The sequence below is a fragment of the Burkholderia sp. SRS-25 genome, assembly GCF_004343765.1.
Taxonomy (GTDB): Bacteria; Pseudomonadota; Gammaproteobacteria; order Burkholderiales; family Burkholderiaceae; genus Burkholderia; species Burkholderia contaminans.
Map to the genome: position 1 here is coordinate 1 of NZ_PTXM01000040.1, position 49,587 is coordinate 49,587.

At 66.0% G+C, this 49,587-nt stretch carries 53 protein-coding genes and 3 pseudogenes; 29 read left to right on the forward strand and 27 right to left on the reverse strand.

From position 1 onward, the window contains the following. Positions 1–109 precede the first annotated feature (109 nt). Together C5O79_RS36375 and C5O79_RS36380 are read left to right on the forward strand one after the other, a co-directional pair. Entirely contained in the window at positions 110–724 is a 615-nt protein-coding gene (locus C5O79_RS36375; protein ID WP_046548864.1) for a LysE family translocator, read from the forward strand. 110 nt (positions 725–834) lie between these two features. Beyond that, complete coding sequence (locus C5O79_RS36380) at positions 835–1,083, forward strand: hypothetical protein (RefSeq protein ID WP_124493921.1); 249 nt, start codon at positions 835–837, stop codon at positions 1,081–1,083. Between the two features lie 60 nt (positions 1,084–1,143). Here the strand turns inward: C5O79_RS36380 and C5O79_RS36385 are convergent, their stop codons facing one another. The 7 genes from C5O79_RS36385 to pobA all read right to left on the reverse strand — a co-directional run bounded on the left by C5O79_RS36385 (position 1,144) and on the right by pobA (position 8,194). Continuing rightward, positions 1,144–2,502, reverse strand: coding sequence for an MFS transporter (locus C5O79_RS36385; protein ID WP_124618768.1), 1,359 nt, complete (start codon positions 2,500–2,502; stop codon positions 1,144–1,146). A 289-nt stretch (positions 2,503–2,791) separates the two neighbouring features. After that, positions 2,792–3,178 (reverse strand): 4-carboxymuconolactone decarboxylase, encoded by a 387-nt coding sequence (gene pcaC / locus C5O79_RS36390; RefSeq protein ID WP_046548861.1) that lies wholly within the window; start codon positions 3,176–3,178, stop codon positions 2,792–2,794. A gap of 10 nt (positions 3,179–3,188) precedes the next feature. After that, on the reverse strand, positions 3,189–3,974 hold the full coding sequence (gene pcaD, locus C5O79_RS36395; RefSeq protein ID WP_131932251.1) for a 3-oxoadipate enol-lactonase: 786 nt from the start codon (positions 3,972–3,974) through the stop codon (positions 3,189–3,191). After that, the gene (locus C5O79_RS36400) at positions 3,974–5,347 is read right to left on the reverse strand and encodes a 3-carboxy-cis,cis-muconate cycloisomerase (RefSeq protein WP_046548860.1); all 1,374 of its coding nucleotides are present in this window, start codon (positions 5,345–5,347) and stop codon (positions 3,974–3,976) included. The genes pcaD and C5O79_RS36400 overlap by 1 nt, the downstream gene beginning before the upstream one ends. Before the next feature lie 88 nt (positions 5,348–5,435). Continuing rightward, on the reverse strand, positions 5,436–6,092 hold the full coding sequence (locus tag C5O79_RS36405; RefSeq protein WP_034189746.1) for a CoA transferase subunit B: 657 nt from the start codon (positions 6,090–6,092) through the stop codon (positions 5,436–5,438). 10 nt (positions 6,093–6,102) lie between these two features. Beyond that, positions 6,103–6,819: a 3-oxoacid CoA-transferase subunit A gene (locus C5O79_RS36410; RefSeq protein WP_039344485.1), complete on the reverse strand. Its 717-nt coding sequence runs from the start codon at positions 6,817–6,819 to the stop codon at positions 6,103–6,105. A 142-nt stretch (positions 6,820–6,961) separates the two neighbouring features. Further along, entirely contained in the window at positions 6,962–8,194 is a 1,233-nt protein-coding gene (pobA, locus tag C5O79_RS36415) for a 4-hydroxybenzoate 3-monooxygenase (protein WP_122474616.1), read from the reverse strand. Between the two features lie 116 nt (positions 8,195–8,310). On the opposite strand from pobA, the gene C5O79_RS36420 reads away from it, so the two are divergent. The 3 genes from C5O79_RS36420 (at position 8,311) to C5O79_RS36430 (ending at position 10,791) form a co-directional block, all read left to right on the forward strand. After that, positions 8,311–9,237 carry a LysR family transcriptional regulator gene (locus C5O79_RS36420; protein WP_039344491.1) on the forward strand — a complete coding sequence of 309 codons (927 nt, stop codon included), beginning with the start codon at positions 8,311–8,313 and terminating at the stop codon, positions 9,235–9,237. A 118-nt stretch (positions 9,238–9,355) separates the two neighbouring features. Then, entirely contained in the window at positions 9,356–9,988 is a 633-nt protein-coding gene (folE, locus tag C5O79_RS36425) for a GTP cyclohydrolase I FolE (protein ID WP_021157584.1), read from the forward strand. Continuing rightward, positions 9,988–10,791 (forward strand): SDR family oxidoreductase, encoded by an 804-nt coding sequence (locus C5O79_RS36430; protein WP_043186151.1) that lies wholly within the window; start codon positions 9,988–9,990, stop codon positions 10,789–10,791. The genes folE and C5O79_RS36430 overlap by 1 nt, the downstream gene beginning before the upstream one ends. Before the next feature lie 39 nt (positions 10,792–10,830). Here C5O79_RS36430 and epsC read toward each other — a convergent pair whose 3' ends face one another. Together epsC and C5O79_RS36440 are read right to left on the reverse strand one after the other, a co-directional pair. After that, positions 10,831–11,751 (reverse strand): serine O-acetyltransferase EpsC, encoded by a 921-nt coding sequence (epsC, locus tag C5O79_RS36435; RefSeq protein ID WP_046548857.1) that lies wholly within the window; start codon positions 11,749–11,751, stop codon positions 10,831–10,833. Positions 11,752–11,888: 137 nt separating this feature from the next. Further along, the gene (locus C5O79_RS36440) at positions 11,889–12,122 is read right to left on the reverse strand and encodes a hypothetical protein (RefSeq protein WP_011356723.1); all 234 of its coding nucleotides are present in this window, start codon (positions 12,120–12,122) and stop codon (positions 11,889–11,891) included. A gap of 278 nt (positions 12,123–12,400) precedes the next feature. Here C5O79_RS36440 and C5O79_RS36445 point away from each other — a divergent pair, with 278 nt between their 5' ends. The 4 genes from C5O79_RS36445 (at position 12,401) to fnr (ending at position 14,714) form a co-directional block, all read left to right on the forward strand. Then, positions 12,401–12,811, forward strand: coding sequence for a DUF3005 domain-containing protein (locus tag C5O79_RS36445; protein ID WP_046548856.1), 411 nt, complete (start codon positions 12,401–12,403; stop codon positions 12,809–12,811). A 29-nt stretch (positions 12,812–12,840) separates the two neighbouring features. Next, entirely contained in the window at positions 12,841–13,041 is a 201-nt protein-coding gene (locus C5O79_RS36450) for a hypothetical protein (protein WP_131932253.1), read from the forward strand. 355 nt (positions 13,042–13,396) lie between these two features. Beyond that, positions 13,397–13,864 (forward strand): universal stress protein, encoded by a 468-nt coding sequence (locus tag C5O79_RS36455; protein ID WP_046548855.1) that lies wholly within the window; start codon positions 13,397–13,399, stop codon positions 13,862–13,864. Between the two features lie 103 nt (positions 13,865–13,967). Continuing rightward, a complete protein-coding gene (fnr, locus tag C5O79_RS36460) occupies positions 13,968–14,714 on the forward strand; it encodes a fumarate/nitrate reduction transcriptional regulator Fnr (protein WP_039344517.1) in 747 nt (248 codons plus the stop codon). Between the two features lie 53 nt (positions 14,715–14,767). Here fnr and C5O79_RS36465 read toward each other — a convergent pair whose 3' ends face one another. Then, on the reverse strand, positions 14,768–15,661 hold the full coding sequence (locus tag C5O79_RS36465; protein WP_039344521.1) for a LysR family transcriptional regulator ArgP: 894 nt from the start codon (positions 15,659–15,661) through the stop codon (positions 14,768–14,770). Between the two features lie 110 nt (positions 15,662–15,771). On the opposite strand from C5O79_RS36465, the gene C5O79_RS36470 reads away from it, so the two are divergent. The 4 genes from C5O79_RS36470 (at position 15,772) to C5O79_RS36485 (ending at position 20,698) form a co-directional block, all read left to right on the forward strand. Beyond that, entirely contained in the window at positions 15,772–16,392 is a 621-nt protein-coding gene (locus C5O79_RS36470; protein WP_046548853.1) for a LysE/ArgO family amino acid transporter, read from the forward strand. A gap of 382 nt (positions 16,393–16,774) precedes the next feature. Continuing rightward, the gene (locus C5O79_RS36475; protein WP_131932255.1) at positions 16,775–17,722 is read left to right on the forward strand and encodes an aldo/keto reductase; all 948 of its coding nucleotides are present in this window, start codon (positions 16,775–16,777) and stop codon (positions 17,720–17,722) included. A gap of 283 nt (positions 17,723–18,005) precedes the next feature. Continuing rightward, positions 18,006–18,980, forward strand: a complete 975-nt coding sequence (locus C5O79_RS36480) for a helix-turn-helix domain-containing protein (protein WP_131932257.1) — start codon at positions 18,006–18,008, stop codon at positions 18,978–18,980. 152 nt (positions 18,981–19,132) lie between these two features. Further along, positions 19,133–20,698, forward strand: a complete 1,566-nt coding sequence (locus C5O79_RS36485) for a GMC family oxidoreductase N-terminal domain-containing protein (RefSeq protein WP_131932259.1) — start codon at positions 19,133–19,135, stop codon at positions 20,696–20,698. A 91-nt stretch (positions 20,699–20,789) separates the two neighbouring features. On the opposite strand, the gene C5O79_RS36490 is transcribed toward C5O79_RS36485, so the two are convergent. Continuing rightward, positions 20,790–21,770 carry a helix-turn-helix domain-containing protein gene (locus C5O79_RS36490; RefSeq protein WP_046548849.1) on the reverse strand — a complete coding sequence of 327 codons (981 nt, stop codon included), beginning with the start codon at positions 21,768–21,770 and terminating at the stop codon, positions 20,790–20,792. A gap of 178 nt (positions 21,771–21,948) precedes the next feature. On the opposite strand from C5O79_RS36490, the gene C5O79_RS36495 reads away from it, so the two are divergent. The 5 genes from C5O79_RS36495 (at position 21,949) to C5O79_RS36515 (ending at position 26,904) form a co-directional block, all read left to right on the forward strand. Then, entirely contained in the window at positions 21,949–22,482 is a 534-nt protein-coding gene (locus C5O79_RS36495) for a 2,4'-dihydroxyacetophenone dioxygenase family protein (RefSeq protein ID WP_046548848.1), read from the forward strand. An 18-nt stretch (positions 22,483–22,500) separates the two neighbouring features. Continuing rightward, a complete protein-coding gene (locus tag C5O79_RS36500) occupies positions 22,501–23,805 on the forward strand; it encodes an MFS transporter (RefSeq protein WP_122474613.1) in 1,305 nt (434 codons plus the stop codon). Position 23,806: 1 nt separating this feature from the next. Beyond that, positions 23,807–24,928, forward strand: coding sequence for a 2,3-butanediol dehydrogenase (locus tag C5O79_RS36505; RefSeq protein ID WP_046548846.1), 1,122 nt, complete (start codon positions 23,807–23,809; stop codon positions 24,926–24,928). Further along, positions 24,906–25,628 (forward strand): SDR family oxidoreductase, encoded by a 723-nt coding sequence (locus tag C5O79_RS36510; RefSeq protein WP_047852078.1) that lies wholly within the window; start codon positions 24,906–24,908, stop codon positions 25,626–25,628. The genes C5O79_RS36505 and C5O79_RS36510 overlap by 23 nt, the downstream gene beginning before the upstream one ends. 184 nt (positions 25,629–25,812) lie before the next feature. Then, entirely contained in the window at positions 25,813–26,904 is a 1,092-nt protein-coding gene (locus tag C5O79_RS36515; RefSeq protein WP_131932261.1) for a porin, read from the forward strand. A 118-nt stretch (positions 26,905–27,022) separates the two neighbouring features. On the opposite strand, the pseudogene C5O79_RS36520 reads toward C5O79_RS36515, so the two are convergent. After that, positions 27,023–29,833 (reverse strand): annotated as a pseudogene (locus C5O79_RS36520) (TOMM system kinase/cyclase fusion protein); the annotation flags it as partial. 47 nt (positions 29,834–29,880) lie between these two features. Further along, positions 29,881–30,882 (reverse strand): FHA domain-containing protein, encoded by a 1,002-nt coding sequence (locus tag C5O79_RS36525; protein WP_124473225.1) that lies wholly within the window; start codon positions 30,880–30,882, stop codon positions 29,881–29,883. Positions 30,883–31,535: 653 nt separating this feature from the next. On the opposite strand from C5O79_RS36525, the gene C5O79_RS38760 reads away from it, so the two are divergent. Further along, positions 31,536–31,940, forward strand: coding sequence for a DUF2384 domain-containing protein (locus tag C5O79_RS38760; protein ID WP_122474609.1), 405 nt, complete (start codon positions 31,536–31,538; stop codon positions 31,938–31,940). A 243-nt stretch (positions 31,941–32,183) separates the two neighbouring features. On the opposite strand, the gene C5O79_RS36535 is transcribed toward C5O79_RS38760, so the two are convergent. Next, a complete protein-coding gene (locus C5O79_RS36535) occupies positions 32,184–33,533 on the reverse strand; it encodes an ATP-binding protein (RefSeq protein WP_046548841.1) in 1,350 nt (449 codons plus the stop codon). Beyond that, complete coding sequence (locus C5O79_RS36540; protein ID WP_046548840.1) at positions 33,533–34,195, reverse strand: response regulator transcription factor; 663 nt, start codon at positions 34,193–34,195, stop codon at positions 33,533–33,535. The genes C5O79_RS36535 and C5O79_RS36540 overlap by 1 nt, the downstream gene beginning before the upstream one ends. A 164-nt stretch (positions 34,196–34,359) precedes the next feature. Here C5O79_RS36540 and C5O79_RS36545 point away from each other — a divergent pair, with 164 nt between their 5' ends. Beyond that, positions 34,360–34,734 (forward strand): cytochrome b562, encoded by a 375-nt coding sequence (locus tag C5O79_RS36545; RefSeq protein WP_046548839.1) that lies wholly within the window; start codon positions 34,360–34,362, stop codon positions 34,732–34,734. A gap of 43 nt (positions 34,735–34,777) precedes the next feature. Next, a complete protein-coding gene (locus tag C5O79_RS36550) occupies positions 34,778–35,344 on the forward strand; it encodes a cytochrome b/b6 domain-containing protein (protein WP_081421213.1) in 567 nt (188 codons plus the stop codon). 136 nt (positions 35,345–35,480) lie between these two features. Here C5O79_RS36550 and C5O79_RS36555 read toward each other — a convergent pair whose 3' ends face one another. After that, a complete protein-coding gene (locus C5O79_RS36555) occupies positions 35,481–35,957 on the reverse strand; it encodes a hypothetical protein (protein ID WP_047852669.1) in 477 nt (158 codons plus the stop codon). A gap of 326 nt (positions 35,958–36,283) precedes the next feature. On the opposite strand from C5O79_RS36555, the gene C5O79_RS36560 reads away from it, so the two are divergent. Further along, the gene (locus tag C5O79_RS36560) at positions 36,284–37,234 is read left to right on the forward strand and encodes a universal stress protein (protein WP_046548838.1); all 951 of its coding nucleotides are present in this window, start codon (positions 36,284–36,286) and stop codon (positions 37,232–37,234) included. Between the two features lie 56 nt (positions 37,235–37,290). Here C5O79_RS36560 and C5O79_RS36565 read toward each other — a convergent pair. The 3 genes and pseudogenes from C5O79_RS36565 to C5O79_RS36575 form a co-directional block, all read right to left on the reverse strand. Beyond that, positions 37,291–37,635: pseudogene (locus tag C5O79_RS36565) on the reverse strand (heavy metal translocating P-type ATPase); the annotation flags it as partial. A 214-nt stretch (positions 37,636–37,849) separates the two neighbouring features. Continuing rightward, positions 37,850–38,803 carry a cation diffusion facilitator family transporter gene (locus C5O79_RS36570; protein ID WP_122474608.1) on the reverse strand — a complete coding sequence of 318 codons (954 nt, stop codon included), beginning with the start codon at positions 38,801–38,803 and terminating at the stop codon, positions 37,850–37,852. 99 nt (positions 38,804–38,902) lie between these two features. Next, complete coding sequence (locus C5O79_RS36575; protein ID WP_047852083.1) at positions 38,903–39,250, reverse strand: carboxymuconolactone decarboxylase family protein; 348 nt, start codon at positions 39,248–39,250, stop codon at positions 38,903–38,905. A gap of 211 nt (positions 39,251–39,461) precedes the next feature. Here C5O79_RS36575 and C5O79_RS36580 point away from each other — a divergent pair, with 211 nt between their 5' ends. Next, on the forward strand, positions 39,462–39,854 hold the full coding sequence (locus tag C5O79_RS36580) for a hypothetical protein (RefSeq protein WP_046549482.1): 393 nt from the start codon (positions 39,462–39,464) through the stop codon (positions 39,852–39,854). Positions 39,855–39,953: 99 nt separating this feature from the next. Here C5O79_RS36580 and C5O79_RS36585 read toward each other — a convergent pair whose 3' ends face one another. From C5O79_RS36585 to C5O79_RS36610, 6 genes are all read right to left on the reverse strand, one after another. After that, positions 39,954–41,363, reverse strand: coding sequence for an ATP-binding protein (locus C5O79_RS36585; RefSeq protein WP_046548835.1), 1,410 nt, complete (start codon positions 41,361–41,363; stop codon positions 39,954–39,956). Further along, complete coding sequence (locus tag C5O79_RS36590) at positions 41,360–42,025, reverse strand: winged helix-turn-helix domain-containing protein (protein ID WP_046548834.1); 666 nt, start codon at positions 42,023–42,025, stop codon at positions 41,360–41,362. The genes C5O79_RS36585 and C5O79_RS36590 overlap by 4 nt, the downstream gene beginning before the upstream one ends. A 24-nt stretch (positions 42,026–42,049) precedes the next feature. Then, the gene (locus C5O79_RS36595) at positions 42,050–42,787 is read right to left on the reverse strand and encodes a cytochrome b/b6 domain-containing protein (RefSeq protein WP_122474607.1); all 738 of its coding nucleotides are present in this window, start codon (positions 42,785–42,787) and stop codon (positions 42,050–42,052) included. Beyond that, entirely contained in the window at positions 42,753–43,274 is a 522-nt protein-coding gene (locus C5O79_RS36600; protein WP_122474606.1) for a diheme cytochrome c, read from the reverse strand. Before C5O79_RS36600 ends, C5O79_RS36595 begins: the two co-directional genes overlap by 35 nt. 12 nt (positions 43,275–43,286) lie before the next feature. Further along, positions 43,287–43,649 (reverse strand): DUF1924 domain-containing protein, encoded by a 363-nt coding sequence (locus C5O79_RS36605; protein ID WP_226235389.1) that lies wholly within the window; start codon positions 43,647–43,649, stop codon positions 43,287–43,289. Between the two features lie 274 nt (positions 43,650–43,923). Next, positions 43,924–44,400, reverse strand: coding sequence for a carboxypeptidase regulatory-like domain-containing protein (locus tag C5O79_RS36610; protein WP_122477241.1), 477 nt, complete (start codon positions 44,398–44,400; stop codon positions 43,924–43,926). A gap of 231 nt (positions 44,401–44,631) precedes the next feature. Between C5O79_RS36610 and C5O79_RS36615 the strand changes: the two genes are divergently transcribed. Continuing rightward, complete coding sequence (locus tag C5O79_RS36615) at positions 44,632–45,123, forward strand: CreA family protein (protein ID WP_081421280.1); 492 nt, start codon at positions 44,632–44,634, stop codon at positions 45,121–45,123. 78 nt (positions 45,124–45,201) lie between these two features. Here C5O79_RS36615 and C5O79_RS36620 read toward each other — a convergent pair. Further along, positions 45,202–45,479 (reverse strand): annotated as a pseudogene (locus tag C5O79_RS36620) (universal stress protein); the annotation flags it as partial. A 155-nt stretch (positions 45,480–45,634) separates the two neighbouring features. Here C5O79_RS36620 and C5O79_RS36625 point away from each other — a divergent pair. The 3 genes from C5O79_RS36625 (at position 45,635) to C5O79_RS36635 (ending at position 47,604) form a co-directional block, all read left to right on the forward strand. Further along, positions 45,635–46,345, forward strand: coding sequence for a PadR family transcriptional regulator (locus tag C5O79_RS36625; RefSeq protein ID WP_046548830.1), 711 nt, complete (start codon positions 45,635–45,637; stop codon positions 46,343–46,345). Between the two features lie 38 nt (positions 46,346–46,383). Further along, positions 46,384–47,205 (forward strand): siderophore-interacting protein, encoded by an 822-nt coding sequence (locus C5O79_RS36630; RefSeq protein ID WP_122474605.1) that lies wholly within the window; start codon positions 46,384–46,386, stop codon positions 47,203–47,205. Between the two features lie 174 nt (positions 47,206–47,379). After that, the gene (locus tag C5O79_RS36635) at positions 47,380–47,604 is read left to right on the forward strand and encodes a hypothetical protein (protein WP_039344569.1); all 225 of its coding nucleotides are present in this window, start codon (positions 47,380–47,382) and stop codon (positions 47,602–47,604) included. A 26-nt stretch (positions 47,605–47,630) separates the two neighbouring features. On the opposite strand, the gene C5O79_RS36640 is transcribed toward C5O79_RS36635, so the two are convergent. Beyond that, a complete protein-coding gene (locus C5O79_RS36640) occupies positions 47,631–48,212 on the reverse strand; it encodes an undecaprenyl-diphosphatase (RefSeq protein WP_122474604.1) in 582 nt (193 codons plus the stop codon). Positions 48,213–48,652: 440 nt separating this feature from the next. On the opposite strand from C5O79_RS36640, the gene C5O79_RS36645 reads away from it, so the two are divergent. Together C5O79_RS36645 and C5O79_RS36650 are read left to right on the forward strand one after the other, a co-directional pair. Beyond that, entirely contained in the window at positions 48,653–49,393 is a 741-nt protein-coding gene (locus C5O79_RS36645) for an acetoacetate decarboxylase (protein ID WP_046548827.1), read from the forward strand. 52 nt (positions 49,394–49,445) lie between these two features. Next, on the forward strand, positions 49,446–49,587 hold a 142-nt coding region (locus tag C5O79_RS36650; RefSeq protein WP_131932263.1), incomplete at its 3' end, for an SDR family NAD(P)-dependent oxidoreductase.

Below are 49,587 nucleotides of genomic sequence, written 5' to 3' on the forward strand. Positions count from 1 at the left end.
CGCCCACCCCCCGTACCGGCATTCGTCAAACAAACTGTACCGGTACTGTACAGAAAACCGTCGCTAAACTGACCTCCATCCCAGTCCAGAACCGAATGGAGAATCCGCGATGGAATTCCTCACCCTCAGCGCGTTGCCCGCCGGCATGCTGTTCGCGCTCGTCACGTCGATCACGCCCGGCCCGAACAACACGATGCTGCTCGCATCCGGCGTCAATTTCGGTTTCCGCCGCACCATGCCGCACCTGTTCGGCATCAGCATCGGCGTCGCGATCCTGATGCTCTGCGTCGGCTTCGGCCTCGGCGAAGCGTTCAAGCGCATGCCGCTGCTGTACACGATCCTCGAAGCGGCGAGCGTCGCGTACCTGCTCTACCTCGCGTGGCGCATCGGCACGTCGGGCGAAGTGAAGGCTCATGGCGGCAAGCCGCGTCCGATGACGTTCATCGAAGCCGCCGCGTTCCAGTGGATCAACCCGAAGGCCTGGATGATGGTGCTGACCGCCGCGACGACGGTCCGCCTGTCCGCCGACTACGGGATGAACGCCGCATGGATGGCCGTCGTGTTCATCCTGATCGGCTTCCCGTGCATCTGCCTGTGGGCCGCTTTCGGCCTCGGCCTGCGCCGCTTCCTGTCGAACCCGCGCGCGCTGCGCATGTTCAACATGACGATGGCCATGCTGCTGATCCTGTCGCTGTACCCGCTGGTCGCGCACCTGCTGGCGTAGTGAGCGCTCACCACGCGCCCGTTGAGATTCGCCCGATGCAGGCGTACCCTTTTGTTACGGGCGCGCTCAACCGTTTCGCCGGTTGCGCCGCTGCTGCCGGGAGAGTGTCGATGAAGCCAATGCTGAGGGCGGGCGAACACATCGAGGGGATGCACTGGATCGCCGAGTATCACCCGCTCACGCACGAGATTCGCGTGCTGCGCGAAGACATCGAGATCGGTATCTACAGCGCGCCGCCGACGATGTTCGGTGAAGAGGAAGACATGGGCGCCGCGAACCTCGCCGATCATCGCGGCCGGGAGGCCGCGCTTCGCGCATATCTGCGCAACTTCGTGAGGGAACACGACACGGAGGAATAGCCGGCGGCCCGACGGCCGCCGTAGCGGCGGGCCGGCGCATCGCACCGGCCCGCGCTTCGCTCAATGCCCGAGCGATTCGATCTTGCCTGCCGGCTGCGGCACGCCATGCGGCCGCGCCATCTGCTTGATCAGCAGCGCGACGCACGCGAGCAAGCCCGCGACGGCGATCGTCGCGAACACGCCCGCGAACGAGAAATGCCGGCGCGTCAGCTCGGCGACCAGGAACGATCCCGCAATCCCGCCGAAGCGGCCGACGCCGAGCATCCACGCGACCCCCGTGCCACGCCCTTCGGTCGGATAGAACGCGGCGGCGAGCGCCGGCATCGACGATTGCGCGGTATTCATCAGCACGCCGGCCACGAACACGACCAGCACGAGCAGCCCCACGTTGCCGGCCGCCTGCCCGATCGCATAGACGCTCACCGCTGTCAGCGCATAGCACACGGCGATCACACGGTTCGCGTTGAAGCGGTCCATCAGCACACCGCACAGCACGGCGCCGACGCCGCCGAGCGGGAACAGCGCGGAGATCAGCGTCGCGCTCTTCGGTGTCAGCCCGGCATCCTTCAGCAGGATCGGCATCCAGTTGATCGACGCGTAGAAGATCACGAGCCCCATGAAGTACGCGAGCCACAGCATCACCGAGCCGACGATGTATGAGCGCGACAGCACGACGCCGAGGCCCTTGCCGCCGGTCTGAGGCGCGGCTTCCGTCAGCGCGAACGAGCCGGCGTTCAGCGCATCGCGCGAGATGCGCGCGAGCGTCGCGCGGACCTTGTCGACCGCGTGGTTGTTGGCAACCATGAAGCGCACCGATTCCGGCATCTTCAGCAGCAACAGCACGCCGAGCAGCAGCGGCGTCACGCCGCCGAGGATCAGCACGCTACGCCAGCCGAAATGCGGAATCATCCATGCGGCGAGGAAACCGCCGAACGCGGCGCCGAGCGGGAAGCCGCAGAACATCAGGTTGATCACGGTCGCGCGGCGCTTGTCCGGGCAGAACTCGCCCATCATCGTGACCGCGTTCGGCATCGCCGCGCCCAGCCCGACGCCGGTGACGAAGCGCAGGATCGTCAGGTGCCCGATGGTCGTCGAGAATGCGGACATCAGGCATGCGACGCCGAACAGGAACACCGAGCCGAGCAGCAGCGAGCGGCGCCCGAGCTTGTCGGACAGCGGGCCCGACACGAGCGCGCCGCACGCGAGGCCGAACAGCGCGGCGCTCAGCACCGGTGCGAGATCAGGTTTGGTGAGGTTCCATTCGCCGAGCAGCGACGGCGCGATGAAACCGATCGCAGCCGTATCGAAGCCGTCGAGCAGCACGATCACGAAACACATGAGGAATACGAGCCATTGAAAACCGCCGAACGGCTGCTCGTTGATGAAGGTCTGGACATCGACCACGGGTGTGCGATTCATCGCTAGTCTCCTGTGTCGATCCAGGTTAGCGCGTTAGCGCTTACTTGGATCCCATGCTTCGCGGTCGATCCAAGTTGGCGCTTTTAGCGCTTGCCTGGATCCCACGCAAAGCCACTCTGTTTATAAGCGACGCGGCCTCGGAACCACGTCTTGCCTTTGTTCGCGTACCGGACAACCGGTGCGCCGCGCGCCGATGCTCTGCCGGCGCGTTCGTTCATCGTCGAGGCCCGCCACCATCTGCGTGCCTCGACCCAGGCTCGGACTACGCCCGGCAATCAACCGGCCTCACCTAGGCGGCCCCATCCTGTTCCTTGAAGATCTTGTCCGCGAGATGGAACGCGGAATTCGCAGCCGGCACGCCGCAATAGATCGCGGTCTGCAGCAGCACTTCCTTGATCTCGTCGCGCGTCACGCCGTTGTTGCGCGCAGCGCGCAGATGCAGCGCCAGTTCCTCGCCGCGGTTCAGCGCCACCATCATCGCGATGGTCAGCAGGCTGCGCGTATGGCGCGGCAAGCCGTCGCGCGTCCAGATCTCGCCCCATGCATAGCGCGTGATCAGGTTCTGGAATTCGTCGGTCACCTCGGTGCGGTTCTCGAGCGAACGGTCGACGTGCGCGTCGCCGAGCACCGCGCGGCGCACCTTCATCCCTGCTTCATAACGTTCCTGGTCATCCATCGCCGGTGCCTCACGCGGTCAGGAAATCGAGCAGCGCGCGGTTGAAGCCGTCGGTGCACTCGATGTTCGAAATATGCGCGGCGTCGAATTCGACGTGCTGCGCACCCGGAATCGCGGCGGCCAGCGCGCGGCCCTGGTCGGGCGGCGTCGACATGTCCTTCGCGCCGGTCACGACGAGCACCGGCAGCGCGATGCCTTTCACCTCTTCGCGCAGGTCGGCTGCGTTCAGCGCGTCGCAGTTCGCCGCGTAGCCGTCCTTGTCGGTATGCACGAAGGTGTCGCGGATCGCATCGAACAGGCGCGGCTCACGTTCGACGAACGCGTCGGTGAACCAGCGCGGCAGCACGGCGTCGGCGAGCGCGGCCATCCCTTCGGCACGCGCCTTCTGCGCCCGCGGCGCCCACACTTCCGGCGAGCCGATCTTCGCGGCGGTGTTCGACAGCACCGCGCGGACGATGCGCGACGGGAAGCGTGCGGCCAGCGCAGCACCCGTCAGCCCGCCCATCGAGATACCGCAGAAATGCGCGCGTGCGATGCCGACGTGGTCGAGCAGGCCGATCACGTCGCCGGTGAGCTGCTCGATCGTGTACGAACCGGCCGGCGCGTCGGAATGGCCGTGGCCGCGCGTGTCGTAGCGCAGGATGTTGAAGTGCTGCGTGAGCGGACGGATCTGCGGCGCCCACATCTGCAGGTCGGCGCCGAGCGAGTTCGAGAAGACGAGCCACGGCGCGTCGTCGCGCGCCGCACGGTCGATCCGGTAATGCAGTTTCACGCCGTTGACAGTGGCGAAAGGCATCAATGTTCTCCTGGTGATTGCGCGCCCGCATGCAGCGCGAGCACGGCGTCGACGTAGGCCTGCGCCTCGCCGACGTAATGAGCGGGATCGAGCAGCCGCGCGAGCACGTCGCGCGACAGGTGGGCCGACACGGTCGCATCGGCGGCGAGCACGTCGAACAGCGTCGCGCCGGTACGTACGGCTTCCTTCGACGCATGTTCGACGACGTGATGCGCGTCGAGCCGGCCGATCTTGTCGCCGAGCGCGAGCATCACCGCTTCGCCGAGAATCAGCCCGCGGGTCAGGTCGAGGTTGGCGGCCAGGCGTTCGGTGTTCACGTCGAGGCCCGCGACGATCTGCGCGATCTGCGCCAGCGCGCCGCCGGTCAGGCGCGCGAGATCGGGCAATGCATCCCATTCGGCCTGCCAGCCGCCGAGCGCGCGTTCGTGTTCCTGGACCATGCCCGCGAACACCGTCGCAACGAGGTTCGGCGCGCGCACGGCAGCCGTCAGCACGGCTGCGCAGCCGACCGGGTTGCGCTTGTGCGGCATCGTCGACGAGCCGCCCTTGCCGGCGGCGGCCGGCTCGCCGAGCTCGCCGACTTCGGTCTGCATCTGCAGCGACACGTCGCGCGCGATCTTGCCGAGCGTGCCCGTCAGCATCCCGAAGCAGGATGCGGCTTCCGCAATGCGGTCGCGCTGCGTGTGCCACGGCACGGCCGGCGCCGCGAGCTTCAGGTCCGCCGCCAGCGCGGCCGTGACGCCGGCCGCCTGCTCGCGCAGGCTCGCGAGCGTGCCGGCCGCGCCGCCGAACTGCAGCACGAGCGCACGCTCGCGCAATTCGGCGAAGCGCGCGCGATGGCGCAGCAACGCATCGAGCCATTGCGCGAATTTCAGGCCGAGCGTGATCGGCAGCGCCTGCTGCAGCCACGTGCGGCCGATCATCGGCGTCGCGCGATGGGTGCGCGCGAGCGCCGCGAGCGATGCGCATGCTTCGTCGAGCATCGGCTCGAGCACGTCGAGCGTGTCGCGCAACTGCAGCACGGTGGCGGTATCGATGATGTCCTGGCTCGTCGCGCCCCAGTGCACGAACTTCGCGGCCTCGGGGTCGTCGGCCTTCACCTGCGCGGTGAGCTGCCTGACGAGCGGAATCGCGAGATTGCCGCCGAGCGCCGCGCCGTGCGCGAGCGCGTCGGCGTCGAGCCGGCTCGCATCGCACGCGCGTTCGATCGGCGCAACCGCGGCGGCGGGAATCACCTGCTGCGCGGCGAGCGCACGCGCGAGCGCGGCTTCGACGTCGAGCATCCGCTGGATCGTCGCGCGGGGGGACCAGATCCGGTTGAGCGGCTCGGTGCCGCAGATGAGGGAGGTCAGACGGGCGCTGTCTTCGAGCATGGCATCAGATTGGGGAAACGGCGTGCGCCTATTGTCCACCCAAGCGTGCCGGCCTGCGCGCAAGCGCACGCGCCGGCACGCTCGCGGTTCAGGCAGCGGCCTTTTGCGTCGCGTCGATCAGCGGCACGCCGGTCAGCTTCTGCAGTTCGTCGAACGACAGGTCGGTGAAGATCTCGCTCACGGCAAGACCATCGGCCGTCACGTCGAGCACGGCGAGATCCGTATAGATGCGGCTCACGCACTGCACGCCGGTGACCGGATACGAGCACTGCGCGACGATCTTGCTCTCGCCCTGCTTCGTCAGGTGCTCCATCATCACGAATACCTGCTTCGCGCCGATCGCGAGGTCCATCGCGCCGCCGACCGCCGGAATCGCGTCAGGCGCACCCGTATGCCAGTTCGCAAGGTCGCCGGTCGCCGAAACCTGGAACGCGCCGAGCACGCAGTAGTCGAGGTGGCCGCCGCGCATCATCGCGAACGAATCCGCGTGGTGGAAATACGCACCGCCGGTGAGCAGCGTGACGTGCTGCTTGCCGGCATTGATCAGTTCGTCGTCTTCCTCGCCGGGCGCGGGCGCGGGGCCCATGCCGAGCAACCCGTTCTCGCTGTGCAGGAAGATCTCCTTGCTCGGATCGAGGTGGTTCGCCACCAGCGTCGGCACGCCGATGCCGAGGTTCACGTACGCGCCTTCGGGGATGTCCTGGGCGACGCGCTTGGCCATTTCATCGCGGGTCAGTCGTTTCATGTCGGTTTCCTCAGGCGGCTTGGGACGTGGCGTGTTCGGCGGCCAGCTCGGCCGCATGCGCGGCCTGCGGCACCTCGACGATGCGCTGGACGAAAATGCCCGGCGTCACGATGTGTTCCGGGTTCAGCGCGCCGAGCGGCACGACTTCCGACACCTGCACGATCGCGACCTTCGCGGCGCTGGCCATGATCGGCCCGAAGTTGCGTGCGGTCTTGCGATACACGAGATTGCCCCAGCGATCGCCCTTGTACGCCTTCACGAGCGCGAAATCGGCGTGGATCGGCGTCTCGAATACATACGGCTTGCCGTCGATCACGCGCGTTTCCTTGCCTTCCGCGAGCTTGGTGCCGTAGCCCGTCGGCGTGAAGAAGCCGCCGATGCCGGCGCCCGCCGCGCGGATGCGCTCCGCGAGGTTGCCCTGCGGCACGAGCTCCAGCTCGATCTCGCCGGCGCGATACAGCCCGTCGAATATCTGCGAGTCGCTCTGGCGCGGGAACGAGCAGATGATCTTGCGCACCTGCTTCGCCTTCAGCAGCGCCGCGAGGCCCGTCTCGCCGTTGCCGGCGTTGTTGTTGACGATCGTCAGGTCGCGCGCGCCCTGTTCGATCAGCGCGTCGATCAGCTCGGACGGCATGCCTGCCGTGCCGAAGCCGCCGATCATGATTGTCGCGCCGTCGTGGATGTCGGCCACCGCCGACTGAAGCGATTCGAAAATCTTGTTGACCATGTCTCTTCCTGATACGAACCCGCGGCTCGATGCGCGGCCTGTCGAGGGGACACGCGCGTGCCGCGTGCCGCGCCGGGGCCGATGTCGATCCCGGTTTTGTTCGCTGTTCGAACCGAGATTCGATTAGCGAACGATGGGCCGATCATAGAGTCGCGCACAGCGCGTTGTCAAGGCGGGTTGCCTCGGGGGGCGTCGCATCGTCGAACGGCAGCCCGACGTAGTTTTCTGCGAGTGCCTGCGCGGCGGCCCGCGAGCGCGTCACGTATTTCAGCTCCGCAAACTTCAGGCGATTGACGAACGGCGAGTCCTCCGGCGACGAATGCAGCATGTTCGTCATGAAGTACGAGAAGTGCTCGGCGCGCCACACGCGCTCGAGGCAGGTCGCGGAATACGTGTCGAGCAGCGTCGCGTCGCCGTTGCGGTAGCGCGCACCGAGCGCGCGGGACAGCGCGCGGACGTCGGCCACCGCCAGGTTCATCCCCTTCGCGCCGGTCGGCGGCACGATGTGCGCGGCGTCGCCGGCGAGGAACAGGCGCCCGTGCTGCATCGTCTCGGACACGAAGCTGCGCATCGGCGTGACGCTCTTCTGCGTGATCCGGCCCTCGGTCGGCGTCCAGCCCGTGTCGTTCGAGAAGCGCGTGTGCAATTCGTCCCAGATCCGCGTGTCGGACCATTCGGCGAGGTCTTCGTCGGGCTTGCACTGCAGGTACAGGCGCGTGACCGTCGGCGAGCGCATCGAGAACAGCGCGAAACCATTGTCGTGATGCGCGTAGACGAGTTCGTCGAGCGACGGCGCCGCGTCGGCGAGGATGCCGAGCCACGCGAACGGATAGACGCGCTCGAACGTGTTCAATCGTTCCGCCGGAATCGTCTGGCGCGCGATGCCGTGAAAGCCGTCGCAGCCGGCGATGTAGTCGCAGTCGATGCGGTCTTCGCGGCCGTCGGCATGCTTGAACGTGACGAAGGGGTGCTCGCCTTCGATGTCGTGCAACGCGACGTCGCTCACCTCGAAGTGCATCGCGTGGCCATGCTCGACGCCGGCCGCGATCAGGTCGCGCACCACTTCGTGCTGGCTGTAGACGGTGATCGCGCGCCCGCCGGTCAACTCGGACAGGTCGATGCGGTGGCGCTGGCCCGAGAACAGCAGTTCGATGCCGTGATGTTCGAGCCCTTCGCGGCGCATCCGGTCGCCGAGGCCGGCTTCGTTCAGCGTGTCGACCGTGCCCTGCTCCAGCACGCCGGCGCGGATGCGGTTCTCGCAGTATTCGCGCGAACGCGCTTCGACGAGGATGGAATCGACGCCTTGCAGGCGCAACAGATGGGAAAGCAAAAGGCCGGACGGACCGGCGCCGATGATGGCGACCTGGGTGCGCATTGTTCGTCTCCTGAACATTAATTCGAATCGTCGAACACATTTGAGCGCTTTCCCGACTATGCGGCAACGCGATTCAGGAGATATGTTGTATACGTTTTGACGATACTGGCCTGGCGATGGATGCGCTCGATCTGAACCTCATTCCCTACCTCGTCGCGCTCGACGACACGCGCAACGTGAGCCGCGCGGGCGACCTGCTCGGCGTCAGCCAGCCGCGCGTGAGCACGGCGCTCGGCCGCCTGCGCGAGTACTTCGGCGATCCGCTGTTCGTGCGCACGTCGCGCGGGATGGAGCCGACGCCGCGCGCGCTCGCGTTGCTGCCGGCCGCCCGCGACGCGCTCGCGCAGATCGAGCGCGGCCTCGTCGCGCCGCACGACTTCGACCCGGCCGCGAGCACGCATACGTTCTCGATCGCGCTGTCGGACGTCGGCGAGATCGTGTTCCTGCCGAAGCTGCTGCAGGCGTTCGCGACGCGCGCGCCGCACGCGAACCTGCGCTCGGTCTCGCTCGCGCACGACGAAGTCGGGCGTGGCCTCGAAGCCGGTTCGATCGATCTCGCGGTGGGCTACTTCCCGGATCTCGACGGCAACAACTTCTTCCAGCAGCGCTTGTTCACGCACCGGTTCGTGTGCCTGATGCGGCGCGGCCATCCATTCGAGCAGGCGCCGCCGTTCACGGTCGAGCAGTTCCTCGGCTGCGGGCACGCGGTCGTGCGCGCCGAAGGGCGCAGCCAGGAAGTGCTCGAGAAATATCTCGCGAAGCAGCGCATGCAGCGCCGCGCGGTGCTCGAGACGCCGCACTTCATGAGCCTGCCGTTCATCCTGAGCCGCACCGACCTGATCGCGACGGTGCCGCATGCGATCGGCTATGCGTACGCGGCCGAGCACGCGTTCATCGTGCCCGTCGAGCCGCCGCTGGCGCTGCCGCGCTTCGACCTGAAGCAGCACTGGCATCGCAAGTATCACAACGATCCGCGCACCGCGTGGCTGCGCGGCGTCGTCGCGTCGCTCTTCAACGACGAACAGGACGAATGGCCGAAGTGAGCGCCGGGGCATGTTCACGCGAAGAGCGGGCCCCCGGCCGCACACGCGCCCCGCGAAAGCATGAAACAATGCCCGGATCCCGCGCCGCCCCGGCGGCGGCATTCGATGGAGCAGATAGATGGCTAAAAAGAAGTCCGCGCGGCCTGAACCAGCCGCATCCCGCCCGAGCCGTGAAGAAGCGGAAGACGCCGTTCGCGTGCTGTTGCGCTGGGCCGGCGACGATCCCGCGCGCGAAGGCCTGATCGACACGCCCGCACGGGTCGTGCGCGCCTATGAGCAGTTCTTCGCCGGCTATGCGCTGGAGCCGCGCGACATCCTCGCGCGCACGTTCAGCGAAGTCGACGGCTACGACGAAATGATCGTGCTGAAGGACATCCGCTTCGAGAGCTACTGCGAGCACCACATGGTGCCGATCATCGGCCGCGCGCACGTCGCGTATCTGCCGAATCATCGCGTGGTCGGTATCTCGAAGCTCGCGCGCCTCGTCGACGCGTTCGCAAAGCGCCTGCAGATCCAGGAAAAGATGACCGTGCAGATCGCCGACACACTGTTCGACGTGCTGCAGCCGAAGGGCGTCGGCGTGATCCTCGAAGCCGCGCACCAGTGCATCTCGACGCGCGGCGTGCACAAGCCGGGCGTCGAGATGGTGACGTCGCGCATGCTCGGCACGTTCCGCACCGATCCGTCGACGCGGCGCGAATTCCTGTCGATCGTCGCCAATCCCTCTTCAGTCAACCTGACGAATACGTAATGGAGCAGACGAAGCAAGCGGCGCACGCGCCCGTCGTGCTCGTGACCGGCGCCGCGCGCCGGGCCGGGCGCGCGTTCGCCGAGTATTTCGCCGCGCACGGCTATCGCACCGCGGTGCATTACGACCGTTCGGCCGATGCCGCGCAGGCGGCGGCCCGTGCGATCGCCGAACGCGGGCACGATTCGGTCGCGCTGCAGGCCGACCTGTCGGATGCCGCGCAGATCACCGCGCTGATCGACCAGGTGTATGCGCGCTTCGGACGCCTCGACGTGCTCGTCAACAACGCATCGGTGTTCTGGCAGGACCATTTCCCGAGCTTCGACCTCGCGGCATTCGACCAGGCGTGGGCCGTCAACTGCCGCGCGCCGATCCTGCTCACGCGCGCGTTCTACGAACGGGCCCGCGCGGCCGGCACGCAGGGTGTCGTCGTGAATGTGGTCGACCAGAAGATAAAGGAAAACTTTCACCGCGACCATTTCAGCTATACGGTCGCGAAGGCCGCGCTCGGCAACCTCACGCAGATGCTCGCGCTGTCGTCCGCGCCGGTGCTGCGCGTGAATGCGGTGTTCCCCGGGCTGATGCTGCCGAGCGACGACCAGACGCAAGCCGACTTCGAACACGCGAGCCGCGCATCGACGCCGCTCGCGCGCATCGCGGGCCCCGACGACGTCGCGAGCGCGATCCTGATGCTGACGGGCAACGCGTACAACGGCGTGGATTTCGTCGTCGATGCGGGGCAGAACCTGATCCGCGTCGACCAGGACGTGCTGTACAAGCACCGCGCGCCCGACGGCAAGCACTGACCGGTGCGCGAGGCCGGCAGCCGTCGGCCGCGCGCCGCGTTACGGCTTGTCGGCGCTCCCGCCTTCTCGAACCTTGCCCTGCGCGACGCTCGTGCCGGGCGGCACGCTGTGCGTGAGCCACACGTTGCCGCCGATCACCGAGCCGCGCCCGATCGTCACGCGACCGAGAATCGTCGCGCCCGCGTAGATCACCACGTCGTCCTCGACGATCGGGTGCCGCGCATTGCCCTTGACCAGCGCACCTTCGCCATCGGCTGGGAAGCTCTTCGCGCCGAGCGTGACGGCCTGGTACACGCGCACACGCTCGCCGATGATCGCCGTCTCGCCGATCACGACGCCCGTGCCGTGGTCGATGAAGAAGCTCGGGCCGATCTGCGCACCGGGGTGGATGTCGATACCGGTAGCCGAGTGGGCGATTTCATTGATGAATCGCGCCAGCAGCGGCACGCCCAGCTGGTGCAGCGCATGCGCGAGCCGGTGATGCATCATCGCCAGCACGCCGGGGTAGCACAGCAGGATCTCGGTGATGTGCTGCGCGGCCGGATCGCCCGCATACGCGGCCTGGATATCGCTGACGAGCAGCGCGCGGACGGCCGGCAACTGCCGGCCGAATTCGCGCGCGATTTCGAACGCGCGTTCGTCGAGCTCGGCGAACGGCGTATCGGCATGTTCGGGCAAAAACGGCAACGCACGGCGGATCTGTTCGGACAGAATGCGCAGCGTGCTTTCGAGCGTGTGGCCGACGTAGAAGTCGACGCTTTCGTCGGTCAGATCCGGTGCGCCGTAGTGCGTCGGAAACATCGACGCGCGCAGGCCGGTCACAATCTTGCAGATCGCATCGCGCGACGGCAGCTCGCGAATGCCGCGCGGATGGCGCGTGCGATGGAGTTCCTCGCGCGACTCGCGCAAGCCGGCAACGATTTCTTCAAGGCCCCACTGACGGGCGGGTGATGTCGACATATGCCAATGCAGGCAGCCGCGCTCGATCGCACGGCCGCTAATAAAGTGACGGGTTCCACAAGATTACCGCGTTTTCCGTCCGGGAGCGGCACGCCGGGGATCGGCCGGACGGCCGATGGCACTGGATCGCGACGGCGTCAGATCGTGATGCTGCTCGCATCGATCCATCGCACGGCCCAGTCGCGCGCGTGCGCGATCGCGTCGCCTTCGTCGTTGAACTGGAGCTCGATCGGGAAAAAACGGTTCGCGACGAGTTCCCCGTCGCTCGATCGGGAGATCACGACGTAAGGTTTGAACGAACCGTCACTGGCGCGCGCGGGCGCGCAGTTCAACAGATAACCGCGGTGCGTGAAGGCAGTAGTCGCTTGCATGAATCCGCCACCTCTAGTCCCTTGCTTTGTTGTTCACTACCCGTCTTTAAGGGTGCTGCGGCCCCCCGGCGCGGGCAGAGGCGGCGCGACTGCATCCCCTGTCGCCGCTTCGCAGGAAAAGAATCATACTCTGTAGAAAACGCGTCTTCTAGCTGAAATAAATCATGACAAATCAGTGCGCGTCGCGCGACCGCGGCGATCGCCCGCGCGCCTTTTCCCGTCACGCCCGGAACGGGATTTGCTTCGATCCGGCACGCTTCGCCGCGAGGAGAGCCGCGATGGAATCATCCGGTCAAACCGCTCGTTCGCGTCCGCGCAGCATCGAGCTCGACAACGACGACACGCACGACAGCACGGTCGACACCGACGGCAAGAACCGCGAGGCGTCGCGCCTCGCCGGCGGCGGCCCGATCTCGCCCGACGAAATCACGCGCAGCAACGCGTCGCTCGTCAACGCGATGCCGGAAGCCGGCGACGGCTTCGCCGGTTTCGACAGCCGCCCCGGCGGCAATCATCCGGCGTTCGCGCTGCGTGCCGGCTTCATGGTGATCGAGAAAGGCTTCGACGCGCCGCCGCCCATGAGCGACGCGCTGTTCGGCCCCGTCCACCGGATGTACGGCAGCACGCACTGGCCCGGCCACCAGCGGCGGCCGGAGCGCGTCTTCGAGCTGACGACCGTGCCGAGATAGCCGGCGCGGCGTTTGAATCGATCGTTCGTTTGCGGATCGGTATCGGTCGACGGCCGATGGCTGTGGATGGGCATACGCCCTTGCTGCGCGCCGCGCCGTGTGCCGGTCACCGCGCGATGCAAAAGCGAACGATTCCGCGCGGCGACACCGGCGGTGTCATGCATGCGGTGAATCGCAGCGACGCACTTGCATTGATCGAGGTCATGTCGAAACGGCGCGATTGCGATTGAATGGCGATGCGGGCAATGCATCCGCGTGACCGTCGCGTTGTGTCGATGCGATCGGCGTGCGCGGCGATACATGTCCATGTGCATGTGCCACACACGGCACCGATGCGCGCGCATGACTTCCCGCCGACGATGCGGACGACAGCGGCCACGATGTCGCACGGTACGCGTCACCCCGTGCGGCATGCGCCGGGTGCATGGCCGCGCGCCGCGGAAACGGAAGCGCCGCCGCGCGGCACGACAGGCACCTCACTGCAAATTCCCGACCATTGGTTTACTCTGCCTCGCAGCATTGCGCATTGCCCAGCCCGATCGGCCATCCGGCCGACTTCGATTCAACCCGCCATTCGGAGACACTATGTACAAGCGTATTCTGGTTGCCGTCGACGGCAGCGACACGTCCCGCCATGCGTTCGATGCCGCGCTGGCGCTCGCTAAATCGCACGGCGCCGAGCTGCAACCGTTCTACGTGGTCGAGAACGCCGCGATCTACTACAACGTGCCGGGCTACGATCCGTCCGTGCTGCGCGATCAGCTCGTCGCGCAGGGCAACGCACTCGCGAAGGATTTCACCGCGCTGATGCAGGCAGCCGGCGTGAAGGGCGAGACGAAGCTCGGCGAGGCGACGTCGCTCAACGACGTGTCGTCGCTGATCCTCGACGGCGCGAAAGCGTTCGATGCCGATCTCATCGTGCTCGGCACGCATGGCCGCCGCGGGTTCCGCCGTCTCGTGCTGGGCAGCATCGCCGAGCAGTGCGTGCGCCACGCGACGCTGCCCGTGCTGCTGATTCCGGCGGCCGCCAACGTCGACGAACCGGCTGCGTAAGCAGCGTTCGGCATGCGCGGGCAGTCGCGACGTTTTGTCACCCGACAGCGGCAAGTTGCGGTGGGACAATGATTCCGTCGATTCAACGCCGGAGTAAACGATCATGCTGACGCCCGTCGCCACACGTCCCGCCGCCACGCCGCATGCCGGTAGCTGGGCTCCTCGTCAGGCAGCGCACTGCTCGTCGTGCGCAATGCGGCACCTGTGCATGCCGCAGGGCCTGGCGCCCGAAGCGCTCAGCCGCCTCGAGTCGGTCATCTGCGCAGCGCGCCCCGTCAAGCGCGGCGAAGCGCTGTTCCGTGAAGGCGACGCATTCGACAACCTGTACGCAGTGCGCTCGGGTTCGCTGAAAACCGTCGCGACGCGCCACGACGGCCGCGAGCAGGTCACCGGCCTGCATCTCGCCGGCGAAGCGCTCGGCCTCGACGGCATCTGCGACGACACGCATCCGCGTACCGCGGTCGCGCTGGAAGACAGCTCCGTCTGCGTGATCCCGTACAGCGCGCTCAAGGCGCTGTGCTCGGAAGCCGGTTCGATGCAGTTGCGCATGCACAAGCTGATGAGCGAACAGATCGTGCGCGAAACGTCGCAAACGATGCTGCTCGGTTCGCTGAATGCGGAAGAACGCGTCGCCGCGTTCCTGCTCGACGTATCGTCGCGCTACCTGAAGCGCGGTTACTCGCCGTCGGAATTCAACCTGCGGATGACGCGCGAGGACATCGGCAGCTACCTCGGCATGACGCTCGAAACGGTCAGCCGCACGCTGTCGAAATTCCAGAAGCGCGGCCTGATCGAAATGCAGGGTCGCCACGTCCAGATCATCGATTTCGACGGCCTGCATCACGTCTGATGTGATGCCGCACGGCGCGCGCCTCTCGCGCGCCGCTTGAATCGCACAATCGATCAGTCGAGAAACAGCGCGGCGCGCGCCTTCAACGCCGCGCTGAAATCGTCGAGCCAGCCGATCGACAAACGCCAGCTCTGCCAGTAAAGGTCGATGTCGATCGTTCGCCCCCGCGACATGTCGACCAGTTCACCCGCCGCCAGTTGGCGGTCGACCATCCGGTCCGGACACATCCCCCATCCCAATCCCGTCTCACACGCACGCAGGTAGCCCGCGACGTGCGGTATCCAGTGCTGCGGCGGATCGAGATCCGCGCGCGTCACGCGCCGGATGAAACGCGCCTGCAGCCCGTCCTTCGGATTGAACATCACGCACGGCGCGCGGCGCAGTGCATCGCGCGTGATGCCCGCACCGAAGTAGCGCTCGTAAAACGCCGGCGAGCACACCGCGCGATAGCGGATGCGCCCGAGCCGCTCCGACCTGCAGCCCTGGATCGGCTCGGCCTGCGCGGTCACGGCGCCCTGCACGCTGCCGTCGCGAATGCGTGAAGCCGTGTAGTCCTGGTCGTCGATCACGAGGTCGAGCAACGTCTCGCGCTCCGTGCAGAACGGCCCGACCGCGTCGATGAACCACGTCGCGACGCTGTCGTCGTTGACGGCCACGCGCAACGTCGGCCATGCGCTCGCGATCTGGCCCGGCAGCGCCGGCATCCGGCCGCCCAGCTCGGCCTCGAGCAGTTGCACGCGTTCGGTATGCCGGCACAGCAGCGCACCCGACGTCGTCGCAACGCACGGCTGCCCGCGCTTCACGAGCACGCTGCCCACCCGCTCCTCCAGCAGTTTCACCCGCTGCGACACGGCCGACGGCGTGACATTCAGCTCCTTGGCCGCCCGCTCGAACGAGCCGTGCCGGATCACGGCCGCGAGGGCATCGAGCAACGCGTAGTCGAGCATTAGATTTCCTTAATCTGCATTAGGTGAATTAGCTTCTCTTATTTTCATGCTGACCGCAGACTAGCGCTACCCGATTCATCCGTCTACTGCTTCCACCGTTGTCACCCACCATGAACTGGCTCGCTTTTTCCCACGGCGCCGCGCTCTGCGGATCGCTCATCGTCACCATCGGCGCGCAGAACGCCTTCGTGCTGCGGCAGGGCATCATGCGCTCGCACGTCGGCAAGATCGTGCTGCTGTGCGCACTGTCCGACATGATCCTGATCGGCGCGGGCGTCGGCGGCGCATCGGTGCTCGTCGAACGCTATCCGACCTTCGTCCACGCGGTGCTGTACGTCGGCCTCGCGTATCTCGCCTGGTTCGGCATCAACGCGCTGCGCCGCGCGTTCAAGCCGGGCCACGAAACGCTCGACGTGCGCGGCGACGCAGTGGCGCCGCCGCCGCAGAGCGGCCTGGCGATCGTGCTGATGACGCTCGCGTTCACGTGGCTCAACCCGCACGTGTATCTCGATACGTTCCTGCTGATCGGTACGGCCGGCGCACGCGAGCCGGAAGGCGCGCGGCTCGCATTTGCGATCGGCGCGATGTCGGTCAGCGTCGTGTGGTTCCTCGGGCTCGGCTACGGGGCGCGACTGCTGGCGCCGTGGTTCCGCAAGGCCACGGCGTGGCGCGTGCTGGATGGCGCGATCGGCAGCATGGTGCTGTTTCTCGCGGTGGTGCAGTTGCGCTGACCGGCTCGCCAACGCGCGGGCGGCTGCTTGCCGCCCGTCGTCCCGCCCACTTCGGCGCAACGCCGGAGCCTCCACCTTCCCCTTCCTCACCGCTTCCACCCGCGCGCCGCTCCACGCTCCGGCTCACCAACCGCGACAAAATCGGTTCCCGATCGAACGCAGCCGCACGAAGCGCTCACGCAACGGACGAGGTGTCCGTCATCTGCGTCAAGCCGTCCGCCATCGCGACCGCGCGCCGCCTGCACGAATCGGCGCGATGGGCGAGAATGTCCGGCGTCCCGCGACAACGGCGCGACCACACCACGTACCTGTCGTCTCGCCGCGAACGCGCCGGCCCATCCCGCAGTTCCATTCCGTCACCCCGCAGCAATCGGAGCAGAACATGGCACTACGCACCCTTGGCACGTCGAGCATCCAGGTTTCGCCGCTCGCGTTCGGCGGCAACGTCTTCGGCTGGACCGTCGACGAGAACACGTCGTTTGCCCTCCTCGACGCGCTCGCCGACACCGGCATCAACTTCATCGACACGGCCGACGTCTATTCGGCCTGGGCGCCCGGCAACAGCGGCGGCGAATCGGAAACGATCATCGGCAAGTGGCTCAAGCGGTCCGGCAAGCGCGAGCAGGTCGTGATCGCGACCAAGGTCGGCCTGCTGGGCCCGCGCGCCGGGCTGACTCGCGACAACATCCTGAAAGCCGCCGACGATTCGCTGCGCCGCCTGCAGACCGACTACATCGACCTGTATTTCTCGCATCGCGACCTTGCCGATACGGCCCCGCTCGAAGAAACGCTCGGCGCCTATCAGACGCTGATCGACGCTGGCAAGGTGCGCATCATCGGCGCGTCGAACTACAGCGGCGCACGCCTGCGCGAAGCCGCCGACATCAGCAAGCGCGACGGCCTGCCCGCGTACCAGGTCATCCAGCCCGAGTACAACCTGCTCGACCGCGCCGACTACGAACGCGATCTCGAACCGGTCGTGCGGGACCTGAAGCTCGGCGTCGTCAACTACTACGCGCTCGCGAGCGGGTTCCTGTCGGGCAAGTACCGCAGCGAGGCCGACCTGAAAAAGAGCGTGCGCGGCGATCGCGTCGCCGGGTATCTCAATGAACGCGGGCTGCGCATCCTCGCCGCGCTCGATGCGGTAGCCGAGAAGCACGGCACGCAGCCGGCCGCGATCGCGCTTGCATGGCAGATCGCGCGGCCGACGATCACCGCGCCGATCGCGAGCGCGACGTCGCTGGTGCAGTTGGCATCGCTCGGCGAAGCGATCCGCGTTCAGCTCGATCAGGACGACATCCGCCGGATCGACGAGGCGAGCGCGGTCTGAAGTCGTCGGCAGCAGGCCGGTCGATCGGATCGCGCGGTCCGCGCGGCTCCGCGACTGGCCTGTGTCGTGTGCGTACCGAAATGCACGCTGCCTAGTCGAAAATCGTCGTCGTGTTTTGATCGACAAGGCCGCTTGTGTTGACTCAGCCGGACATCGACCGCACGCGCAGCCGCAACGCCCCGCCGCAAGCGCATCACGCCCCCGTCCCGGGTATTTCACGGATTGACCGCGCCCTCCGCCATACCCGAGACTGCGCCGCTCGGGCGGTCATTGGGAGAACGTCATGCCGGACACCAGCACGGAGATCGCCACGATCTCGACGCGCGCCGTGCGCGGCCACGAACGCGTCGACTTCTGGGTCGACCATGTCGCTCGCACGCTCGTGCGGATCGAATGCAGCGGCAAGTCTTCCGAAGGTATCGACGCGTCGCTGCGCAAGCGCGATCTCGGGCTGTTCGGCGCCTGCGACATCGTCGCGAACCGGCACGCGGTCGTGCGCACGCCGCACAACATCCATGCGGACCAGCGCGATGCCGTGTTCATCTGCCTGATGCACGCCGGGCAGGGCTATACGTTCCAGGACGTCGACTGCATGCAGCACGGGCCCGGCGACCTCGTCCTCTACGACACGTCGATGCCGTACGGCCACGGCTTTCCCGCCGACATGGCGATGACCGTTCTCGACGTGCCGCGTCACGTGTTCGAAGCGCGCGTCGGCCCGTGGCACTACCGCAGCCTCGTCAAGATCGACCGCGACGACGGCGTCGCGTCGTGGGCCGTGCGGCAGGTGTACGCGCTGCTCGCCGCGCCGCAGGAACCGACGCCCGGTGCGCGCGAACAGCGTGCCGCCGCGATCCTCGATCTCGTGCAGTCGATGCTGCGGCTGCGCGACGGCGACGCGTCGCCGACCAAATCGACCGTCCACACGCTGTCGCGCGCCAAGGCGTTCATCGACAGCCATCTCGCCGACGACGATCTCGACAGCCAGTCGGTGAGCCGCGCGATCAACCTGTCGCCGCGCCAGCTTGCGCGCGTCTTCGAAATCGAAGGGATGCCGCTCACGCGCTACATCCTCGCGCGGCGGCTCGAACGCTGCCGCGCCGACCTGCGCGACCGGTCGCTGAAACACCTGACGGTCAGCGAGATCGCGTTCCGTTGGGGCTTCAACAACAGCGCACACTTCAGCCGCAGCTATCGCGCGCGCTTCGGCGAAACACCGAGCGATACGCGCGCACCGGCGCTCACCGACGCGCGATAGTCCACCGCCGCCCTCCGCCCACCCGCCGCCGTGTCCCTGCGAGGCAAGCACGGCGTCCGTTCCGGTCAAATGGGGCCGCATAGCGGTCGCTAAGCTGGCTTCCTGCGCGGCGGCACTCGTTTCGCCGCCCGACAGCAAGGAGAAGAAGCGGGATGGAGACGTACGACCATATCGTCGTCGGCGGCGGTTCGGCCGGTTGCACGGTCGCGCACCGGCTGGTGAAAGCCGGCAGGCGCGTGCTGCTGCTCGAGGACGGCCCGAAGGACGACAGCCTGTTCATCCGGATTCCGGCAACCTTCATCCGCGTGCTCGGCTCGAAGCGCACGGTCACGTTCGAGAGCGAGCCGCAACCCGGCGCGGCGGGGCGCAAGACCTACGTGCCGCAGGGCCGCACGCTCGGCGGCGGCAGTTCGGTCAACGCGATGCTGTACGTGCGCGGCACGCGCGACGACTACGACGACTGGGCCGCGCTCGGCTGCACCGGCTGGGGTTGGGACGACGTGCTGCCCGTGTTCAAGCGCGCCGAATCGCACCTGCGGCTCTCCGAGCCGTTTCACGGCACCGACGGGCCGCTGAAGGTCGGCGACACGCGCTTCCGGCATCCGCTGAGCCTCGCGTTCGTGAAGGCCGCGCAGGAAGCCGGCATCGCATACAACGACGATTTCAACGGCGCCGCGCAACATGGCGTCGGCTTCTATCACACGACGATCTTCGACGGGCAGCGCGGCAGCACCGCGGCAACCTATCTCGCCGACGCGATCCGCCACCCGAACCTGCGCGTGCTGACCGGCTGCCGCGTCACGCGCATCCGGTTCGACGACCGGCGTGCAACCGGCGTCGAATGGCGGACGGAAAGCGGTGCGACCGGTTCGGCCACCGCGCGCGCGGACGTCGTGCTCGCGGCCGGCGCGCTCAGTACACCGAAGCTGCTGATGCTGTCGGGCATCGGGCCCGGCGCGCACCTGCACGCGCACGGCATCGACGTGCTGCACGACAGCCGCGACGTCGGCGCGAACTACCAGGATCATCTCGAAGTCTCGATCTACGGCCACAGCCACGCACCGCTCAGCCTGCTGGGCGAGGATCGCGGGCTGAAGGCGCTGCGCCACGGGCTGCAGTGGATGCTATCCCGCACGGGCCTGCTGACGTCGAACGTCGTCGAATCCGGCGCCTTCGTCGACACGACTGGCAGCGGCCGCCCGGACATCCAGTTCCACGTGCTGCCGACGCTCGTCGGCGACGTCGATCGCGCGCCGCTGCCCGGCCACGGCCTGTCGATCAACCCGTGCCTGCTCAGGCCGCGCTCGCGTGGCTCGGTGCAACTGCGCGGCAACGATCCGGCCGCGCCGATCCTGTTCGACAGCGGCGCGCTGTCCGATCCGGCGGATGTCGACGGCCTCGTGCGCGGCGTCGCGCTCGCGCGCCAGATCATCCGTGCGCCGTCGCTTGCACGCATCGTGCGTGAAGCCGAGACGCTGACCGATGCTTCGCTCGCCGACTACGTGCGGCGCCGCGCGAAAACCGTCTATCACCCGGCCGGCACCTGCCGCATGGGCAGCGACGCGCATGCGGTCGTCACGCCGCGCCTCGCGGTGCAAGGCGTCGACGGGTTGCGGATCTGCGATGCGTCGGTGATGCCCCGCATCGTGTCCGGCAACACGAACGCGCCGACGATCATGATCGCGGAGCGCTGTGCGGCGTTCATGCTGGCGGAGTAATGCAACGCGGCGCGCGGGCACTTTCGTTCACGGCAATAAAAAGCGGCGCGTGAGACACGCGCCGCCGCTTCATCTGCATCGACTGCCGCAATCAACGCCCGTCTGCTCGCGCCGCCTCGCGCAGCGCCATCGGCGACGCACCGTACCGCTCGCGAATCGCACGGCTGAAATGGGCCTGGCTCGAAAACCCCCAGCGAAACGCGATTTCGCCGACGCTCGTCTTGCGCAGCCGGGCATCGGTCAGCTCGCGATGCGCATGCGACAGCCGCTCCGACCAGATGTGCTGCGTGATCGACTCGCCTTCTGCCGCGAAGAGGCGACTCAGATGCCGCAGCGACAGCCCGACCGCGTCCGCGACGGCCTGCGGCCCGAGCTCCGGGTCGCCGAGATGCGTCGCGATGTGCTGCTTCGCGGTCAGCAGATACGACAGCGACGCACGCGACGCGCCTGCCCCGTTCACCTCCGCATCGATGAGTTCCGCGATCAGCGTGCGCGTGTGTTCGGCGAACCGCGCAGCGTCACGCTCGACCGGATCCTTCATGAACCGCTCGACGCTCGCGCGCAAGGTCGCGCCGAGCATCGCGCCCGCGCCGGGTTTCGGCGCGATCCGCAGCGGCAGCGCCGCCAGTTCCGCATCGAGGCGGTCGTCGAACGTCGTGATCGGGATATCGATCAGCAGCTGCCGCATCGGCGTCAGGAATCCGAACAGATAGGGCACGCGCGTGTCGTAGACGACGACGTCGCCGGCGTCCGCGAGCAGGCAGCGGTCCCGCTGGATGAAATACGCGCGCCCGCTCAGGATCTGGCACGCGAACAGCGACTCCTTCGGCAACTGCCGCACCAGCGCGGGGCTGCGCTCGATCACGTGATCCTGGCCGCTGATGTCCGCGATGCCGAGCCCCGGCAACGCGATGTCGGTCTTCTCGACCTCGAGCCCGTCCGGCGACAGCGACGAACAGCGCAGCCCGACCAGCGTGGCCGCATTGAACGCATCCCAGTACGCCATCCTGTCGCGCGCCGGCACGTCGGCCGTCGAGCCTCGCGTGCGGGAAAAAACGGTCGTATTCGTCACGTCGCCTCCTGCGGGCGCCTGTCGTGCGGAGCGGCACGGATTGGGGGATGGTTCGTCTGGATATTGGTGCGATGCAATGTCCGGCACGGTCAAGCAATTCGTCCAGCCCAGTCAAGAGCGGCGCGCACCGGCTGGCTAAAGTCGAGCCCACGACAACCGATACCCAAGGAGACAGACCGTGGTCGAAAAAGCCGTAGCCGAATTCTGGCAAAACATTGCGCCGATTGCCAATCCGTTCAAGCCCGATGCGCTGCCCGAAGCGTACATCGCGAACGCGGCCACCGACGACGAGCGCTATTACGTTCCGTTCACCGAAACGGTTTCGTCACGGCCGCTGTGGATCTCCCCGTCGCAGAACAAATGGTGCGACATCCTGATGGCCAAGGAAGCCGGGCTCGTGAACCGGCACTATCACCCGCACGAGGTGTTCGCTTACACGCTGTCAGGCAAGTGGGGTTATCTGGAGCATGAATGGACCGCGACACGCGGCGATTTCGTGTACGAAACGCCGGGCGAGGGCCACACGCTCGTCGCCTTCGATCACCCGGAGCCGATGCGCGCGTTCTTCATCGTCAAGGGGCCGCTGATCTGGCTCGACGAAGCGGGCAACCCCGACGGCTACTTCGACGTGCATTCGTACATCGCGATGTGCAAGGCGCACTACGAGAAGGTCGGCCTCGGCGCGCAAGCGGTCGAGAAGCTGTTCCGCTGACGTGCGGCGAGGCTCACCATGACATCCTCCACCTCCTCCCGATCCGCGTGGTCGTATGAGAACAGGCTGCTGCTGATCCTGTTCATGACGTTCGGCTTCGTGTTCTTCGACCGCCTCGCGCTGTCGTTCCTGTTCCCGTTCATGTCGGCCGAGCTGCACCTGACGAACACGCAGCTCGGCATGGTGTCGTCCGCGCTCGCGCTCACGTGGGCACTGTCCGGCGCCGCGACGGGCGCGTGGTCAGACGCGCGCGGCACGCGCAAGCCGCTGCTGATCGCGGCCGTGCTCGGCTTTTCCGTGTGCTCGGCGCTGTCGGGGCTCGTCGGCGGCTTCGCGAGCCTGATCGCGTTCCGCGCGCTGATGGGCATCGCCGAAGGCCCCGTGCTGCCGCTGTCGCAATCGCTGATGGTCGAAAGCTCGACGCCGAGCCGCCGCGGGCTGAACATGGGCCTGCTGCAAGGCTCCGCCGCCGGCCTGCTCGGCGCGATGATCGGCCCGCCGGTGGTCATCGGCATCGCGACCGCGCACGGCTGGCGCGAAGCGTTCTACGTATCGTGCGTTCCGGGCTTCCTGATCGCGTTCTGCATCTGGCGCTGGGTGCGCGAAGCGCCGCCCGGCGGCGTGCGGCACGCGCAGGCCGAACCCGCCGGCGCACCGGCCGCGAGCGGCGCGGCAGTCAGCCGCTGGGCGTTGCTGAAGGAGCGCAACATCCTGCTCTGCATGCTGATCAGTTGCTTCTTTCTCACGTGGTTCATCGTGATCATCTCGTTCGCGCCGGTATTCCTCGTGGAAAGCCGCCATCTGTCGCCGTCCAACATGGGCGTCGTGATGACCTGCCTCGGCGCCGCGTGGGTGTTCTGGGGCTTTGCGGTGCCGGCGATCTCCGACCGGATCGGCCGCAAGCCGACGATGATCGTGTTCGCGCTGATTGCGGCCGTGTGCCCGGTCGTGATGATCCATGCCGGTTCGCTCTGGGCGCTCGGCGCGCTCGTGTTCGCCACGTACACGGGCCTCGGCTGCTTCACGCTGTTCATGGCGACGATCCCGGCGGAAACGGTGCCGCCACGCGCGATCGCCAGCGCGCTCGGCCTGATCATGGGCGCGGGCGAGCTGATCGGCGGCTTCGTTGCGCCGACCGTCGCCGGCTTCGCGGCGGACAAGTACGGCCTGCAGTTCGCGATGTGGACGTCGGCCGCCGGTGCGGTCCTCGCATGCGTGCTGTCGTTCGGCCTCGTCGAGACCGCGCCCGCCGTGCTGCGCAAGCGCGCGCTCGCCGGCACGGCCGCGAGCCGTCTCGATGCACACAACCTCGGAGGACGCTGACATGCGGGCACTTCAATGGCATGGCCCGCGCGACGTCCGTCTCGTGGAAATCGACCCGCCGCGCGTCGGCCCCGGCGACGTGCGCATCGCGGTCGCGTATTGCGGGATCTGCGGCAGCGACCTGCACGAATATGCGGACGGCCCGCATGCCATCCCGGTCGACACGCCGCATCCGCTGTCGCGCCGCACCGCGCCGCTGACGCTCGGCCACGAGTTCTGCGGCACCGTCGTCGAAGTCGGTGGCGACGTGACGGCACTGCGCGCGGGCGATCGCGTCGCGGTCGAGCCCGAGTATCGCTGCCACCAGTGCGCGTACTGCCGCTCGGGGTCGTACAACCTGTGCGTGTCGATGGGCTTCGCCGGGCTGATGGGCGACGGCGGCATGGCCGACTTCGCGGTCGTGCCGTCATACATGCTGCATCGCCTGCCTGACGCCGTGAGCCTCGAACAGGCCGCGGTGATGGAGCCGGCGGCCGTCGCGCTGCACGCGTTGCGGCGCGGCGAACTGCGGCTCGGCGAGACCTGCGCGGTATTCGGGCTCGGGCCGATCGGGCTGCTGCTGATCATGCTCGCGAAGCTGCAAGGGGCGACCACGATCGTGGCCGTCGACGTCTCGCCCGAACGGCTCGCGGCAGCCACGCGCTTCGGCGCAACGCATACGTTCGATGCACGCGCACTCGGCGCACCCGCGCTACAGGACGCGATTCGCGCGGCCACGGGCGGGCTCGGTGTCGACGCGAGCTTCGAAGCGGCCGGGTTGCCGGCCACGTTCGAAGCGGCGATGCAGGCACTGCGCAAGGGCGGCCGCGTCGTGATGGTCGGCCTGATGCCGCACGCCGGCTTCGACGCGTTCCGCGCAGTCAACGACGAGCTGACCTTCACCGCGAGCGTCGGCTACCGGCATGCGTACGAAGACCTGCTGCGCATCGTCGCGTCGGGCGCACTCGACCTCACGTCGATCGTCACGCGCACCGTGTCGCTCGAAGACGCCGTCGCCGACGGCTTCGACGCGCTGCTCGCCGACCGCGCGCAGATCAAGATCCTCGTTTCACCCGCGCAACGGCCGGCCCGTCGCGCACACACCATCGGGAGCGTCGAGCATGAGTCGTCAGTGGGCGTTTGAGGGCCGGTCCGTCGTCGTGACGGGCGGCACGTCGGGCATCGGTGCGCGCACGGCGATGCGGTTCGCGCAAGCCGGCGCGTCGGTCGTCGCGCTCGGGCTCGATGCGGCCGGCCCGCATGCGCCCGTGCATGCAGGCATCCGCTGCGTGGAACTGGACGTGACCGACAGCGATGCGCTGACCCGCACCATCGCGGCGCTGCCGCGGCTCGACGTGCTCGTCAACGGCGTCGGCATCAGCCGGCACGCGGACGAGTACCGGATGGACCAGTTCGAGCTCGTGCTGAACGTGAACCTGACGTCGGTGATGCGGGCATCCGACGCCGCACGGCCGGCATTGTCGGCAAACGGCGGCAGCATCGTCAATGTCGCGTCGATGTATACCTACTTCGGCAGCAAGGATCGCCCCGCATACAGCGCGAGCAAGGGCGGTATCGCGCAGCTCACGCGCTCGCTCGCGCAGGCGTGGGCCGATCGCGGCATTCGCGTGAACGCGGTCGCGCCCGGCTGGATCGACACGCCGCTCAGCAGCGGCCTGAAGGCCGACATGCAGGCGTCGCGCCGCATCCTCGAACGCACGCCGCTCGGGCGTTGGGGCACAGCCGACGAAGTCGCGGACGTGATCCTGTTCCTGTGCTCGCCCGGCGCATCGTTCGTGACCGGCGCGGTCGTGCCGGTCGACGGCGGGTATTCGACGGTCTAGCACACAGCCCAACGCGTATCGCGGGCATCGGCAAGCCGGTTTCTTCCGCCGATGCCCGTCACACACCGGCGTCCTTCCGGTGCCACGGAACCGGGATTCATCCGGTTCTGCTTTATTCATATCAATCAGTAGTCCAATCAAAAATATCCGCCCCGATCGGAAACATGTGAGGAGCACATTGGAGATGACGAAAAAGACCCTTCTGGCGCTCGCGGCATGCGCCATTCCCGCCGCGTCGTTCGCACAGAGCAGCGTGACGATGTTCGGGCTGATGGATGCCGGTATCAGCTATGTCAGCAACCAGGGCGGCCACGGCGCCGCGAAGTTCGACGACAACATCTTCTTCCCGAATCTGCTCGGTTTCGAAGGCAAGGAGGATCTCGGCGCCGGTACGCGCGCGATCTTCCGGCTCGTCAACCAGTATTCGCTCGGCAACGGCTCGATCATCGGCGGCGGCCTGTTCGCGCGCACGGCCTACGCAGGGTTGCAGAACGACCGGTACGGCACGCTGACGCTCGGCAACCAGTACGAGTTCATGGTCGATGCGCTGGCCGCCAGCGGCAACGAGATCGCGCAGGATCTCGTCGGCCTGTACGGCTTTCGCAACGGCCCGTTCGACAAGCTCGCGTTGCCGAACAACCCGACCGGCGCCTTCGACTGGGATCGCGTCGCGGGCAGCAATCGCGTCGCGAATTCGGTCAAGTACACGAGCCCGTCGCTGTCGGGCCTGACTTTCGGCGCGCTGTACGGCTTCGGGAACGTCGCCGGGTCGGTGGGCGCGAACAACACGGTCAGCGTCGGCGCGAGCTACGACAACGGCCCGTTCGGCGCGGGCGCGGCCTATACGAACCAGAAGTACGGCGCGACGGACGGGCTGCCGCCGACCAGCGTGCGCAACTGGGGCGCGGGCGTGCACTACACGCTCGGCACGGTCACCGGGAAAGCGCTCTTCACGACCGTACGCAACGCACGGAACGGCGCGGGCGCATGGTCGGCGGAAGCCGGCGCCGCATGGCGGCCGTCGCCGGCATGGGTGATCGGCGCGAGCTACACGTACATGAAGGGCAACGACACGCTCGACAACGCGCACGCGCACCAGTTCCTGGCCGCCGTCCAGTACTGGCTGTCGAAACGCACGATGGTGTACGTGGCGGGCGTGCATCAGCGCGCGAGCCACGGCAGCAATGCGCAGATCAACGGCGTGATGGATGCGAACGGCGCAGCGAGCGGCGCACTGCAGTCGATCGCGCGGATCGGGTTCAGCACGCGGTTCTAGGCCGCTGCGTCGACGGATTCCGGCGGCGATCCTGTGTCCGGATCGCCTGACGACACGGGTTTCAGCGACGCCGGTACAGCCGCGTAATGAATGCAGGAATCCATAGGATTCACATGCACGCGCGCGCGAGGTGTCCGTCGACGCCGTTGGCTTGCGCGCCAGCGCCGCGATCGGCTTGCACGGCCTGCGCGCGGCTGACGCGCGCATGATTGGCGCATCGCACGTCCGGCGGCATCGACGCGTACGCCGCGTCGCGTATCAACGCGTGCCGGAACGAATAGAACACGCGATCGCGCCGATGTTGCGCGTACATGATCCGCTCTTCCAGCAGCAGCTGCAGGTGCGCGTCGAGCGTGACGCGATCATGCGGCGACGCCGCGGCCAGCAGTTGCGCATCCACCTCGAGCCCGATCGTCGCGGCGAGCTGCGCGGTGCCGCGCGCGTCGTCGATCCGGTCGAACGCGCGACCGAGCATCCCGCCGAGACTGAGCGGAAGCGGGCACGGATCCGTCGTCCGCAGCCCTGCGAGCGAGCCGTCCGCCCCGCTCATCGTCAGTTCGCGTGCAACGGCCTCGATGAACAGTGGAATACCCGCCGTACGATGGACGAGCGGGTCGAGCCAGGCAGGATCGAGCGTGCCCTGGCCCAGGTGCGCCGACATCAGGCGCCGCGCGTCGTCGCGCGGCAGGCGGCGCAATACCACGCGTTCGGTCGCGCCACGCCAGCGCGCAAGCCTGGCGGGTCGCGACGTGAGCACGATGCAGAGCTCCGCCGCGCGCGGCGAGCGCTGCAGGTATGCCAGAAAATCCTCGGTCGAGCGGTCGATCCACTGGACATCCTCGACGACGAGCAACACCGGTGCGCCGTTCCCGAGCGACACGATCAATTGCTCGAGCACGTCGAACAGTGCGTGCGGTTCGCGCGCGCTCGGCCACCTCGCCGCCTTCGCATCGCAGGGCAGCCCCAGCCAGGTCGCGAGCGCGACACGGGCCGCCGCACGATCGCATTCGAGCGCCGCGAGCATCGCGTCGATCGCCGCGTGCGTGATGTCGGCCGGACTGTCGGCGTCGAGTTGCCAATGCGCGCCGATGAACCGCAGGATCGGAAACAGCGCATGATTCTCCCGCTCCGGCAGACAGCCGCAATACACGAACGCGTGGCCCTGTGTGCGCACGGTCTCGCACAGCGCGTACACGAGGCGCGACTTGCCGATTCCTGCATCGCCGACGACGAGCCGCGGCACGCCGCGTATCGCGCGACGATGGCGTGCGCGCGTCGCCTGCCACGCGCGCAGCAGCGCATCGAGTTCGCGCGCGCGGCCGATCATCGGCGCCCGCATGCCGCCGTCGAGCGAATCGAACGGCGTATCGGCCCGACGCTCGCCGAGCAGTTCATGTACCGGCTGCGGCGCGAGGCCCGCCCGCGCCAGCCGCAACCCGGTCGGCCGGAAGTCGGCATGCCGTTCGAGCGCGAGCCGCGCGTCGTCGCTGATCAGGATCTGCCCGGGCCCGGCCAGCCGCAACAGCCGTGATGCGGCGGCCGGCGTCGATCCGCCTGCCCTCTGCGCCGTATGCGCGAGAACCTGCCCGACGTGAATCGCAGCGGCCACTTCGACGTGCCAGCCTTCGCCGCCGACGGCATCGCGGGCGTCGGCCGGTACCGGCAACCGCGCGCGCCCGGCCACCCGTACCATGTCGAGGGCCGCACGCGCCGCGCGCCGCGCGGGACGGTCGATATCGCCTTGCAGGCCGAAATGGAACAGCAGCGTGTCGCCGAGCCGCTCGTCGACCTGCGCGCCATAGCCGACGGCGATATCCGCGCACTTCGTCAGCCATTGCGCCTCGTAGCGGTCGAGCAGGGCGCCGTGATCGGTTCCCGCATGGCGTTGCCGGCCGTCTCCGGCGATCGTCACGCAACAGCACAGCGTGGTGACCTGCCGGTATTCGCCTGCCGTTGCGACCGCGTCGCTGCGCGGCGCGAACGGGTGCGGCCGCGGGCGCCGGCTTGCACGGCCGGCATCGAACGGGCCGACGAGCGCGGCGAAATTGAGCGCGCGAAACTGCGCCACGAGTTCGTCGGCCGAGGCGGCACGCTGCGCCGGATGCTTGCCCAACGCGTGCCGCAACACCGAGCCGAGCGGATGCGACGCGATCGCCGGTGGAAGCGCGACATCCACCGGGCTGAGCTGCCGATAGAGAATGTCGGCCACGCTTGTGCCCTGCATCACCACTTCGCCCGTCAGGCATTCGATCACGACCAGGCCCCACGCATACAGGTCGCTTCCCGGCGTCGGCGGTTCGTGGCGCAATTGCTCGGGCGCGCAGTATGACGGCGAGCCGAGCACCTCGACCGCGAGCGTCGCGGCCTGCGGCGCGATATCGGTTGCGCCCGGCAACAGTGCGCCGATCCCGAAATCGAGGAGCTTCGCGTGCGGCCCGTCTTCGGCCATCGTGAGCACGATGTTTTGCGGCTTCAGATCCCGGTGCACGATGCCGCGGCGATGCGCCGCCGCGAGCGCATCGAGCACCTCCGTCATCAGCCGTCCCGTATCGATGGCCGACAGCGGCCCCTCCATCGCGAGCCGGTCGCGCAGGGTCCGGCCCTGCACGCGTTCGAACACGGCAAACAGCCGCCCGTCGGGCGCTTCCCCCTCGTCCAGCAGCGCCACGATGTTCGGGTGCCGCAGTGCCTCGCACAGGCTCGTCTCGCGCCGGAAGCGCATGCGCTGGCGCGCGCGCTCGGCTTCGGTCCGCGCGACATCGTCCCGCATCAGCTTGATCGCGACGTCTTGCCCCGTCTCGTCGCAGGTTGCGCGAAACACCACGCCGCTGCCGCCTTCGCCGAGCAACGCACCGAGCCGGTAATGCCGCTTGCCTGCCAACGTCGCGAACGGCGCGGCGGGTTGCTGCGATTCTCGCGCGTGACGCACGGCGCGTGCGCGTGTCGCGGTCGGCCACCCGGGCTGTCGTTCCGCGTTCACGAGCAATGGACGACCGGATCCGGCGCCGGACGATGCATGCCGATGCGCGGCTCGACACTCTGCACCGATTCGCATTCCAGGCGCTCGCCGCGCATGACCCGGAACGGGAAATCGCCGAAGCGGACGCTGCCGCGCCGCCGCTCGACCAGCTGACTCGCGTCCAGCCCCGGCAGCGCCGCGAACTGGCTCCGGGCGCGATGAATCTGCACGTTGAGATGGGACGTATCGATACCGAGCATGCGCGCCAGCCGGTCGAGTTCGATCCAGCCTTGCGTGGCCGCGTCATAACCGGCCTGCATGTCGGCCGAACGTGCGCGGGCGAGCGTGACGAGGCTGTAGTGATGCGCGCGCTCGCCGAGATCGACCACGCCGCCGCGAACATGCAGCAGCGCCCGCGCGTGCTCTTCGTCCCGGCTGACGAAGAATTCGAGCAATCGGGCCGGCGTGGCCGGCTCGGCAGGCGCGCGCAGCGTCATCGTCGAGCCGTGGCGCACGAGCGCCACGCGCCACGTGAAGTCGCCCGTCGATACTTCATCGCCGTCATGAAGCGCACGCGGCGGCAACGTGTCGTCGCACAGCCAATCGCCGGCCGGCGACCTGACGATCGTGACCGGCTGCGCGGCGTGGGCAGCCAGGATCTGGCGCGGCGTGAGCACGATCGGATGCACGGCGCCCCGTACCGGCCACAGCGTATCGGCCGGATCGTCGAGCGCATCGACGCGCCACGGCGCGACACCCGCCCTGCCGAACCGGATCACGTCGCCTCGTCGCAGCACCGCGTGCTCGCCGTCGCGCAACGGCGCGCCCGATACCGACGTGCCGTTGCTGCTGTGATCGTGGAGCTCCCATAACCCGCCGACCCAGCGGATATGGGCATGGACCCGGGACACCGACGCGTCGCGGATGACCGTATCGCAGCGTGCGGCATCGCGGCCGAACACGTGATATGCGCGGAGCAGGCACGCTTCCCCGGAAGAATCGTTCTTGAGTATCGCCATGGCTGCCCCGTATCGGATTCGCCCGGATCGCTGGAGTGACGCGTCGACGCCCGGGAAAGCGATTGATTCAGTGATCGCGAACGGTGTGGACCGTTCGCCGCCTCGTAACCAGTTTCTTCGTCAGCTTCCTTTCGAATCGTTGCTCATCCGGCGCGTGTTATTTCGACTGTTTGAATGTCCGGTTGTTTTGTTGTTTTGAAGCCGAGCAACTTGATGAAAATCCTGCCAAACAAAATCATGCGTCGCAATCGAAATACTCAAATCGAGATTTGATATTGCAATGCTTTACATTTTCAACGAGTTTCAATTCAAATATAGAGGGTCGGAAATATTCACTTCATTGCGACCCAGAACAGGCTTGCATTGCGCAGGAACACCACATTGGATGATGGAGCCGATTCAAATACCTTTGCCGGCACGGAAAATTTGTTTGATAGAAAGAAAATAAATTAAACAGTTCAAGCGATTTAAATAATGACCGCCGGCATTTTAGTAGATTGCACGACATCAACTACTGCGAAAATCGGGTCCATCACGGCCAATGCCTCGCGGGGCCATCGGCGCGCGGATATGTGCCGGCCCGCCGGTGCGTCACGCTCAATTGCCGGCGAATGTGCTAAAAATGTGCAAATTGTGTGCGTACACTAATTCGCATGACTTCTACCCCAACAAGCGCGCCGCCCCCACCCAGCAGCTTTGACCAATTCATGCTCGCTGTGAGAGATCCCGATAGCGATGCTCCGGTCATTTCCGCGCGCCGCTTTGCGCAGGTGCTCCACATTGATCTGCAGACACTAGCGCAGCAGGCACACGTGCATCGCAACACAGTCAGTCGGCTGCCTGAGTCGGAAAGTGTGCAAGCGTTTCTCCGGCAGGCACTTCGAGTTATTTGCGCAGCTACCGATGTTTCGGGCGACGTGCGCAACGCGCTCTTCTGGTACCGCAACGAACCGTTGGCGATCTTCGACTACAAAACCGCAGAACAGCTAGTATCGGAGCAGCGTACGGACGATTTGCTCCGATACATAACGTCACTCGGAGGAGGCTCGACGGCGTGACAACGGTCGCGGCACAAAGCAAGATTGACATTCGACTCGCTTGCAACACAGCCCGGTTACCGTTACGTATTGAGTGCTGCATTCGATCGATTACGTACGGACCGGCATCAACCGCACCGCACTAGCGCACGACCTTGGTGTTTCAAGAGACGACATAGGTAAGTTGACCCTCGGCCTCCCTCCGTCCAGCGTGTTTTCTGTAGAAGTGCAAACCGAGACGCCCCCAGAAAACGCCGGCCCGCGTCAGGCCAACACCGGCAACGTGACACGAACGCCGAATCCGCCGCCGTTCAACCCGCCGGTATACCTCAGGCTCCCGCCCAGTTTTGCCACGATGCGCGCGACGATGGACAAGCCAAGGCCGCTGCCGCTTTCATCGTGATCCGCGCCGCGAAAGAAGCGATCCTGTAGCCGAGACAGATCTTCGTCCGGGACGCCGGGGCCGTCGTCGCAGACCTGGAGGCTGACCGAGCCGGTACCCTGCCACGTCGCGATTTCGATGTTGCCCTGTTCGTGACCGTACTTGATCGCATTGTCGACGAGATTATCGAGCAAGACGCGGACCAGCGTCGACGGTGCATGCGCGACGACCGGACCGTCGACGCGCGATATCAGCGACATCTGCTTGCGGTCCGCCCGCGCCTGATAGTCGTTGATACAAGTCTGCACCACGCGCGCGAGATCGACGTCTTCGCCGGGCAACTGCACGGTCTCGTCGAGCCGCGCCAGGGCGAGCAACTGGTCCGCCAGATGCGTGCTGCGGTCGACGCCCTCGACGACCCGTTGCATCGCGCGCCGCTGACGGTCCGGATCGCGTGCCGTGAGCGCGACCTGCGCCTGGACCTTGAGCGCGGCGAGCGGCGTCTTGAGCTCGTGTGCCGCGTCGCTGGTGAACGCACGCTCGCGATCGAGCGAATCGCGCAAGCGCTGCAGCAACGTGTTGAGCGCGGCGACCAGTGGCCGCACCTCGTCGGGAATGCCCGTCGTGCCGATGGCGTCGAGGCTGTCCGGCGAACGTGCGTCAATCGCCTCCGACACCGTGCGCAGCGGCGTCAGGCTGCGGCCGATGGCCAGCCAGATCAATACGGCCAGCACGGGCAACGCGAATGCGAGCGGCCTAGCGACACGGCGCGCGACCTCCTCGGACAGATCCGAACGATGCGTGCGTTGTTCGAAGATACGCACCGTCCGGCCGCGCGCGGCATCGGTCAGCACGTAGGCGTGCCATTTCGGATTGCCGAACCGGATCGGGCTCGATGTCGCAGCGGGAAACACCGGCAGATCGAGCGAGGCAAGCCCGGGACTCGCGGCCAGGATTCTTCCGCCGGCGTCGCTGACCTGATACAGCATCCGCGGCGACGCATCGTTGTCGCCGTCGTCGTCTTCGGACGAACCGAGCGCGATGTCCGCAAAAACCGGGAGATCGGACGCATTGAGCACGGCGAATGCCTTGGCGATCTGTTCGATGCGGGCGTCGTCCCATTCCTCAGCTTCGTGAATCGCCTGGCGATAGCTCGACATCAGCGAATACGCCCAGACGACCACGACACCCGACAGCACGAGCAAGGTGAGCCGTTGGCGGATCGAGCGCATCACGACACCTTCTCCACCACGTATCCGACACCGCGGATCGTCCGGATCAGGTCGGCCCCCAGTTTCTTGCGCAGATTCGACACATGCACTTCGATCGCGTTGCTTTCGATTTCCTCGTTCCAGCCGTAGAGGCTGTCCTGAAGTCGCGCGCGAGAGAGCGGGCGCCCCTGGTTCGCCAGCAGTTCGACGAGCAATGCGCATTCGCGCGCGGTCAGCGCGATCCGCTCGGTGCCGCGCGTCACCGTCATCAGCGCAGGATCGACCGACAGGTCGCCGTATTCGATCGTGTCGGTACTGCGGCCCTGCGAACGACGCACGAGCGCGCGGCAGCGGGCGATCAGTTCGGCCAGGTCGAACGGCTTGCCGAGATAGTCGTCGGCGCCCGCGCTCAGGCCGCTCACGCGGTCGGCCACCGTGTCGCGCGCGGTCATCACCAGCACCGGCGTATGGTCGCGACGCTTGCGAAGCCAATCCAGCAATTCGACCCCCGGCATGCGGGGCAGGCCGAGATCGAGTACGACGAGGTCGTATGGCGTGGTTTCGAGCGCGAGTTGCGCATGCCTGCCGTCGTGCGCCCAGTCGACCGTCATGCCAGCGTCGATCAGGCCGTCTTCCACTCCGCTGCCGATCAGCTTGTCGTCTTCGACGAGTAACACCCGCATGGCTTCGCGTTCCTGTTGGTTCCGGACATGGCGTCCATTGCCGCACGATAACCGCTGACGCAGGCGGTCATCAAGACGGTCGCAGATAAATCCGGTCCTTAAGAATTCGTTAACGTCCGCACCATAAGGTCGCGTCACCGATATTCGCAACCGAATCGACGATCATGAACAGCCCGACGTTCCGACTCCGTTTCTGTGCAGCGCTGGCCGTGCTGCTTTCCGTGGCCGCCGCGCCGGCCTGCGCCGGCGAGATCAAGACGCTGATGCGTGACATGAAGCACGCGATGCAGGGGGCCATGAACAGCCGGACGATCCCGGAAATGAAAGGCTACGTGATCCGGCTCGAAAACGATGCGCAACAGGCCGGCCGGCAACGCTATCGCAACGACCAACCGACCTACGACGAAGGCATGCGTACGTTACAGGGCGAACTGGCTGACGTCGATCGCGCGATTCAGGCGAACGATCTCTCGGCTGCCAAGCAGGCGTTGCGACGCATCAACGGCACGAAGAAGCACTATCACGACCTGCTCGGATAACGTCGACCGGACACGCTTTCGCCACGGAACAGGTATTCCCGCCATGAAAACAGCCACCCGCTACCCGCTGTCGATCAGCCTGCTGCACTGGCTGCTCGCTGTCGCGCTGATCGGCAATTTGATCGTCGGTCTGCTGCTGGACGACAATGAAGATCTCGTCAGCCTGCACAAGTCGATCGGCGTCGCCATTCTCGTACTCGCGGCGGTTCGCATCGTGAATCGGCTGCGCACGCGACGCCGGCTGCCGCCGTCGATCAATCCGGCCGGGTCGCTGAATCATTTCGTCGAACGCAGCGTTCACGGGTTGCTGTATGCGCTGATGCTGGCCATTCCCGTGCTCGGGTGGATGAAGACGAACGCGGCCGGCCACACCGCCAACTGCTTCGGGCTCTTCTCGCTGCCTGACCTCGTGCCACGGAATCGAGAACTGTCGCACTGGCTGGGAGAACTGCATGCGCTGACGGCATACGGGCTCGCCGCGCTGGTCGGCTTGCACGTCCTCGGCGCGCTCGCACACAAGCTGTTCAAGTCCGAGAATGTGTTTCCGCGGATTCTGCCTTTGCCAGGACGCACCGCCCGGCACCGGGTTACGTCCGGCGACGGTAACTGAGCGCGAGCACGGCGTTACGCAGCGCTTTGCCGGGCAATGCCATCAAGCCGGTCAAATCGAACCTGTATTGACAGAAGGCCCTGCGGACGGAAAGCGCTACACGGCTCCTGCAATGCCGCACCTCCCATGCGCGGCTTCAGAAACTGTGCTCGTAATTCAGTCGAACGTGAACCGTGTCAGCACTGTCGCGGCGTCTCACCGAAAGATCGATGCGATACCGGCCGGCCCACGGCATGTCGAAGTAGTTGCCGTACGTCACCATGCCGTTGACCGTCAGCACTGGCAAACGCTTGATCTGAACCCTCGGCCGGGCCTTCGGTGCCGGTGCGGTCATCCTGGCAATGACCATCGCATCGTCGATACGCGCGCCGGTCCTGGCATCAAACAGTGCAACCACGACGTGATAGCTGGCCAGACCCTGTCCGGCCGTCGTACCGCCTGAAGCACTTCCCACTTCCGGCGCGCGGGTCGCCTTGTCAGCCGGTACGACACCGAAATGGACAGTCAAGCCGTGTGCCGTCACGCTCCGGCTGGACGAGTCGGCGGCCGCCACACCCGTCGTTGCGGCGAACAGCATCTGCGCAAGCACGATCAACATTGCCAGCTTTCGCATGATCATTTCTCCAGTCAGGTAGCGGCACGCATTGCGGTTGTGTAGGCGCCAAGCCTTTCCCGAACGTCGCAGCCTCGTTTCAATGCTGCTGCCGTCCGGCCGTCTCCCGTTTGACTCATGTCAACACGGCGCGGCCATGCGCTCGAGCGGCCTGCGAGCGAACGTCTCCGGTTGGTCGACGAACTGGAACTGGCATATCGCGAACGAGCCGCCCTCTCGCCCGGCATCGAGAAGGCGAACGTACTTGACGAAGGTCAACCCGGCAGAAGCCGCCCGTGCGAAAAATTGCCGTGTACGAGAACGTCAGTCGCCATGGGGAGACATTCATGAACGCCAGCACTTCACCCGTCCAGGCAGTCCCCGCTCCGCGGCGAGTGCTGATCGCCGTCGACGGTTCGACCGCATCCGCTCATGCACTCGCGTATGCCAGAGCGCTCCTCCCATCGAATGCAGCGGTGCATATCGTCAGCGTTGCGGAAAATCCTCGAACGCTTGTCCCGCTCGGATCAAAAACCATGGCGTTCCTCGAATCCGCGCGCGTCGAGTTGCTCAGGGATGCATCTGATGCGCTGTCGCGCGCAAAAGCCGCAATGGATCGCGACGACCTCGTCGTCGACACGGAAGTCATCGACCTGGCCACCCACGGCGGGGATGTCGCGAATGCACTGGCCGACAGCGTGCAAACCTGGCAGGCCGAACTCATGATCGTCGGTGCACGTCAGCATCATGGCTTGCTCGGATGGGTCGAAGGGACGGTTTCCGGCCCGCTCGGCAAACTCGTCGGGTGCCCGCTGCTCATCGTTCCGGAAGGTTTCGCGTCGGTTGCCGAGCACCTGCCACGGCGAATGCTGTTCGCCGTCGACGGAAGCGCGATTGCACTGGACGCATTGCGCACTGCGTTGACATTCTCGCGGCCCGGCACCGAATTCCGTGCGATATACGTGGTTGACCGCCCCCCAATGTTGGGGGACTTCGTCCTTGTCGGGGCACTGGAAGAAGCATTGATCGACGAAGGAAACCATGTACTGCAGGGTGCCACTGCAATTCTCGAAGGCACAGCCAGGCATGCGCAGTCGCAACTCATTCACGCGGATCGAACCGGTGCGGACGTTTCCCATCTGATCGTACGCGACGCGATCGAATGGAATGCGGACATGATCGTCATGGGCACTCACGGGCGGCGAGGCGTCACGGGATGGCTCGTCGGCAGCGTGGCCGGACGCGTCGCGCGCATCACCAGAACGCCGGTCCTGCTCGTGAGCCCGTCGCGTGCGTGATGCGTTTCGTCGTCACGTATCCGCGCCCACGGCGTGGAATGGTTCCTCCTCCTGGGCGGACACGGCGAAGCCACAACGAGCACGGCAAGCGCACGTGCGACGTCGCCGGTCCACAGCCATGCGATGCTCGCGACGAACAGCGATGCGAGCACGAAGAACGCGGCGTAGCGATCCGCGAGACGCTCGGACGGACTGCGCTCGCTTTGCGCACGCTCGACCATGCGGACGATCCCGGCAAACGTGCTGTCGCCTGCCGTCGCGCGGGCAACCATTTCGAACGGTGCGCCGGCGTTGACAACGCCGCTGCATGCGTTTTCCCCAGAACGGCGCCGCTGGGTGGACGATTCGCCCGTCAGCATGGATTCGTCCAGTTCCGCGTCATCGGTCAATGTGCCGTCGACGGAATCGCAACTGGAAGGCACGTATCTCGACGGATACTTCGTCGTCACGCAACTGGCTCTGCTCGGCCTCGTCTTCGCGCTGAAGAAGCTCGATTGGCGTGCGCTCGTCAATGAACGCCGCCTGACGTTCGGACGCGGCCATCATCCGCGCGGTTCCGAGTGACACGCCGCACACGCGATCTTTCGATCGGGTGCATAGGCCAATCGCTCCAAGCTACCGGACGCGCATCCCGGATGCGACCTCCGGGAGGTTCTCGCGCTTCCTCGGATCGACGTGCGTCATGACATTCAGGACACGGTGATGCTTCATCACGCGCGCACGCGCGTCCACCGCAATGTCGTGCCCCTGCGCGACGGTGAGATCGGCGTCGATGTCGAGATGCACGTCGACGAGGATCAAATCGCCGGTCTTGCGCGTGCGCAGGTCGTGCACGTCAAGCACGCCCCGTGTCGCAACCAGCGTTGCGCGGATCGCCTGCACATCTTCAGCATCGGCCGCCCGGTCCATCAGGTCATGCAGGGCATCCCAACCGAACGTGGCGCCCATTTTCACGATCATCCCGCCGACAATCAGCGCTGCTACGGGGTCGAGCAGCGGAAAGCCGAGCAGGTTACCGACGATGCCGCACGCTACCACCAGCGAAGATGCGGCATCCGAACGCGCATGCCATGCGTTGGCGACCAGCATGCTCGACTTCACCCGTGTTGCGATCGCGAGCATGTAACGGAACAGGCTTTCCTTCGCAGCGAGCGCGACGAGCGCCACCCAGAGCGCCGTGACGTGGACGCGCGCGATCGCTTCCGGATGCTCGAGCTTCTGGATGGCGGACCACAGCATCCCGCCCCCGACCAGCAGCAGGATCGCCGCGAGTGCGAGCGACGCGCCGGTTTCGAAGCGCTGATGGCCGTAAGGATGTTTTTCGTCGAAGGGCTTGCGGCTATGGTGACCGGCCAGCAGCACGACAAAATCCGCGACGAGATCGGACAATGAGTGAATCCCGTCCGCCACCAGGCCCTGGGATCGTGACAGGATGCCGACCGTCACTTGTCCGATGCTCAGCACAAGGTTGACCGCAACGCTCACCCAGGTACTTCGCGTGGCCGCGGCAGCCATCGCGGGCGTCACTTCAGCGACGGCTTCCGAAACAACGTCGGGATTTTTTGACATCACGATTCAGGTCACGTTCCAAGGTTGAGCAAAGCCGGATAGTTGCAAGCGGACACGAAGGCTCATGCACGCGTCTCCGGCAGCCAGGATCGCCTGTATTCAGATCGAAAGCTCGTCGAACGCCATCAACGCATGTGCCGCATACATCATCGACGGGCCGCCCCCCATGTAGACCGCGACACCAGCAACCTCCTCGACCTCCTCACGCGTCGCCTTCAGCTTGATCAGCGATTGCATATGGAAGCCGATGCAGTCGTCGCAGCGGCACGAGATCGCGATGCCCAGCGCGACGAGCTCGCGTGTCTTTTTCGTCAGTGCGCCCTCTTTGGTACCGGCCGCGCCCAACGCGCCGAAGGCGGACAGAAGTTCTGGCTGTGACTGCCGAAGCTTGCGCATCTGCTCGGCGACCTCGGCGGTTCTTTCACGATAACGCAACGAGTTCGACATGGCTGGGCCACTCCGAAACGAGAGAATCTGGACGGCTCACGACGCTTCACTTCTGCTGCGAGCAATGATGCACCGCGCGTCTGACAGCGGCGTGATCTCTGGCATGTATTCGATGGTATTGACGGACGCTCAGCAAGACTTGATCTGCGACAAAGGACCGCCCGCCCGTTCTGCGTACCGTTGGACTTATGCAAACGACCTGGAGACCATCATGGCCAGAGCAAACAGGTTCACCGTTTCGCTCCTGATCGGCGTCGCGATTGCCGTGACGGCCGGCCTTGCGCATGCCCAGCCTCGCCAGCCTGCTCCAGGCCCCGCCGTCGAGTCGGGAGGCATGATTTATGGCAGTCAGCTGATGACGCCGGCCGAGCGGACCGAATACCGTACGCGGATGCTCGCGGCAGCATCGGATGCCGAGCGCGAGAAAATCCGCACGGAACATCATGCCGAGATGCAGAAGCGAGCGAAGGCGCGCGGAATCAAGCTCCCTGACGCCCCGCCCATGCGCGGCATGCATCGCGGGCAAGGAATGGGGATGGGCATGGGGCCCGGCTACATGCACGGCTGGCCCGGCGGTCCCGCGAGCGGCGCTGTCGGGCAGTGATCGCCCGGTTCGGCGCATCTGGCAACGGGCGCGCCGAACCTATTTGCCTACAGCCATTCTCGTGTACACCGCGCCATGTGGTGCCATTGGCCCGTCGTCTCAATCATGCGTATGACGGGTCGAGCGCGTAGCCGCACCGGGTTCGCCAGGCTCAGGCCACGACACGGTCACGCGTAGTCCGCCAAGTCCGGGCGATCGGTCAACCTGAACATCGGCGTCATGCGCAGCCGCGATTCTCCGCACGATCGACCATCCAAGGCCGCTGCCACTTGGCCCGGTTCCGGCGGGCCGAAAGAATCGTTCACCCAGCCTGCCCAGATCGTCGTCGCGCATGCCAGGGCCACTGTCCTCGACCCGAAGCGTGGTTCGACGGTCTTCTTTGCACACCGAAACGGCAATGTGCGCCTGCAGTGCGCTGTAGCGAATCGCATTGTCGACCAAATTACGCACCATCGATGCAAGCAATGCCTCGTTGCCGCCGACGATGCATGGCAAAGACGCGTCGAGTTCCAGTTTCTGCTGTTTCCCGATCGACTGTGGCGCCGCCTCCGCGACCACCCGTTTCGCCAGGGCCGATACATCGACCGGTGCGCGGTCCGTCAGTGCGCCCGCATCGAGACGCGAAAGCAGTAAGAGCTGATCGACCAGACGTGCTGCGCGATCGCACCCTTCGAGCACGCCCCGCAGCGCATGCCGGCGTCGTTCGTCGTTCCGCTCCGCCATCGCGACCTGAGCCTGTGCCTTCACGGCCGCAATCGGCGTGCGCAGCTCGTGGGCCGCATCAGCGGTAAATCGGCGCTCGGCGTCCATAACGGCACGAATTCGTTCAAACAGGCGGTTCAGTGCATCGAGCATCGATCGCATCTCGAGCAGTGTCCGATCCGGCCGAATTGGATCAAGCGCCTGCGGATTCCGATTGACTAGCACCCGGCCGAAATCGCGCAGTGGTGCCGTGCCGCGGCGAACCGCCCAACCGATGGCAAGCACCAGCAACGGCAAGGCAGCCGCCATCGGCCAGAACGCGCTGCGCATGACGGCGCCCAGGATCGATTTGCGTGAGTCGATTCGTTCGCCGACGAACACCTGAACGTCGCTTCGGACGCCGTTCACGACGAATACCCGCCACGCATCGCCGTCGATCGCGACGGTCCAGAAGCCTGAAGCCCGATCGCGTCCGGTCAACTCGGGCGCCACCATCGGCTTTGATGGGGCGTTCTCGGAATGCAGGCCGAGCCGCCCATCATGAAACACCTGAAAAGCGACGCGCGGTCCGTACGGATGAAGGATCGGCGCATCGATTGCATTGTCGTCGTCATCGGGCCCACGTGCCTGTTGCGCGACGAGCAGTGCCGCCGCCTGCGCGAGGTGACCGTCGAGCAGCCGGTCAATTTCGCGCCGAGCATCGAGCCACGTGAGCATCAGCGTCGATAGCCACACACCGAGAACCACGGCCAGCACGAGCGTGAGCAGCCGACCATGCAGCGAGCGCGCAGGCAGCACAGCTTTCATGCAGCGTCCCGCATCAGCACGTAACCCACGCCGCGCACCGTCCGGATCAGCTCGCTTCCGAGCTTGGCACGCAGGCGATGTATGTGAACCTCGACGGCATTGCTCTCCACCTCCTGCCCCCAGCTGTACAGGTATTGCTCGATCTGCTCGCGCGACAGAACCCGGCCGGCATTCAGCATCAGGATGTGCAACAGGTCGAACTCGCGCGTGGATAGCGCAACGGCTGCGCCGGCGCGCCGCGCGGTTCGCGACGCAGGCTCGAGCTCGACGTCCTGCGCGTGGAGCCGCTCCGTCGGCCGGCCGTGGGATCGCCGCACCAGCGCTCTCAGGCGCGCACCGAGCTCGTACAGGTCCACGGGCTTGATGACGTAGTCGTCGGCTCCTACGTCAAGGGCCTTGATGCGGTCGGGTACGGCATCGCGTGCGGTCAGGATCAGGATCGGCAACGCAATACCGCCGCGACGAATGCGTTGCAGGACATCCATACCATCCAAAAGCGGCAGCCCGAGATCGAGTACTGCCGCGGCATGGACATGTGCGCGCAGTTCGCGCTGGGCCGCATCGCCGTCGCGCACCCAGTCGACCTGGAACCCTTGCTGGCGTAATCCGGCGCGAATCCCATCGCCGAGCAGGACGTCGTCTTCCACGAGCAGGATACGCACGATCAGGCACTCCGCCGGTGGCCGTCAGTCGTCATCCCGGCCCACCGCATTCGCAGGGCGGCCGGCGTCCGTCACGACGGGCCGGTCCGCCGGTACGGGCTGCGGCGCCGCATGCCATTGTGTCCACCACCAGCCGATCACCGCTGCCGCCATGATGACGGCAATCCCCGACCAGGCACGCCGGATGCCGTCGACCGGCGCACCGCGCTTGTAGCCGGTCACCATCGCCCCGGCCAGATTCTCCCGATGCACGAGGCTGCTGACGAGAACGGCGGCGACATGCACGACAACGAGCGCGAGCATCACGTTCGCCGCGCCCTCATGAAAATCACCGACCGACTCGCCATTTCCGGTGTAGGCCATCCAGCCGGTCAAACCGGTGACGACCGTCATCGCCAGCATGGCGACAATCGCGACCGCGCCGGCCGGATTGTGGCCGACATGATGTTCCGGCCGGCCTTTCGCAAGGCTCAGAACGTAGCGGAACACAGCCGCCGGCGAACGCACGAACGACGAGAACCGCGCATGGCGCGTGCCGGCCACGCCCCATACGACGCGAAACGCGACGAGCCCCAGCATCGTGTACCCGAACGCGACGTGCATCAGCCGCCACCGCTCGCTCTCGGCGGTCAGCCACGCGCCGGCAAAGGCAATGACCGTCAGCCAGTGGAAGACGCGCACCGGAGCGTCCCAGACGAGGATCCGTGCGGGACGTGAGCGCTCCGGTTCACCGTGTGCCCGGGATGCGGACGAATCGTTCATCGAAATTTCCTTTGTCTGCCTGCGTATGACATGCGGCGCAATTCGACGGCCGCTTGACCGCGGGGTTGCGCCACACGGACGCGGGAACCTCGTCGTGCGTGGCGATGAACCACGCCGACCGGGTGATCCTGTCTTCCGGCGGGCGGCGAGCCGCGGCGCCCGTCGCTGCGTTTGCCGTCAGCCAGGTTTCCAGTTGTCCGATGCTTGTCGGGTCCAGCGTCGCATCGGTGCCGAAGTGGCGATCGAGACCGTTCAGGATGCGGCGCCACGACTCGGCTGGCAGCGCCCCGGGCGGATAGGCGACGTGGCAGGTCGCGCACTCCTGCCGGTACTTGGGCAGCAACGGAATCGCGACGCTTCGCGTTTCGTCTTCCGCCAGTGCCGCGGGAGGCAGCAGCGAAATCAGAAGCATCGTAAGCAGGCTTGCGCGCACATATCGCGCGGGAACAATTCTGCGCAGGTTGGTTGTCGTGTCACCGTCGTTCATGATCGTTCGCCGTCAGGGCTTCAGGCTCATGAGCCAGCTCAGGACGTCAGCCTTTTCGATTGCCGAGCATTCACGCCCGACGACGTCCTTGCAGTTTCTGCGGAACCATTTTTCGGTCCTCGCCTCGTCTGTGAACCGTGCCGGATTGAACGCGGGAGCAAGCGGCTCGATGGTCTTGCTGGTGACGACGTGCCGGCCCGGGCCGGTCGGCGTACTTCCATGACAGGTCGCGCAACTCCAGTCGCGCCCGTGTCGGGACGTGAAGAACTGCTGCCCCCGCGACGGCACAGCACTCGAGCCTGCCTGCGCCATATAGCCGTCCAGCAGTTGCGCAGGCGTTGCGGCATGGGCACACGCAACGGCGGCGAACAGCATCGATACCGAAAGGCATGAGTAACAAAGCGTGCGCACGGAACGGGATATCCGCATCGTGATTCTCCTGGTCGATGCGTTCATGTTCTGACGGATTCCTTACCGCATTCTTAACGTCCTGATGTTGGTTAGTCGGCACAATGCCGCACGGCACGCGCGGTCCCATTGAACGCCCGGAGCAGCCGGAGCGAGTCTGCGACGGTGATATGTCAGCCAAAGCCATCTCCTGTTCTCCGAAGATCCACGGAGAACGGATTCGTCACACGGATCGTCAGCGCTATCGCACCCTATGCCGCCCCGTCCCTGCGCAGCCCGAGCACAGGCGCATGACATCGTGCTGGTCGGGATCTTCCCAGTAAAACCGGATATCGGCGCCACGGTGAGCATCGACCGCGACGCGTTTCGTCTCGTGTATATGACGATCGCGCGCGGATACCGTATAGCGCCCCTTTGGCAAGCGCACATACAGCAGCGGGCCGGTCGTTCGTACGGTCAGAACATGCCGCATGCCGTCCTGGATCGTGACATCCACGTCAGACAAGTACTCACCCGTTTTCGATGCAAAGGTCATCCGAAGGTTATAGCGGGAGGCAACGTCGCGAAACGCAGCGACTTCGTCCGAACCGATGCCGCCCGTCACGTATGTCACGCCGCCAAGCTCGACGGGTGTCAAAGCAGTGTCGGCACAAGTACCTGTAGCCGCCGTAAGAAGACATATTGACGCGCACAGAGCGCAGACGATTCTCGTCGACATGACTCTCTCCGCCCGCGCGTGACGTCTTTCAGATCGGTTCCCGACCGGATATGGGGCGAATAACGCGACCATCGAGGTGTCGTGCACGAATCTCGTCGAACTCGTGGTCAGGATCCCGCTGTCCGGCAATTCGATCTTGACTCAAATCAATCGATCATTCGGCACAGAATCTAGTCTGGTCATCAATCAACTTCGAATCACGATGCCAACAAAGTGATACGGATTCCCATGATGATTCACTCTCGATCAAGACGGCATATTGCCTCCGTTCTCGTGACGCTCCTTACCGCCACTAGTTCGCATGCCGAAGAGTTGGCACGCATACCTGCGCATTCGCAGCGTTACGGCACTCATACCCGCATTTCTGCGTATGACGACCCGTTACTCAAGGGCGTGACGTGTTTCATTTCCGGACCGGTCTCGGGTAGTGATGGACGCAATCTCCATGACCGAAATTCTGGAGGCGCGGCAACTTCGGTGTCTTGCCACCAAGTCGGACCGCTCCCGATCACGGTACGTGTACCGCAACAGGCACAGGTGTTTGACGAATCAACCGATCCGGCTTTCAGATCAATACACATTATTCGAATTCTGGATATGCGGCGTCTCGTTGTGTTGTATTTTTCGTTCACCAAGAGTGATCTGGCGGGCGATCTGCCTGGACACGTGGACGTCGTCCGGTTACCCGCAATTTCCAGCAAGCAGGATACGGCAGGTAAGTGAATCGAGCGTCGGTCCGTGAGTCGCCCGACGGCTCGCCCAATCGTCGTAAGCTGCCCATTCACACTGACGGTGGTGACATTAGACTGCCGCAGAAGTGGCGCGTGCGACATCGTTACCGCGCACAAGCAGGACGGGACAAGTCGATCCGCGCAGAAGCGTTCCGCGACGCTGCCGAGAACGAGTCGCCGTACACCGCGTCGTCCGTGCGTCCCGATCACGACGAGATCAATTGAGTTGTCGACGACATAGCGCTGAAGGCGCTCCGGGACATCCTGACCGACCTCCGTCTCGATGATTTCCTTCTCGCCGTGAACCGCTTCGTTCGAGATCTCCTGAATGGCATCTCCCAACACCGATGCGCGGCGACTGCATCGCGTGCGGCGTCGCGCAAACACAGCAGCGGCCTTCGCACCTGCCAACAATGGAGACATCCAACCCCAATAAATCTCCTTGACGATATATCTTTCGATATATATCTTTAGATATGTTTTACGACATATAGGACTCGATCATGCGACACAACCCATTCCGCGGCCATGCCCGATGCGACGGTCATGGTGCGCATGGCCGCCCTGAGTGGTTCACCGGTCTCTGGTACGCGATCGGCCGCCACCGTCGCGGCCACGATCCGTTCGGTGGCGGCCCGTTCGGCGGCCGTGGCGGGCGCGGCGGCTTCGGCGATTTCGGCGACGACGGCATGCCGCGCGGCCGCCAGTTCAGCTCCGACGATCTCCAGCTGCTGTTGCTCGCGCTGGTCGCCGAGCAACCGAGCCACGGCTACGAGCTGATCAAGGCGCTCGACACGCGTTCCAACGGCTTCTACAGCCCGAGCCCCGGCATGGTGTATCCGGCGCTCACGTATCTCGAAGAAGTCGGCTTCGTCGCGTCGCAGGCGGAAGGCAACCGCAAGCGCTATGCGCTGACCGACGCCGGCCGCGCGCATCTCGACGCGCAGCGCGAACGCGTCGACACGCTGTTCGCGCGCCTCACGCACCTCGCGCGCAAGATGGAGTTCATGCGCCGCGCGTTCGCCGGGGAATCGGCAGGCAACGAAACGCCGGACGAAGCGCAAGCAGGCTGGCTGCCGGAGTTCGTCGAGGCGCGTCTCGCACTCAAGCGGGCGCTGCTGCACAAGAGCGCCGCCGACGCCGACGAACAGCGTCGCATCGCGGCCATCATGCGCCGCGCGACGGCTGAAATCGAAGGCGGCACCGGCGCGTAATCCGCGCCGCCCCTCCAAACCATAAGGAGAACCGATTGATGCAGAACACATCCGAGCGCACCGTGACCCGCGTGCGCCACACCCTCAAGTTCCGCTTGCTGCAAGTCCTGCGCGTACACGCCGTGACGCCGCACCTGCTGCGCGTCACGCTCGGCGGCCCCGATCTCGCGGATTTCGAATCCGCGTCGTTCGACGATCACGTGAAAGTATTTTTCCCGCCGCCCGGCGCTGAACGGCCCGTGTTGCCGACGCTCGGCGCGAAGGGCCCCGAGTTTCCGGAAGGCGAACCGAAGCCGGTCGCGCGCGACTTCACGCCGCGCCGTTTCGACCGCGCCGCCGGCGAACTCGATCTGGAATTCGTGCTGAACCACCCGGGCCCCGCGTCGCAGTGGGCCGCCCAGGCACGTGTCGGCCAATGGCTCGGCATCGGCGGCCCGCGCGGTTCGTTCGTCGTCCCGACCGGTTTCGACTGGCACCTGCTGATCGGCGACGATACGGCGCTGCCGGCGGTCGCGCGGCGTCTCGAGGAATTGCCGGCCGGCGCGCGCGTAGCCGTCGTGATGGAAGTCGCGGATCGTACCGCGCAGGTCGCGTTCGACACGCGCGCCGACGTGCATGAAATCTGGCGCTTCCGCGCCGAAGCCGACGCGGCGGACGGCGACGTGCTGCTGAACGCCGTGCGCGACCTGCCGCTGCCGCCGTCCGGCGACGGCTACGTGTGGGCGGCGGGCGAAGCGCTGTCGATGCGCGCGGTACGCCAGCACCTGACCGGCGAGCGCGGCGTCGACAAGTCGCGCATCCGCGCGGCGGCCTACTGGAAGCGCGGCGCGGCGGCCGTGCACGAAACGCTGGAAGACTGATGGATGCGGGTGCCCGGCAAACGGGTACCCGATCGAGGTTGAGCGCCACGACGACACAATCGTGGCGTCGGCGCACCAGCGGGCTTGGCACCGCTATCGCGACTGGTATATATCTGTGGATGCGACGCCGCTGTCGGGCGACAGCCGCCGCAGCCCGCCCAGGAGCGCCCGGTCATGACAAAAGAAAGCCACGCTTCGCCGTTCCTTCGCAACCTGAAGATCGTCGGCTATTGCGGCCTTGCCGCGGTGGTACTCGCGCTGTTCGTCGCGATGTGCGCGATCCTGAAAGAAAGCGCACTCGAGCGCGACGCCGCGCAACACCCGGCCGATACCCCTGAACTGCACGATGCGGGAGGTGGCCCGTCCGCATCGGCCGAATCGGCCAAGACACCCGGCTGACGGCGTCCTGCCCGACCTCCTGCCGCTTACGGCGCGTGCCGGTGGCCCATCACTGCGGCATGCACCGAATCGCCGAGCCGTTCGAGCAGCGCGGTCACGCGTTGCCCGTACAGGTGCGCGGCCAGCGCGCCGGCCGTGCCGACCAGCACGCCGCCCGCCATGTCGAACGGCCAGTGCACGCCCGCATAGATCCGCCCCCATGCAATCACCGCGGCCATTGCGGCCATCACGAACCCGGTGAACCGGGTCGTGCCGCCGAGCATCAACCCGACCGCCATGCTCCACGCGAACGTCATGTGATCGCTCGGAAACGAGCTGTCCGGCGCGTGCGGAATCAGCTGCGTGCCGACGCCCGCCATGAACGGGCGCGGCGAGAACCAGAAATGTCCGATGACCTGCGCGAGCGCGAGCGCCACGCACACGCCGAGGCCGGCTTCGATCGCCTGGCGCCGCGTCGGGCGCGCGCCGAAGATCCACGTCAGCAGCAGCATCGCGGGCAACGCATAGACGAGCCAGTCGGCGGCGAAGATGGCGAGGCGGGCAACGCCCGGCTGCGGCGCAACCCCGGCGTTGATGGCGGAAAAGAGGATGAGATTGAGGGTCTGCATGAATTCGGTTGCGTGGGGCGTAAAAATCGGCCGGTTGCCCGGCCTGATACGAACGATGCTAAGGCGCACCCGCTTAAGTGATGCTTAATAGGACGATCGCGCGGCAAAGCCCGCAGCGACGAACGCACTTAGAGCCTGCACTGCAACATAAGTTCACACAATTGTCATATTCCCGCTCGACCGTCTCCCGTAAAGGCTCACCCGACCTCCCGTAAAGACTCACCTTTTTCACATCGTGGCTTCATCGACACGTGCAAACATCGGGACGCCGGGTGCCATCCAGGCCGTTTGTGTCATTCATCTCAATATTTATGCTGCGACTGCTTCGAAATCGGCAACAATTAATTCCATATGCGGCATCGCACAACGGTAACGCACAGGCATAGGATTACGAGCTTACGAGCACTCATCCACGAAGCGATCAACAACAAGGAGTCCGCATGAAACCCAGCGATGTCCGATCGAAAGCGTTTGCGATGCCGTTGACCAGCCCCGCCTTCCCGATGGGCCCTTACCGTTTCGTCGATCGTGAGTTCCTGATCATCACGTATCGCACCGATCCGGACCGTCTCCGCGAAATCGTCCCCGAGCCGCTGCAGATCACCGAGCCGCTCGTGCATTACGAATTCATCCGCATGGCCGATTCGACCGGCTTCGGCGACTACACCGAAAGCGGCCAGGTGATTCCCGTCGAATACAACGGCCAGCCGGGCGGCTATACGCTCGCGATGTATCTCGACGATCACCCGCCGATCGCCGGCGGCCGCGAGCTGTGGGGCTTCCCGAAGAAGCTCGCGTCGCCCACGCTGCACGTGAACACCGACCACCTCCTAGGCACGCTCGACTACGGCAAGGTGCGCGTCGCCACCGGCACGATGGGCTACAAGCACAAGGAACTCGACATCGACGAGCAGACCAGGCGTCTCGCCGGCCCCAATTTCCTGCTGAAGATCATCCCGCACGTCGACGGCACCGCGCGCGTCTGCGAACTGGTGCGCTACTACATGCAGGACATCAAGATGAAGGGCGCATGGACGGGCCCCGCATCGCTCGAGCTGGCGCCGCATGCGCTCGCGCCCGTGGCCGACCTGCCCGTGCTCGAAATCGTCGAAGCCCGCCACCTGGTCGCAGATTTGACACTGGGCCTCGGCGAAGTCGTCTACGATTACCTGGCCCAGTAACACGTCCGCAGTCCTTTCTCCCTGTCAATCCTTTCACCACGGGAATTCGAACATGAGCAACCTGAATGGCAAGACCGCAGTCGTCACGGGCGCCGCGAGCGGCATCGGCAAGGAAATCGCACTCGAGCTCGCGAAAGCGGGCGCGGCCGTCGCGATTGCCGACCTGAACCAGGACGGCGCGAACGCGGTCGCCG

Excerpts from the sequence above, each read along its gene's own strand:
- C5O79_RS36485 (WP_131932259.1), top strand. The coding sequence starts at position 19,133 with ATGGAGACGTACGACCATATCGTCGTCGGCGGCGGTTCGGCCGGTTGC.
- C5O79_RS36560 (WP_046548838.1), top strand. The coding sequence starts at position 36,284 with ATGAACGCCAGCACTTCACCCGTCCAGGCAGTCCCCGCTCCGCGGCGA.
- C5O79_RS36455 (WP_046548855.1), top strand. The coding sequence starts at position 13,397 with ATGTACAAGCGTATTCTGGTTGCCGTCGACGGCAGCGACACGTCCCGC.
- C5O79_RS36500 (WP_122474613.1), top strand. The coding sequence starts at position 22,501 with ATGACATCCTCCACCTCCTCCCGATCCGCGTGGTCGTATGAGAACAGG.
- C5O79_RS38760 (WP_122474609.1), top strand. The coding sequence starts at position 31,536 with ATGACTTCTACCCCAACAAGCGCGCCGCCCCCACCCAGCAGCTTTGAC.
- C5O79_RS36405 (WP_034189746.1), bottom strand. The coding sequence starts at position 6,092 with ATGAAACGACTGACCCGCGATGAAATGGCCAAGCGCGTCGCCCAGGAC.
- pobA (WP_122474616.1), bottom strand. The coding sequence starts at position 8,194 with ATGCGCACCCAGGTCGCCATCATCGGCGCCGGTCCGTCCGGCCTTTTG.
- C5O79_RS36385 (WP_124618768.1), bottom strand. The coding sequence starts at position 2,502 with ATGAATCGCACACCCGTGGTCGATGTCCAGACCTTCATCAACGAGCAG.
- C5O79_RS36430 (WP_043186151.1), top strand. The coding sequence starts at position 9,988 with ATGGAGCAGACGAAGCAAGCGGCGCACGCGCCCGTCGTGCTCGTGACC.
- C5O79_RS36640 (WP_122474604.1), bottom strand. The coding sequence starts at position 48,212 with ATGCAGACCCTCAATCTCATCCTCTTTTCCGCCATCAACGCCGGGGTT.
- C5O79_RS36510 (WP_047852078.1), top strand. The coding sequence starts at position 24,906 with ATGAGTCGTCAGTGGGCGTTTGAGGGCCGGTCCGTCGTCGTGACGGGC.
- pcaC (WP_046548861.1), bottom strand. The coding sequence starts at position 3,178 with ATGGATGACCAGGAACGTTATGAAGCAGGGATGAAGGTGCGCCGCGCG.
- C5O79_RS36555 (WP_047852669.1), bottom strand. The coding sequence starts at position 35,957 with ATGCGAAAGCTGGCAATGTTGATCGTGCTTGCGCAGATGCTGTTCGCC.
- C5O79_RS36515 (WP_131932261.1), top strand. The coding sequence starts at position 25,813 with ATGACGAAAAAGACCCTTCTGGCGCTCGCGGCATGCGCCATTCCCGCC.
- C5O79_RS36575 (WP_047852083.1), bottom strand. The coding sequence starts at position 39,250 with ATGTCGAACTCGTTGCGTTATCGTGAAAGAACCGCCGAGGTCGCCGAG.
- C5O79_RS36525 (WP_124473225.1), bottom strand. The coding sequence starts at position 30,882 with ATGGCGATACTCAAGAACGATTCTTCCGGGGAAGCGTGCCTGCTCCGC.
- C5O79_RS36585 (WP_046548835.1), bottom strand. The coding sequence starts at position 41,363 with ATGAAAGCTGTGCTGCCTGCGCGCTCGCTGCATGGTCGGCTGCTCACG.
- C5O79_RS36480 (WP_131932257.1), top strand. The coding sequence starts at position 18,006 with ATGCCGGACACCAGCACGGAGATCGCCACGATCTCGACGCGCGCCGTG.
- C5O79_RS36630 (WP_122474605.1), top strand. The coding sequence starts at position 46,384 with ATGCAGAACACATCCGAGCGCACCGTGACCCGCGTGCGCCACACCCTC.
- C5O79_RS36410 (WP_039344485.1), bottom strand. The coding sequence starts at position 6,819 with ATGGTCAACAAGATTTTCGAATCGCTTCAGTCGGCGGTGGCCGACATC.
- C5O79_RS36610 (WP_122477241.1), bottom strand. The coding sequence starts at position 44,400 with ATGTCGACGAGAATCGTCTGCGCTCTGTGCGCGTCAATATGTCTTCTT.
- C5O79_RS36535 (WP_046548841.1), bottom strand. The coding sequence starts at position 33,533 with ATGCGCTCGATCCGCCAACGGCTCACCTTGCTCGTGCTGTCGGGTGTC.
- C5O79_RS36605 (WP_226235389.1), bottom strand. The coding sequence starts at position 43,649 with ATGCTGTTCGCCGCCGTTGCGTGTGCCCATGCCGCAACGCCTGCGCAA.
- C5O79_RS36475 (WP_131932255.1), top strand. The coding sequence starts at position 16,775 with ATGGCACTACGCACCCTTGGCACGTCGAGCATCCAGGTTTCGCCGCTC.
- C5O79_RS36625 (WP_046548830.1), top strand. The coding sequence starts at position 45,635 with ATGCGACACAACCCATTCCGCGGCCATGCCCGATGCGACGGTCATGGT.
- C5O79_RS36550 (WP_081421213.1), top strand. The coding sequence starts at position 34,778 with ATGAAAACAGCCACCCGCTACCCGCTGTCGATCAGCCTGCTGCACTGG.
- C5O79_RS36440 (WP_011356723.1), bottom strand. The coding sequence starts at position 12,122 with ATGCAAGCGACTACTGCCTTCACGCACCGCGGTTATCTGTTGAACTGC.
- fnr (WP_039344517.1), top strand. The coding sequence starts at position 13,968 with ATGCTGACGCCCGTCGCCACACGTCCCGCCGCCACGCCGCATGCCGGT.
- C5O79_RS36375 (WP_046548864.1), top strand. The coding sequence starts at position 110 with ATGGAATTCCTCACCCTCAGCGCGTTGCCCGCCGGCATGCTGTTCGCG.
- C5O79_RS36465 (WP_039344521.1), bottom strand. The coding sequence starts at position 15,661 with ATGCTCGACTACGCGTTGCTCGATGCCCTCGCGGCCGTGATCCGGCAC.
- folE (WP_021157584.1), top strand. The coding sequence starts at position 9,356 with ATGGCTAAAAAGAAGTCCGCGCGGCCTGAACCAGCCGCATCCCGCCCG.
- C5O79_RS36600 (WP_122474606.1), bottom strand. The coding sequence starts at position 43,274 with ATGAACGACGGTGACACGACAACCAACCTGCGCAGAATTGTTCCCGCG.
- C5O79_RS36645 (WP_046548827.1), top strand. The coding sequence starts at position 48,653 with ATGAAACCCAGCGATGTCCGATCGAAAGCGTTTGCGATGCCGTTGACC.
- C5O79_RS36540 (WP_046548840.1), bottom strand. The coding sequence starts at position 34,195 with ATGCGGGTGTTACTCGTCGAAGACGACAAGCTGATCGGCAGCGGAGTG.
- C5O79_RS36570 (WP_122474608.1), bottom strand. The coding sequence starts at position 38,803 with ATGTCAAAAAATCCCGACGTTGTTTCGGAAGCCGTCGCTGAAGTGACG.
- epsC (WP_046548857.1), bottom strand. The coding sequence starts at position 11,751 with ATGTCGACATCACCCGCCCGTCAGTGGGGCCTTGAAGAAATCGTTGCC.
- C5O79_RS36595 (WP_122474607.1), bottom strand. The coding sequence starts at position 42,787 with ATGAACGATTCGTCCGCATCCCGGGCACACGGTGAACCGGAGCGCTCA.
- C5O79_RS36445 (WP_046548856.1), top strand. The coding sequence starts at position 12,401 with ATGGAATCATCCGGTCAAACCGCTCGTTCGCGTCCGCGCAGCATCGAG.
- pcaD (WP_131932251.1), bottom strand. The coding sequence starts at position 3,974 with ATGCCTTTCGCCACTGTCAACGGCGTGAAACTGCATTACCGGATCGAC.
- C5O79_RS36505 (WP_046548846.1), top strand. The coding sequence starts at position 23,807 with ATGCGGGCACTTCAATGGCATGGCCCGCGCGACGTCCGTCTCGTGGAA.
- C5O79_RS36635 (WP_039344569.1), top strand. The coding sequence starts at position 47,380 with ATGACAAAAGAAAGCCACGCTTCGCCGTTCCTTCGCAACCTGAAGATC.
- C5O79_RS36470 (WP_046548853.1), top strand. The coding sequence starts at position 15,772 with ATGAACTGGCTCGCTTTTTCCCACGGCGCCGCGCTCTGCGGATCGCTC.
- C5O79_RS36400 (WP_046548860.1), bottom strand. The coding sequence starts at position 5,347 with ATGCTCGAAGACAGCGCCCGTCTGACCTCCCTCATCTGCGGCACCGAG.
- C5O79_RS36545 (WP_046548839.1), top strand. The coding sequence starts at position 34,360 with ATGAACAGCCCGACGTTCCGACTCCGTTTCTGTGCAGCGCTGGCCGTG.
- C5O79_RS36420 (WP_039344491.1), top strand. The coding sequence starts at position 8,311 with ATGGATGCGCTCGATCTGAACCTCATTCCCTACCTCGTCGCGCTCGAC.
- C5O79_RS36615 (WP_081421280.1), top strand. The coding sequence starts at position 44,632 with ATGATTCACTCTCGATCAAGACGGCATATTGCCTCCGTTCTCGTGACG.
- C5O79_RS36380 (WP_124493921.1), top strand. The coding sequence starts at position 835 with ATGAAGCCAATGCTGAGGGCGGGCGAACACATCGAGGGGATGCACTGG.
- C5O79_RS36580 (WP_046549482.1), top strand. The coding sequence starts at position 39,462 with ATGGCCAGAGCAAACAGGTTCACCGTTTCGCTCCTGATCGGCGTCGCG.